Genomic DNA, 57,671 nt, shown 5'->3' with positions numbered 1-57,671 from the left:
AAACCCAAACATTTTCGGCCACCAGTAAGTCAAACCAGCAAGCATTGCAAAGACAACCCCTGGAATAATTACTAAGTGGAAGTGAGCAACTAAAAACATCGTATTATGATATTGATAGTCAGCGGAAGCCATACCAAGCATAACCCCAGTTACACCACCAATGGTAAAAATCGGAATAAATCCTAACGAGTATAACATTGGTACAGTGAACTGAATCTTCCCTTTCCACATCGTAAATAACCAGTTAAATATTTTTATTCCTGTTGGAACGGCTATCGCCATTGTTGTAATGGAGAAAATACTATTAACTAATGCACCCTGCCCCATTGTAAAGAAGTGATGTACCCAAACAAGAAAAGATAGTAATGAGATAACTACCATGGAAATAACCATCGTGTTATAACCATACAGATTTCTACGTGAGAAGGTTGGGATAATTTCACTATAAATACCGAAAGCAGGTAAAATTAAAATATATACTTCCGGATGGCCCCAAACCCAAAATAAGTTAGCCCAAAGCATATCCATACCACCATTTGTTGTGGTAAAGAAATTTGTAGCAAACAAGCGATCCATGGTTCCCATTGCTAATGCAACTGTCAATACAGGAAAGGCAAATACAATGATGACATTGGTAATTAAACCAGCCCATGAGAACATTGGCATTTTCATTAATGTCATGCCTGGAGCTCGCATTTTAAGGATCGTCACAATAAAATTAATCCCAGTAATTAGAGTGCCTAACCCTGAAATTTGCAGAGAAAGCATGTAGTAATTAGTACCTACAGATTGACTTAGCTCATTACCAGCAAGCGGGAAATAAGACGTCCACCCAGAGCTTGGTGATCCACCAATAACAAATGATATATTGAGCAGCATAGCTCCCATAAAATAAAGCCAGAAGCTCAGTGCATTCAATCGCGGAAATGCAACATCCCGAGCACCGATTTGTAACGGTATGACAAAGTTCATTAACGCAATGATAAACGCCATTGCCATGAATATAATCATGACTACACCGTGCGTTGTAAATATTTCATTATAATGCTGTGCATCAAGCAATGTATTTTCAGGCACAGCTGTTTGTGCCCGCATCATTAATACATCTGCTCCTCCGCGGAATAGCATTAATAATGCGGAAATCATATACATGATACCTATTTTCTTATGATCAACCGTCGTCAGCCACTCACGCCATAAATAGCCCCATTTTTTAAAATAGGTTAACCCTGCTACAATTGCAATAGAAGTTAAAGCTATAGCAACCATAGAGGCATATATAGCAGGACTGGGATGCGGTACGGCAAATCGTTCAAAAAATTCCATTCTCTCTTCTCCCTCCTGGAAAATCTTGTTGTAAAACCTCGTACAGATTACTCGTTATGCGCTTCGTGCTCTGCACCTTCCTCTTCATGTTCTGCATGTTCAGAGCTGGTGCTTTCATGGGATGAGTGACTATTCTTTTTGTCGTCTGCACCATGCCCTCCATGATGCCCCTCAGGAGGTGGCATAAAATCCAAGTGTGTCCCAGTAAACGTTAATTGTCCTAAATGACCGGGTTCCAATAATTCATCGAATTTTTGTTCTGTCAGTGGTTCAGCAGTTTGTTTTACTTCTTTCACCCACTCATCAAATTCCTCTTGTGGCATCGCCTTTACGTTAAACGTATTTTCAGCAAAGCCCTCTCCACTAAAGTTCGCATTACGTCCCATAAATTCACCAGGAGCATCAGCACCTAAGTGCAATGTCGTAATCATATCAGACATCGCATATTTTTGTCCGCCAAGCTGCGGGATCCAAAAGCTTGTAATCGGTCCATAGGAATACAACTTGAATTCCAGCGGTCTATCAGTTGGTATATAGAGATAGTTTACTGTTTCAATATCCTGTTCTGGGTAACTGAAATGCCATTTCCAATCGGAAGAAGAAGCGTAGACAACTAATGGTTCTTTATCTCCATAACCTTCAGGCTTTGCCTCTACTTCGTAAGTGCTTTTTACGGAAATAACTGATAGTACAGCCACAATAATGACCGGTATTCCAACAACGATAGCTTCCACTACTTTATTTCCTTCAATATGTGGAGGCTCGTAGGAATCCGGTTGTTTCGACCCACGATATTTAATAAGTAAATAGACTAACATAACAAATACGGTAATAACGATAAACGCCATGATAGCAATAGAAATCCAAATCACATCTGCTTGTGTTTGTGCCTGTGGTCCCTTTGGATCAAGTACAGTTAACGGTTCACAGCCAGTCAACAAAGCTATTACAGTGATTAGAGCCCCTATTATGGCCCATTTCAATTTCATAAGAGATACCCCTCCCCCTAATTCTTGTTGTGTAATTATATTTGGATAAAATTTATGCTTCCTTCAAATTTCCGTTTTTTAATCTTAAAGCTTAGAAAAATTGAATACAACCCCCATACCCCAACCGTCAAAAAATGTTCACTAAAAATGTAACAAAATGTCGAACTTTTTTTGTATTAATTGTGTCTTTTAATAATAATTATAAATAAACACTTGTAAAAGAGTGTATATAATGAAGAATTAAGCTCAACAATTCACAATTGATAAGATGTATTACACCAAAATTAATTTTAAACATAAAACGATCATTTAGTATCATACTCAGTTAATAACCATTAGAAAATACCACAGCAAAAGATGCTATGGTTAACTAGTTTTACTCGCTTGCAAATATTGTTTTTACCAAGCGGGTAATGCATTATTGTTTATTTAATTGAAGTAAAAATAATCTATGAAGCCCTTTCTTACTGCAACATGTGCAGATTCTATAATTACTCGATGTTCTTTCGTTTGATTAATCCAAGGAATATAGGCATTAATGCACCAATAACAAGGACAGGTAACGTCCAATTACCTAGACCATCCCACCAATCCAATGCAATAAAAACGCTTTCTAAAGCGAGAAAAGCAAAAATGATCATACAAATATTTTTTAACTGATTTATCATTTTTCTACTGTTCAAATAAAACTTTTTTGCATTCGCTTCATTAAAACGCTTTGGATAATTATGTGATTCGGGATGCTTCTCAGCAATCCCCATAAATATTGCTATAAAAACTCCAGGAATCAGCAAAATAAGCAACTCCCATTTCGATCCCCAGCGAGTAATATCACCAGCAGCATTATAATGAGCAGGAATTCGATCAGGTATATCACGCCATATGAAAATAATAAAAATCAGCGTCCCAAAAAAAATAGAATAACCGATAACATTCCACATTCTCTCCCCTCTCGTCTTTGGAAGTTTAAACTTTGGCTGCTTCTTGGAATAGCTCATCACTTCTCCTCCTCTCCTTTCCATACGCTGTAAGCATAAAAAAGTTTCACCAAAATATTGAATTACTGTACGTCCCTATGCTATAGTTATATTAAATTTTTCAAAGTTTAAACTAAAGGAGTGAGGGTGATCCATGTTATTATCTGCTGTGCTTCAAATTGCTTGTGCTTAAAGACGGGAGAAGTATGCCCATTTTTCAAAACAAGCCTTGCAATTACAAGCAGCGGATAATCACCTGAACTCATGAAATAACGGTAAGATGGACGATATATCTTCTATTCGGCATCTATATCTTTTTGAGCAGGGCGGTGCGCTCTGCTTTTTTATATGTCAATATGAAAAAAGCGAGAGTTGTATGTTCCAAATGTATATCTGCCTTTTGGTCCATTGAAAAGGTATGTTATCTCCTTGTACTTGCAGGCAAAGTGTTGTTTTTTATTACGAACATTTTACAAAAAGGAGAAAAACCCATGAGTATACTGGACGTGCAAAACCTAAGCCATAGCTTTGGCGACAAAATGGTGTTAAAAGATATATCATTTCGTTTACTTAAAGGAGAGCATATTGGACTTGTTGGTCCCAACGGAGCAGGAAAATCAACATTATTCCACATTCTTACTGGAGATGTTATTCCAGATGAAGGACAAGTAAATTGGCATCCAAAAGTTCAAGTTGGAAATTTAGAACAACATATCCAATTAACTACTGGACAATCCATACGGAAATTTTTACAAGGAGCGTTTCAGGATTTATTTCGAGCAGAAGAAGAGATGCTGGCCATTACAGAGAAAATGGCTCAAATGCAAACGAAAGAACTTCAGCAATTATTACAGCAATACAGCCAGTTGCAGACTAAATTAGATCAACATGATTTTTATCGTATCCCTGCAAAGGTGGAAGAAGTTGCTGCTGGTCTTGGTATTTCTCAGTTAGGTTTGGAAACGGATGTGAGTCAATTAAGTGGCGGACAACGTACAAAATTACTACTAGCCAAGCTGTTGTTGGAACAGCCTGATGTCTTACTATTAGATGAACCGACAAATTATTTAGACACTGCCCATATTGAGTGGCTCACAACTTATTTACAAATGTATCCAAATGCATTTATGCTCATAACACATGACACCAGCTTTTTAACTGATGTAGCGCAAATAATTTATCATTTAGAGCATAAATGATTAACGAGATATCCAGGAAACTATAAGCAATTTCTTCAAGCATATGAAATGCGCAGAAGACAAATACATCTCGAATATCAAAAACAGCAGGAAGAAATAATCAAGCTTGAAGGGTATATTCAAAAAAATAAAGCGCGTGCTTCAACCGCTAAGCAAGCTAAAAAGCCGGGAGAAAAAACTAAATAAGATGGAACGGATAGAAAAACCTAGCCATAATCCAAAACCTATTTTCTCCTTTACCGTTACAACACAACCGGAAAATATTGTACTTCAAGCGACTAACTTAACGATTGGCTATGATAAACCTCTATTTACCAATGTAAATGTAAAATTGCAGCGCGGGGAAAAAATAGCGCTCGCAGGACATAATGGGATCGGCAAAACAACTACTTTAAAAACATTGCTAGGAAGGTTACAAGCGATAAGCGGAAACATATCGTTAGGCGACCGATTGCTTCCAGCTTATTTTGAACAAGAAATGCCTGCGATCGGAAAGCACACCGCTTTAGAAGAAATTTGGTCAGCATATCCTGAATTGACACAAAAGGAAGTAAGGCAAACATTGGCACGTTGCGGGCTACGATCCGAACATATATTTCAAGAGCTATCTTCACTTAGCGGTGGGGAGCAAACGAAAGTCCGCTTATGCAAACTCATGTTAGCAGACAGCAATTTTCTCATCTTAGATGAGGCGACAAATCATTTAGATATCGCAACAAAAAACGCACTTAAAGAAGCATTAGAAAACTACACAGGAACTTTAATACTTGTTTCACATGAACGATATTTTTACCAAGACTGGATTACCCGAGTTTGGAATATGGAGGAATGGAAGTAAGTAGTATTTCTTTCTTAGGTGTTCAAAAAATTCAGTCAATATGGCGTGGCTACTCTGTTGTTTACCAACAACTATATGGAAATAAAGATAATGCCACGTCCTATTCTCCGAACAACTTTTCCTGGTGATTTTATACTTCTAAAGAAACCCAATGGGTCTTTTATGAAAAGTTTTCCCCTTATATACGTGATTTCTTTCCTTAAATTCACAACAAATATGAAAGCAAATTTATTGGACTAATACTTCCAGTCAATGTAAAGTAAGCCTTCAATCAGTAGAGTTTTCTTTCATCCCCCCCCACTGCTTGTTAGTAGCTCAAGGGGATGACCTTTACGAAATAGTGTATTTAGGTGCTGTTATCTCCCACATAAACTTGTTTCCGTACAGATTGCCCAACTCCTGAAGTGGGAGCAGCACCTTATCTGCGGTTCTACAAATACACCTTTTGCACTTCATATTGGAAACCACGGTAGCAATATCTTTGTTTAATATACATTTCCCGTGGTGTATCTTCTCCATCAGCGACTAAAATCACTAATTTATCAGGACAGTGATCCATTACAAATTGTTGCAGCATACTGCCTATGCCTTGTTTACGATATTCTTCAAGCACAAAAAGATTGTCGATCTCTGCTGTGCCTTTTCCAATAATCACGTCTACACAACCCGAAATATTTCCCCGGAAATATGACACGATTTGCCATTTATTTGGATTTTGAAAATCTTTTTTATATACATCTCGTTGTGCTTTTGCAAACTCGCTACCAAACAGCACATCTTGCTGATATTTTAAATTTGAGTAGTCCATATACTCATTTTCAGTAACAAATTGAATGCTTATATTTGAATCTTTTTCAACACGCGGAAATTCCGAAGGCTTTATGGTAAAAAGTTCCAGATATCTATAATTATAATTATTTTCTATGAAATGCTTAATCAGCTCTTCCGTTGGCTTTATATTCTGTGGAAACGTAAACTTCACATGATGCTGTCCATGCCTTGAGTGAAAATCATGTAAATAAGCAGCTGTTTGCTCAAATTCTTCCAACGATGGCATCCTTAAAAAATGCAAGAAATTACTATTATACTGTAACAGCATGTCCTGATTTTGATAATGTACATATAAATCCGATTGCGCAACAACTTCACCTGCATGATAAATATGGTCGAAACTAATTTTACACATTATAATTCTCCTATCATTGCGTAATTAAAAGATAATAGTAATTGTAATGCTGTTTTAATGTAGTAAATGGTTGTCATTTCCTTTTGCGAATAAGTTATACTACAATAGCCGTAACAAAAAACGACATCTTTTTTATTATACTATAATTATTCATTTTTGCAGAAGATCTATGAAATTTGGAGTCTGTCAAATATTCACGGAAACTCTTCTCAAGTGTATTTTAATTCGTACAAATTTAGTCTTTTTAATAGCTGTTACCAGAAAGTCCACAGTAGATATCCTCTGCTCTCCCTTCGCAAACAGGAATTAAAATCATATTCATTGTTCCTTCTTTCAAAACCATTCCGCTAAGATAAATTACCACTTTTCTAAACGGGAAAAAGACCCCCAAATTCCTGGAAGTCCTTTGCGTTTTCTATAACAAATGCCTAGTTCGTTTAAAATATATATCATGCTTTATTTATGAAGTCAGCCTTCAGTAACCTTTTCATTAATTGACGCTAAACCCGTTCAAAAAAACAGATAATTAAACATTACATACGAATTCGTATAAATATCCATGAATTACGTTCCTGTCGCTTCACTTGAGTTCGCCCCAACTTCTGGCTTTTTATACGTTAGTGTCCAACCAGTATACCCATATAGCACCGTCAACAATGGAGAAAGTACGCAGAAAAAAGCAAATGGCAAGTAAGCCAATGTGGATACACCCAAAACAGAAGTAATAAAAACACCACATACACTCCATGGCACAAGCGGGTTAATCACTGTTCCTGCATCTTCCGCTACTCTTGATAAATTTTTGTTTGAAAGACCTACTCTAGCATAGCGTGATTGGTACGTTTCACCGGTTAATAGAATTGATAAATACTGTTCACCAATTAAGACGTTAATTCCTATAGCGGTGGTTGCGGATGCTAAAATGACAGAAAACACCTTATTCAAAAGATGATCGATCGAAGCAAGTAATCGTGGAATAATCCCAAGTGTAAACAATAGGCCCCCCATACTTAAAGCAAGTAACACAAGGCTAATGGTAAACAACATGCCATTAATCCCACCACGTGTCAGCAAGGAGTCGATGCCCTCTACTCCTGTTTCTGAAACAAACCCATCCATAAGTATAGCAAATAGATTTCCTATTGATGGCGCACTATGAAAATAAGCCATCACAATTGCAGCTAATGATCCTCCCGTCAAGGTTAAAATTGCCGGCACCTTTTTAACGGATAGCACTAATAAAACGAGCAGTGGAATGACACCGTTTGCCCAATGAACTAAACCGGTATCCAATAAACCACTTTGGAACTCATTCATTTTTCCGAAATTTGCTTCTGTTAGGTTTGGGGATATAATCAGAAAGATAAGTAACGAAATCAAAAAGGCTGGGACTGTTGTTCCCATCATATTTTTAATATGTGCAAACAAATCGACCTGCAATGTGGATGACGCCATATTGGTCGTATCCGATAGAGGCGACATTTTATCACCGAAAAAAGCCCCTGACACAATCGCACCAGCAGTAATAGCTAAAGAAACATCAACAGCACCAGAAACACCGATAAAGGCTACCCCTACCGTAGCGATCGTAGTTAAGGAACTGCCTACGACAACACCAATAAGTGCCGTAACTACAAATACAATAGCAAAATAAAAGCTCGGTGCCACCAATCCAAAACCTGCATACATTAGAGTTGGTATCGTTCCACCCATCATCCACGCAGCAATTAATATTCCAATAAAGAAGAAAATAAAAATTGCCCCCATACCCGACTTTGCTCCTTCGACAATTCCCTGTTCCAATACCTTATAAGAATTCCCTTTCGCAAGCCCGTAAATACATAGCGTTAATAGAGAAAGAATGAGCGGAATATGTGGTGCTGCTTCCAAAAAAATAATACTCGCACTGATAATACATACAATAAATACAGTCATCATTATTGCTTCCCAAAGTGGTGTTGCTTGCACAGCTTTAATACGATACATACCATCTTCCCCTTCTTATTATTCACGTTAAAACAGTGACATATGGGTGTAATCGTTCGCTGTAACTATTGCTCCAACGTGTAACATGGAGTGTTAAATGAACTGCATACAATTTACTTATGATGGTTTCATATGAATAGCACGATTCGTCAAGCCTTCAGCTGCTTCTAAAAAGGTTTCATTAAAACTCGGGTGCGGATAGAACGGAAAAGCTAGATCTTCATCGCGCGCTACTAATTCTAATGCAGTAACTCCAGTACTAATAAGCTCAATCGCACCGAAGCCAATGACATGAAACCCTAACAACAAATCCGTTTTGGCATCTTTAACTATCTTTGCCACCCCATTTTTTTCCTTACCAATCAGGGCATAGCTGTTACCACTGTATCCAAACTGACTAGTTCTTACTTCGTAACCTTGTCGTATTGCTTCCTCTTCTGTCAATCCTACAACAGCAATTGGAGGGATACTGTGGACTACCGTCGGCATCATAGTTGTATCTATCTCGCTCGCTACTCCAGCAATAAATTCTGCAGCTACCTTACCCTGCTTCATTGCTATGACTGCTGATAACCTATCCCCAGTCACATTTCCAATCGCAAATATAGAAGGGATGTTTGTTCTCATTTCGTTATCCACTTTGATGAAACCTGCTTCCGAATATATCATTCCTATCCGATCGATCCCTAATGATTCTATATTCGGCTTATGCTCTGTTTCCATATAAAGATGTGTACCAGTTAAAGAAATTTCCTGATCATTGCTAGAAATCCTTACACAAACTTCACCATCGATAGCAGTTATATTTTTAATTTTATTTTCACGATACAGTTGAATCTTCTCTTTTTTTAACATCCGTTTTAACTCGCGATTGATCGCCTTATCAAATGGAAAATCCGCTTGCTCTGGTATGATAATGGTTACCTCCGCACCTAACTTCCGATAACTAAATGCAACTTCTAAAGCAATATAATCTCTACCACAAACGATTAAATCTTTGGGAATTTCATGTAAGGTGAAGATCGTTTCCTCCGTCCATACAAAGGGGTTATTATCTAAATTTTCAGGTAAAACAGGATAGCTGCCCGTCGCAATAATAGCATGCTGAAACGTAAATAGAGTAAATTGGTGTTCTGTTTCCACTCCAAGCTTATGTTCATTGATAAAATTTGCCTTCCCGCGGACGATTTCCACCCGATTTGCTTGGCAAAGTTTTTCAATACCTTTACGCAATTGTTCAATCGTGCTATTTTTATAAGCCATTAACTCCTGCATATCCAATGATAGATCGCCTGTTGAAATACCAAATGCAGACAATTGTTGTGTTTGATGCCATTTACTAGCGACATGCGTAAATATTTTAGATGGAATACACCCTTTATGCAAGCACGTACCACCCAACTGGTCCTGCTCAACTATCGTAACTTGGTTTCCTAATTGAGCAGCACGTATCGCTGCATGATAGCCTCCTGGACCTCCGCCAATAACGATTAACTCCCTCTGTTCTGCAAATTCCCCTACCACCATTTATATCAACTCCAATAATAGCTTTGTCGGGTGCTCAATTAGTTCCTTAAAACGATTTGTAAATGCGATCGACTGCGCTCCATCCATTACCCGATGATCAAATGTGACCGAAACATTCATCACACTTCGAATCTCTAGCGCATCGTCTTTTGTAACAACAGGCACTTTCTTTGTCTTATAAAAAGTCATGATCGCTGTCTCTGGGTGATTAATAATTGGTGTTGCTGCCATCCCACCAAGCGGACCAACATTATTTACTGTAAAGGTTGCCTGTTTCATATCTGCTAATTTTAAATCGCCTGCTTTCGCTTTTTTTATGAGCCTCTTCATCTCCTCATCCATAAAGCGGATCGATTTTTGATCGGCATCGTGTATGACAGGAACCATTAGACCAGCTTCTGTATGTGTCGCGATTCCGATAGAATATTGCTTTAATAAGCGAATAATCTCTTTTTCAACCTCTAATTGTGCATTAAATATCGGAAACTCTTTTAGACAAATGACAACAGCCTTTATAAAAAAAGCAGCCACAGAAATGGATTCCCCCATCTCTTTTAACACACTTCTTTCTTCAAGCAAATGCGTAAGATCTACTTCATCATAGTGAGTCACATGCGGAATAGTCTGTACGGAGTAACTCATTTTTTCTGCAATCCGTTTGCGTATTCCAGCAAATCGTATCTCCTCTTCCGCTTGTGGCAACTTTTGAGTAGCGCTTTCCTGTTCTTCGGTCCACTTATTTGTTTCTGTTTGCTCAGCAAACTGATACACGTCATCATCTAGTACACGCCCAGCTGGACCTGTCCCCTGTATTTGTTCTATATCAACACCTAGCTCCCTGGCGATTTTTCTTGTATAAGGTGCCGCTAAAATACGGTTATAAGGATTAGTAACCGTAGTAGCGTTTTTCTTTGTTGCTATAGTAGTACTTGCGGATTGCAATCGGGTATTTGACATTTCACTTAGAGGCGCTGCAGATTCAGCTTCGGTGGTAATTTCCATAATGACATTGCCTACAGTAACCACATCTCCTTCTTTATAGTGAATGGATGCGATCGTGCCCGCTGCTGGGGCAGGAATTTCTGCTACCATTTTATCCGTTTGCATTTCTACGAGCGGCTGATCCACAGACACCACATCTCCAACACCTACAAAATAATGAATAATTTCCCCTTCGTTCATCCCTTCGCCCATATCGCTAAACTTTACTTGAACCAATGCGTTCACCTCCTAAAATGAATAAACTTTTTGAATCGCTTGCGACACCCGTTCTGTTGTAGGTAGATACGTATGTTCCAAAGCAAATAATGGAACTGGTACATCAAAACCTGTCACTTTTTCAATTGGTGCACGCAAATAAAGAAAACTCGTTTCCATAATGACCGATACAATTTCACTGCCTACTCCCCCTGTTTCATGTCCTTCATGGATAATGACGACCCTGCCTGTTTTTTGTACGGAATCCGCAATGATTGCTTTATCTAATGGGTATAATGTACGTAAATCAATCACCTCACAAGAAATACCTTGCTCCTTCATAAGTTCAGCAGCTTCCATAGCTATAGGCATCATCGCTCCCCAGGCAAAAATCGTCACATCTTCACCTTGTAGTACGATCTCCCCTTTCCCAAGCTCAATGCGATAATCATGCGCCGGTACTTCTTGTCGCTTGCCACGGTATAAGCGCATCGGTTCTAAAAATAATACCGGATCAGGATCAGCTATGGAAGCTAACAACAATCCCTTTGCATCATATGGCGTGGATGGGCAAACTACTTTGATACCAGGTAAATGGACAAATAAAGCTTCTACGCTATCAGAATGAATTTCGGGCGACCGAACCCCCGCTCCGTATGGCGCACGAATAACCATAGGCATCGAATAATAGCCTAACGTTCGCGTGCGCATTCGTGTTACATGGGTGGCAATTTGCTCAAAAGCTGGATAAACAAAGCCTAAAAATTGAATTTCTACAACAGGCTTTAAGCCATTTAACGCCATCCCTACTGCGGTTCCAACAAAACCCGCTTCACTTAAAGGCGTATCGATTACTCTTTTTTCGCCGAATACGTCCTGTAATCCATCCGTTGCTCGAAATACTCCACCATTTTTGCCAATATCTTCACCTAAAAGCAGTATCTTTGGATCCTCTTCTAGCATCGTTTTTAAACCATCATTAATCGCCTGGATCATCGTAAGTTCCTTTACTCCAACCTGTACCTCCTGTTTGTTAGCCACTTTGGATAATGCCATTAGCTACTCCCTCCCGTTGACAAAATGCGCTGCTTTTGTTTTTCAATCGTCCACGTTGGCTCGGCAAATACATAATCAAACATGTCAGAAACTGCTGGCTGTTCATATGTTTCCATCCGTTTTATTGCGGCTTCCAATTCATCTTGAATCGCTGTTTCAATCGAATCCCGCCACGCCATCTCCCAAATACCTCTATGTTTCATATGTTTTTCCAGGCGTAGTAATGGATCAACCTGGTCCCGAATCCGATTCACCTCGGCTTGATCTCTATATTTAGACGGGTCATCAGCTGTCGTATGGGCACCAAACCGCATCGTCACTGCCTCAATTAGGGTTGGACCCTTTCCTGATCGAGACCTTTCTAAAGCTTCGCTAACAGCAAAGTAAACAGCGAACACATCCATGCCATCCACACGAACACCTGGGATGCCGTATGCTTCCGCTTTTTGTGCAATGGTTTCCGAATTCATCTGCTTTTCAACTGGAAGCGAAATGGCATAGCCATTATTTTGATTAAAAAAGACGACCGGCGCCTTAAAGACACTCGCTATATTTATTCCTTCATGAAAATCCCCTTCTGACGTTGCTCCGTCTCCAAAGTAGGCAATTGCCGCATTTCGAGTTCCTTTATACCCTTCAGCCATCGCTGCACCAGTGGCATGCGGTAAATGCGTAGCAATAGGTATGGATGCAGGCATAATCTTTTTTTCCCTTGAAGGTAAACACCCTTCTATCCGCCCATTCCAATGTAATAGCATTCGATCTAGGTCTGCTCCAAAGGTAAGCGATGCACCGTGATCTCGATACGTAGGGAACATCCAGTCTTCATTCCCAAGGGCCAATGCACTGCCCACTTGGGCTGCCTCCTGCCCTGCAAAAGGTACGTAGGTCCCAATTCTTCCTTGTCTCTGTAGGGCTACCCCTTTCTGATCATAGGTTCGAATTCGTAACATGTGATAGTAAAACTGTTTTACTTTTTCTTCCAATAATCCTTCCTCATTCGACTCATCTAACCATTTACCTTCTTGGTCAATTATCTGCAGTAATGGATATTTTTCTCGCATAATTATCCCACCTTTTCATTTATATCCCGCATGTAATTGGCAGTAATACAGATCCACTTCATTCTACTTGGCGAAAAGCAGGATGTATGGGCAACATCGAACTATAAATCAAATGACCGATTCTCTCAAAAGCCTTAAGTCATCTCTTTGTGTCTCTAACAATCAGCAGGATGAAGAAAAATCCCACTGATTGAAGTTTCATTTGATGCGGAAAAATTTCTTAGTAATGACCTATTACTTGATGTCCCATTTCGGTCTGTGATTTCGACTATAGAAGTTGTTTCGATTTTGTTGTTCTTCCAACTGTTTTACATATTTACGGTGTGCCGCTTCTACCGTAGTTATATGATCAGCTTGAGCTTCTACGTATAATTGAAGTACCATTTCATAGATTGTTTTCGTCTTTTGTAGTACGCGGTTCTTGTTGGCACCATACTGTTCATCCGCAACCTGGATAAGTCCACCAGCATTAACGATATAATCAGGTGCATATAAAATCCCCTTGTCATGTAAAAGCTCTGCATCCGTTTCATGAGCTAGCTGATTATTTGCTGAACCAACAACTGCCTTTACATTTAGCACTGGTATCGTTCTTTCGTTAATTACTCCGCCCATCGCACAAGGCATAAAAACATCTGCGTTTACTTGATAGATGTCTAGCGGGCTTACAACATGCACAGCGTTCTGGAATGATTTAGCTTCATTTAAAAACTCATTGATAACGCTTTCATTCACGTCCGTTACATAGACCTCTGCGCCGACTTCAAGCAGGTGTAGTGCTATTTTCCTGCCAACCTTCCCTAGTCCTTGTAACGCGTAAACTTTTCCTTCCAGAGCATTACTTTGAAATAAAAACTGATTCGTTGCTTGTAACGCATAAATAATGCCCTGTGCTGTTGGTATCGACGTGTCTCCGCTACCCCCAAATGCTTCAGGTAGACCATTGATGAAATTCGTTTCTTTTGCTGCATAAATAAAGTCGTCCATAGTCGTCCCCATATCTGTACCCGTGTAAAACCTGCCGTTTAATGAATCTACAAATTGACCAAATGCCCGAAACATCGCCGGTGATTTATCCTTTTTTGGATCACCAATAATGACTGCCTTTCCCCCACCGAAATCAACGTCGCTCATTGCACATTTTGCGGTCATTCCTTCAGATAAACGAAGCACATCATTTAATGCAGCGTTAACACTTGAATATGGATACATACGTGTTCCACCTAGTGCTGGCCCTAGAGTGGTGTTATGTATCGCGATAATTGCTTTTAATCCTGTCTTCGGGTCATTGCAAAATACAACTTGCTCATGACCGCCTATTTTTTGAAACACATCAACCTCTTGCAAATGTTCTAATTGCTTCAATTCCCGGACCCCCTTTAAGTAGTCGTTGTACGCACTTTTTCTTGAATTAATTTTTTTGGTAAAACAACTTGTTTTACTTTGCCTTTTCCAATTAATCCCCTCGCATTCTCCACATACACCTCCGTAGTAATTTCTTTCGTACTTACCCCCGAAACAGTAGCAGTCAAATTAATGGTTGAACCTAACCCCGAAGGAGCAACATGTTGAACACTTACTGCGGCCCCCATCCCTTCTTCATGGTCTTCCAAATAAGGAATGAGCAACTGTCGGGACACCCATTCCATGTGATACACCATGGAAGCTGTAGAATAAACAGGATGAACAACTTTACCGTCAAATTGAGCAAACATCTCGTTCGTTACTGTTATCGTCAGTATTTTTGTTTTTCCAATATGCAACCCTGCCTTCATCTAAGTCATCCCCTCTCGAAATTATATATAAAATCATATATAATTATTTATGGATCTTGTTTCTAAATTTTCGGTATATTTCGTATGTTAATATATATTCACGTTACAGTCAACAGAGAACTGTAAACTATAATTTTTCCGATTTAATTACGAACGCGAAAGCATTTCTACATGAAAATAAAAATCCAGATGTTATTTGCTCATCTGGACTGGACATTCCCAATATGCATTAATACACCTTCTAAACCTTTTTGAATATGCGTTTTCATCAAAGTAGTTGCTTTTGTTTCCTTACCATCAACTAAAAACTGGATCAACTTTTCATGTTCACTTACAAAAGAAGGATAAAATTCTCCTTGTACCATCGTTATTCGCATATAGTGAATTTTTGTTCTTATCACATCCAGCAATTCTATTAATTGCTTATTTCTAGAGGCTTGAATGATGATATCATGAAATTCTTGGTCTAATTTACTCAATTCTATTGATTTCTTTTGTTGATAAGCATGATACGTCAATTCCAAATTATTTGCTAATTGCTTTTTTTCATTATCCGTTATTTGTTCAATAGCAAGACTGACAGCTAATGCCTCAAGGCTTTCTCGGCATTGAAAAATGTCGACCACATCCTCAAGCGTAGGCTGGTAAACCCTTACATATCCATCATTATACGTTAATAACCCATCTTGAATAAGCATGCGAATAGCCTCTCTTACTGGTCCTCTGCTTATTCCTAGTTTATTAGCAATTTTAGCCTCCACTATTCGCTCTCCTGGTCTATATTCCCCTTCTAGTATTTCTCCTTTCAAAATAGCATAAGCTTGTAAATGAAGTGATTCTGGCTTTATAATTCGCATGTCTGGTAACCCCCTGTAGTTGGTATCATCTAGTTCGTTTCGTCTATAAATTCTGAATATAACCTATTATAACAAAATTATTATGTTTTGGTTACCTAAATTTATCACGTTCTATTAAAATCCATTTTAAGAAGCGTATGCAGTAAAGATGTATCAAAAGTAAATGATATGACAGCTTTGATAAAGTGAACCATCAATGAACAGGCTTTCTTTTATCCCCCACCGATTGTTAGTACTGCAAGGGTATAACCTAATGAACCTGGAACGAATCGGGAATTTAGATGTAGGCTTCTCGAAGTGAGGAGATTGCATCTACTTACATATTGGGTAAAGTGGAACTAAGCGATTCGATCTAACTCTTTTTTCATATATTCACTTGCGTATTCCTTCCCATATTTAGCCATTGAATAATGATACAAAATAACCCCTAAGATGATCCAAGCTCCAATGATAAGCCACTCATAAGGCCAGGCCAATGATGATGGCATGCCCGGCATATACAAAATCACTACACCGACAGCCATAAGTACAGCTAGCCAGCCAATTAATGTCCCACCAGGCAGCTTAAAAGGACGATTCATATGCGGTGCTGTTTTCCGCAGCAAAATGAACGAAATGGCAACCATTAACCAAGCAACAACAAGCCCTAAGCCACCTGCATTGACTAACCATACAAGCGCTGGTCTTCCAAGTAAAGGTGCCGCCGTTGAAAGCAGTACAATTAACACAATTGCCCGGTGAGGCGTTTTATATTTTGGATGTAATTTCCCTAAAAATTTTGGAAGCATTCCAGCATTCGCCAACGCATAAATAGCCCGACTCCCACCAACATAGAAGCCAATCCAGCTCGTTAGAATACCCCCAATTCCTCCAAGCACCAGCACATTCCCCATCAACTTACTATCTCCGAACGCTTTTGCCATTGCGTCAGCTGTCACTAGATTAGACTCGCTAAGTTCTGGTGGATTTAAAATACGAGATACTCCATAAATAATGGCAATATACCAGATAACTGCTAAAACGACTGAAAGAATAAGCAGCTGACCGATCTTACGTTGTGGCAAATTGATTTCCTCTGCAGCTTGTGGGATAACGTCAAAACCAACAAACATAAATGGTGTCATAATAATGACTGTAAATACACCAGTTGCACCTGCATTAACTAGCGGCTGCATATTATCCATATTTCCTCCAAAAGTACTCCCCGTGATCAGCATCAAGCCTGCTATAATGATAAATGTCGTTAAAATAACCGTAATAACAGATGTAAGCTTAATCCCACGATAATTAATCCAAGCAACCAGTAAGGAGCCAATCATTCCAACTCCTGCCCAGGTTATAGTAACATCCCAACCTGCTATCGTATATAAATAACCTTGACTATAGTTAGGCACGATATACTCAAACACGGTTGGTAACGCAACTGCTTCAAATGCTACTACAGACACATAGCCAAGAATAATCGCCCATGTAGCAATAAACGAAGCTACTCTTCCCATCGCTTTAAATGTATACACTTGCTCTCCACCAGCTAATGGAAGAGCAGAAGATAATTCCGCATAGGTTAACCCTACAAATACAACAAGTAAACCACCAATTGCAAATGCTAAAATCGCTCCTAAGGAACCCGCTTCTGTTATCCATAAGCCAGATGTAACGACCCATCCCCAGCCAATCATGGCACCAAAGGCAAGTGCCAGCACATCTTTGTTTCCAAGTACCTTTAATAGCTTATCTGAATCACTCATCGTTTCGACTCCTCACTCCTTCTTTATCTACATGATCTCTAAAGTAACATTTTCTTTTGTCCTTTAAATCATGCGACTTTATCATTTACCATTTATAAAAACTACGGAACTAGCTTATGTTTTCTGTATTAAACAAATCTTTTTTTGTAACTAAACTTACAATGATGATAAAATAGCAACGAATACAGGATGTATGGTAAATGGATGTCCTAACACTCGCCAAGTAACCACTACCAAAATTCCCTCACGTATAAACGTATAACCAGCAACCACTAGATAATATCTTACTGAATAATTCGAATATTCCAGATGCATGCGCCCCTGAAACAAGTATTACCCGTTCCAGTTCCCAAAGCTCGACTAATGGAGAAATATACAGTGCCAGTATAAGTGCAATCAGGGGGGCATAAATGACTGAAATGCGGCTATAAAGTGACTCTTCGATCAGTGGGGTTTTTATCATCCCCACTGATTGTTAGTACTGTAATGGTATAACCTAAAGGCCTCTTACGAAATAGGACATGTTAGATGCAGTTATCTCCCAGTTTGACTTGTTGCAGTACAGATTATCCAACTCCTCTAAGTGGGAGTCTTACAGCACCTTATATGCGGGATAAAATAACATAGAACCTAGCCATTGTTGCCTCATACCATACAAATAATCTATTTTCCATATATCCCATGCCTATTGCATTACTTAAAAGGGTGAGAACCAATATACGTACTAGCCATATTATAATCTGATACGTTTTATTTTTCGGTTAACATAAATGAGAACAGAAAAAGAAACAAAAAATGGACGATAACCGTAATTCCTAAATTCCATTGCTCTCACCCGCTACACTCTTTCCAGACATTTTGTAATCGGTTTCAATTATATGAAAAACTTATCCTCTCTCTATCGTTTTATCCCAAGTTGTTGCTGAACTTTTAAAATAGCTTCATATACTCCTTCGACCAGTTGGTCAACTTGTTCCTGATTTATAATTAGCGGAGGAGCGATACAGATGATATCCGTATTATCATAGGTAACTCCACGGCAAATAACCCCACGTTCATGTAGTGCTTCAATCGCTTTTAGTGTTACATGTTGGTCTTGCGCAAATCGTTTGTTGGAAACAGGTTCTTCCACAAGCTCTACTGCACCAAGTAAGCCTACACACCGTACATCTCCTACAATCTCAAGGCTCTCTTTGACCTTTTTCAAACCAAGTAACAGCCTATTCCCCATTAACCGTGAATTTTCCACTAGTTGTTCTTGTTCCATGATTTCAATATTTTTCAAGGCAACAGCTGCGCCCGTTGGATGTCCACTATAAGTGAATCCGTGAAATAGCGTTCCAAGAGACTTTTCTTTGAACACGTTATGAATGGTCTCTGAAACAACAACACCTCCTAAAGGGAAATAACCACTAGTTACACCTTTAGCAAATGTCATAACATCAGGAATAACGTCCCAATTTTCGATTCCAAACATCTTGCCCGTTCTCCCAAAGCCTGTAATGACTTCATCAGCTACAAATAATATGCCATAATCATCACAAAGAGCTCTAATTCTAGGAAAGTAGTCATCTGGTGGTATTAATACGCCACCTGCTCCTTGTATAGGCTCTGCAAAAAATGCTGCCACTGTTTCTGGACCTGATTCTTCAATTGCTTGTCGTAAGGAAGCGATCGCTTGGTCTGTTGTACTGTTATAATGTGTGTCTACATGAATAAAGTCAGTCATCATATGTCCTGCCATCCCCCAAAATTCTGAGATGCCCGTCACGCTTGTAGAAGCAGCCGCCACGCCATGGTAACCTCGCTTAAGCGAGATTATTTTTCGCCGCTCCGATCTGTTTTGGATCTTCCAATAATGCCGTACTAGTTTTACAGCTGAATCATTTGATTCTGAACCTCCCGATGTAAAAAACACAGCATTTAACCCTTCTGGTGTAAGCGAAGCAATTTTCTCCGCAAGTCGAATCGCTGGTTCATGACTAAATGTGGAAAAAGCTGAACTAAACGCCATTTTTTTCATTTGTTCCGCAGCAGCCTTCGCTAATTCTTCCCTGCCGTGACCGATATTCACATTCCATAACGACGATACAGCGTCCAAATACCATTTTCCTGTGATGTCCTTTAAGTAAATGCCGTCTCCTTCTTCCATAATGACCTTTGCCCCATTTTTTTGCTGTTGCTGAATTGATGAAGTTGGATGGATGAAATGCCGTTTATCCATTTCAATTAGATTATTACTCATTACCCATTCCCCCTATAAAAATATTACAAAACTCAGCTTTATGAGTTTCCTAAAGATTTCATTCTCCGTGCGTATTCTGGCTACATGACGACATGGTCTCACAACAAACTTGGTGCTAAGTTGACACAGCTACGCCAGGATAATAAGCATAGAAATAGCTTTACCACTGCAATTACTATGAAAAATAAAACAAAAAACCAGTCATAAAGACAGAAAATATTGAAAGCAATTCTGTCCATATAACTGGTTTCCATCTAATGAACCGCTTTACTTCAACAGTAAAGTCGATTAGATTTAGCAGTTTGTTTATGGGTGTTCAAAAACTGTCATTAGATTTTCAGTGGATTTGTTACTGTTTCTAAGCGAAGCTTCCATTTCGTTCTGCTCGAAACATAATCCAAAACCTCTCCATCCCAACCTCTTTGAACAAACACCATTCAAATTTTGTAGTAATTTAATTTTAACGAAAATTCAATCAAACCGCAACAGTTATTTTTTTGTTTTTCTGAGAACGCGCCCATTTCACTAAGAGATAAGCAAAAGGAGTGTCAAAAAGAGCAATGATTAGTTTAAAAACATATTGTGATATAATCATGCCTCCTAAGACATGAGCAGGTACGATTCCCCAGAATGCAACAACAATAAAAATAGTTGTATCAAACAATTGACTCGTCATCGTAGATAAATTATTACGAAGCTATAACTTCTTATTTCCATGCTTCTTGCGTAAATAATGAAAGATGGCTACATCCAGGTTTTGACTAGTCACATAGGATGCTAAACTAGCAATCATTACCCGAAAGCTTCCGCCTAAAATTTGTCCAAATTCCGCTTGAAAAGTAAAATTGGGGGCAGCTGGGTAAATGAATCGTAATAAAAATAAATCCCATCGCAACTAACTGTGTAATCGACCCTGCTTTGACCGTACTTTTAGCGCTTCTTTTCCATACACTTCCCCAATTACGTCCGTAAGTAAATACGTAATCACGTACACAATTACAGCCCCGGGAAAAATGAAGAGGCCAATTTGAAATAATTTTACTGCTAATATATTAGATAACAACAACAGACCTACAAACATTGCATTAAAGTAAATAAACATCCCATTCCTCTTCCTTTTTAAAAAAGCAAAACCCTAGCTTAACCCTCTAAAAACTTTAACGATTATCTATTTTCTCTGGATGCATATCATGGTTCCAAAGTCTTTGTTCAGCCATTTGCGCAAACTTTGTTCCATGTTTTCCATAATTACAATATGGATCTATGGAAATTCCTCCACGGGGGGTAAATTTCCCCCAAACTTCTATATAACGTGGAGCCATTAATGAATAAGGTCATTCATAATAATATTCACACTATCCTCGTGAAAATCTCCATGATTTCGAAAACTGAATAAATAAAGTTTCAATGATTTACTTTCAACCATTTTCTTATCTGGGATATAACTAATGTAAATCGTACCTAAATCAGGCTGCATCGTCTTTGGACAAAGTGTGGTAAACTCAGGGCAATTAAATTTAACAAATACTCCCGGTTTGGGTGCTTATTATCAAACACTTCCAAAATCTCTGGTGTATAGTCAAAAGCATAGGTAGTATCTTGGCCGCCTAATAGAGTCACTCCTGATAATTCAGCTTCTTTCCTTCCACTCATATTTACATCATCCTCTCTTTTGTTTGCTTAAACTGTTTCATAGTGTTTAAGAATTGTAGTATGTCTTTTCTCTTGAGATGCAAAAAACCACGGCACTAAGGCACCGTGGTTTATCGTTTTTTATAGAGGGTTAAGCTAAGAACCTCTTCTTATTTTAATCTATCATACTGGACTCATTATATAGATGCCTGAGGCAAAGTCAATGGAGTCTCGTGTGAACATACCTGTCTAAAAAACCGATCTTTTAGTTTTAGCCTCGGCTAGACCAGTATTATGACGATGACGTTTCTACCTGCTTGCTCATGGTCTTCTCCGCTTTTGTATCCTCACGATAATACAACTTTTTAGCAAGCAAGGTTTGTGAAACGAGAACCGTACCACTCACTGCCCAATATAACGGAAGTGCAGCTGGTGTACTAAACGAAATAAACCCAATCATAATCGGAGATATTAAGCCCATTATGGCCATCTGCTTTTTTTGTTTTTCCTCTATACCAATCAAAGATACACGAGATTGCAAGAAATAAACAGCTGCTGCAACAAATGGTAAAATCATGTCCACTTGCCCCAAATCGAACCATAAAAAGGAGTGCGAAGCTATCTCCTGTGAGCTTCGAATCGCATGATAAAACGCAATGACAACCGGGAATTGCAATAACATCGGAAGACAGCCCATGGAACTTAATGGATTGAATTGATGTTTTTTGTACAGCTGCATCATTTCTTGCTGCATTTCCGCTTTGGAGGCAGCATCTTGTTTGTTCTTATATTTCTGCTTCAGGGCATCCATGTCTGGCTTCATTTGATTCATCTTTGCTTTCATTTTTGCCCCATTTTTGATTTGCTTAAATGCTAGCGGCATTAACAGCAAACGAATGAGCACCGTTATAAGAACAATGGATAAGCCATAATCATCACCAAACAGTCCAGCAACATACTTAATCATTGGGGGAAAAGGATTTTGAAAACCCATCATTCCTCCATCTGCCTGACATCCAGTAAGCAGAACAAGTAAAGTTAAACTAACAACACCGTATTTCTTAAGAAAAGTGAATATAAAATGATCGTGCATATTTTTCCTCCTCGTTGTAATAAATCCATAAATTGTAACGAGAAGGGAGAGTGGTCTGTATCATCATCTGGGGAAGTTATTTGACTTGCCTTTTTAACGACCCATTGAAAGATTTCATCGCACATCCCGAATAGTTCTTGTATCGGTAATAAGCGATAACGTTCATTATGATACTCTCTTATTTGCAAGTGGTGCGTATCCATCATATGACCAAATTGAATAGCCGTAAACGAATATGCAGACGCCATCGTCAATAAGATGCTTAAATAAAAGTAAACTGGTGAAGCATCATTAATGAGCTCATTTATTAAATCCATCATTTTATATTCACCTCCTTTAACGACCTATTTATCCCATTATAACACAAGAAAGCGAATAGATTGGTTGGGAGAATATGACTTTTTGCCCTTTGAATGAATTTTTCAAGTATGGCTGCATCATTTAGATTTTAAAATCCAACCAGCACTATCGAAATTTGTCTAACTAACATGCTCTGACACGGAATTTCCATTATTTCTCTTTAAACTTTTAGCTACGACAATAAGCAAAGCTACGAGTCCCGTAATATCAGTCCATACTACTGGATATATCAACAATAGTAGCGGTAACAGCTACCTTATAAAGGAAAAATTGGGGAATTACTGTTACGAGAACTGGAACACCCCCAAGTAAAAGGGCTCACTTTTTGGTATAACGGATGAATGACCCCACTGTTTCTTCCTGTTTGATGGGTTACCATCCTACTTCTTTCTCTAATACGGCAATGGATGATTTGGGGTGCTTTTTTTCATCTGCCATGCAGTTGCTAAACCTACAATACCTCCACCGATGATTATGTAATCATACATACAATAATTCCCCCTTGCTTAGCTTCAGCTGCTCTCCATTCTATATATCATTCATATTATCCTAATTAACTAATTATTTATAATTAAACAAGTTTTTAAACTTAAAATATTTCCTTGATACAATATTTTAAAAACAGGCAATAGGATACTGTTTTTATACGGAATGGAATTGTGAACTGCGGTGATTTAGTTATGAACTTCGAGCAACCTATTTGTGCACTTCGGGCGAATTGGTTGTGAACTTTGGCGTTCTATACTATAATCGCTATGACGTATGATTAAAATTGCATAGCTAATTGCACTAGGGGAGCTATTTTAGATGGCTGAGAGGAATCATTCTGACCCTTATTACCCGATCTAGATAATACTAGCGTGGGGAAGTGCAGTCGTGACCAACTTACACTCAAGAAATTCTGTTAAATGATAATTGGCGAAGACTGCATTCCCAGCGAATGCAGTTTTTTTGTATGTATAAGAAAGTATAAACTTAGGTGCTTATGGATAATGAAATAACCGAATAGTCACGTCCAGCTCCACCGCCCAGCAACTAGGCGACTTCACGAAATCGCCTTACGATAAGTCATCATCGGTTCGTTACCTCACCGTGATTCCTTTATCTCAGTTGATTCGTTCCATTCGCTATGTTGCTAAACGGGCGCCCCGCGCCTTTGTTTATGTAAAAAATTGGGCGAAACACTGTTCTTGGTATGATTAGTCCAGGCGGCCATGTTCAGGAACAGTTGGTTAGCCTTGTAGTGCTATCAAAGGGCTACACCTTAATAAAAATTTTAGGGAGGAAGAACGAATGAAAGATCAAACCATTATTTGCAGCCAAAGTAAAATTGCAGGATGCGATTTTGCACTTTACCCGATGACAGATCAATTTGTACATGTCATTATGAAAGCATTAGAAGAAGTAGATACATCAAAGGTGTGGGTAAAAACAACAGACGTCGGAACATGTGTCAGAGGGAAAATCGTTCATGTATTCGATGTTACCAAGGCTTTGTTTCTCCATGCCGCTCAGACTGGGAATCATGTGGTATTTAGCGGGACGTATTCCATAGGCTGTCCTGGAGATTCCGCTGGTGACGTTTTCTTAGCAGAAGATGATATTAGATTAAACGAAGCACAAAGCAGCAAGATTCAACAAAATATAGCTGGGAAATTTTCTCTCTATCCATTAGGCGGCGGCGACTATATGGATATGATTTACAGTCAAATTGAAGCAATGAAGCAGGAAGGTATCCACGTATCATCAATTCACTATGCCACTCGTTTAGATGGAGAAGGAAAAGATGTATTTAATGGTTTGGAACAAGTATTCACCAATATGGAAAAGAGCGATTCTCCCCACACAGTTATGACTGTAACGATCTCAGCTAATAGTCCATCTAAAAAGGATGTGGACAACAATGAATAATTGGCGATTAAAAGAAATCATTGTCATGTCCGTGTTATCGGTCGTATTTGGAATTGTTTATTTAGCTTTTCTCCCTATAGGAAAGCTACTTGCATCCTTTATGGGACCTATAGGTTACGATTTTATTTTTGGTATCTGGTTTATCGTATCCATTATTGCAGCTTATATTTTACGGAAGCCTGGTGCAGCGTTTTTGTCCGAAACCATTGCAGCTACCGTTGAAATGCTATTAGGAAATGCGATGGGACCGATTATTATTGTGACAGGGATCATTCAAGGTCTTGGCGCTGAGACAGCTTTTGCTGCTACAAGGTATAAACGCTATTCCTTGTGGGTGTTGATGCTTGCCGGAGTAGGCGCAGCGATTTTAAGTTTTATTTGGGGCTATTTTCGTAGTGGCTATGCGGCTTTAAGCACACCTTATGTAATAAGCATGCTCGTAGCTAGAATGCTAAGCGGGGCGATTATTTCTGGTATGCTTGGAAAAGCAATTAGTGACTCCCTCGCAAAAACGGGCGTACTGTCCAGCTTTGCTCTGGGTAAACAAATGCATAAAGAGAGGTCTGTATCATGATACAAGTGAATGAGCTTTCCCTTTGGTTTGAAGGACATGAACAAGCCGTTATCAGCAAACTATCCTTTCATCTGAATGCTGGTGAAACAATGCTATTACTTGGACCGAGCGGAAGTGGAAAAAGCACGTTAACCTGTTGCTTAAATGGGATCTACCCTCGAGAACTCGATGGAAAAACGGAAGGAAAAGTCCGTATTTTCGATAAAAATGTACAAGCTACAAAACCTGGAGAAATCAGCAAGCATGTCGGTGTCGTATTTCAAGATCCTGAGAGTCAATTTTGTATGTTAACTGTAGAGGATGAAATCGCTTTTGGACTGGAAAATATAAATACGCCAAGGGAAAAAATCGCAGCCAAAATCGATGAAGCATTACAACTCGTTCATTTAACGGAACATAGAGAAGCTACCATCCATTCTCTTTCAGGAGGACAAAAACAGAAGCTAGCCCTATCCTGTGTTTTAGCACTCGAACCAGATTTCGTTATTTTAGATGAGCCTACCGCTAACTTAGACCCGTTAGCCAAGCAAGAATTTATCCAAACGATGAAAACCATCCAACAGGAAAAGAAAATTGGACTTATTGTTATTGAACATCAACTAGAAGGCTGGGTCACTTTTATACAACGAGCTTGTATATTATCAAGACAGGGACAATGTATTTTTGATGGTTCTTTAACAGAAGCAATTACGAAGCATGCTCCGCTTTTGCAATCACAAGGGATCGCTCTTCCACCAATTACGGAGCTCGTATTAAACGCTGCAGCAAACAAGCAAGCAACTTTTACGTCTATCCCACTAACGTATGACGATTTTTCAGCACATGTGTCTTATTTGGATCAGCAATATTTAGATAAACCGCCTGCCAGAAACCAAAATACAAAGGCTGCGCTTGAAGCACATCATTTGAACCTAACGAAAAACAAGCGGCAAATATTACAGCATATTACTTGTACGTTGGAGCGACCGTCGTTTATTGCTATTACCGGCGCGAACGGCAGTGGAAAAACCACGTTGACTCGGCTGTTAGCAGGAATTGAAACTCCTTCTACAGGAGAAATATATGTCAACCATCGTTTACTTAAACATTGGAAACAAAAAGAATTACGGCAACAAATTGGCTATGTATTTCAAAATCCAGAACACCAATTTATTACAGATAGTGTGTTTGAAGAAATTGCTTATACTTTACGTTTGAGAACATATCCCGAAACAACGATTAAAGAAAAAGTTTTCCATACATTAGAAAGTTGCCAATTGCAAGGGATGGAGCTTAGACATCCTTATACATTAAGTCAAGGGCAAAAACGCCGCCTTAGTGTGGCAACCATGATTGTCGATGAACAAAACATCTTGTTCCTGGATGAGCCGACCTTTGGGCAAGACGCTGCCTCCACCCGTGAACTGATGCGATTATTAGAGGAACGATATAAAAATGGAACAACGATTATCATGGTGACGCACGATATGGACATTGTCGATCAATATGCTGATCGGGTTATCGTATTGGAAAATGGCCAAATCGTCATAGATGAAACACCTGAACAGCTATGGGAACGACCGTGTTTAAACAAATGGCATTTGGATTATCCGACACGGATCAAATTAAAACGGCATTTGGAGGGGTACCATGTCTACATTGCTAAATAACATCAATCCGAGTATAAAAGCAATTACTGTCGTTATTTCTGTTTGCCTATTAACATTCGTGTTTGATCCATTTACTCCACTTGTTTATTGTATTTTAACCATACTGCTCACTTTCCTGTTTGGAAAAGTTGCTTGGAAAATGTATCTGCTTTATTTTCTTGTTATTTGTCTTTTATCGATTGGCATGCTTTGGACGTCAGTCGCCTTTGCAGATGAACCAAATAATCCTCAGTTGACGATGCAATTTCTCTTTTGGGAATTACCGAAAGAGAATGTTACCGTCGCCTTATCTTTAACCTTGCGTATGCTAGCATTTGCTGCTTTATCGTTTATGTTTATTTTCACGACCAACATGGTTCATTTTATTCTAAGCCTTATGCAGCAATGTAAACTGCCACCTAAACTCGCATATGGCATACTTGCAGGCTATCGCTTTTTACCTTTGATGCGTGATGAGCTACAACAAATTCGCGCGGCTCATCAGGTAAGGGGAGTCAACCGAGTCTCTGGTTTAAAAGAAACCATTCAGCAGTACAAACGCTATGCTATCCCTTTACTTTCCGGAGCCATTAGGAAAGCTGAACGAACAGCCATCGCTATGGAATCAAAAGGCTTCAGTGGGGAAAAGAACCGTGCCTTTTACCGACAGTTTCAGGTTACTTTTATCGATTGGCTTTTTTTAGGTGGCATGATTGTTCTACTGGCAGCCACCGTAGCTATCTCTATCAAATTGGGATATTTCAGCTGGTATAAAGGACAATTTTAAGAACAGGCAATAAGCTGACTATTAGACATTCATATAGTCAGCTTATTGCCTGTTGACAACAGAGGCTTGGTTAGATACGGTAACAAATCGTCTGTCCTATCATTTTCATATGATTTAAGCAAAAGAACAAAGGCGCAGGGCGCCCGTTTAGCAACGTAGCGAATGGAACGAATCAACTGAGATAAAGGAATCACGGTGAGGTAACGAACCGATGAGGACTTATCGTAGGGCGCATTTCTAAAGTCGCCTAGTTGCTGGCGCTGAAGCCGGACGTGGCTATTCAGTTATTCCCTTATCCCAAAGCAACAAATTTTATACTTTCTTATCTTTGAACAAAGGCGCGGGGCGCCCGTTTAGCAACGTAGCGAATGGAACCGAATCAACTAAAGATAAAGGAATCACGGTGAGGTAACGAACCGATGAGGACTTATCGTAGGGCGCATTTCTAAAGTCGCATCGTTGCTGGGCTCATGCGCCGGACGTGACTAGTCGATTTATTTCGTTATCCACAAGCACCTAGTTTTATAGGCTCCTTTAAAATAAAGATGATGATGCAGCCTGCACCCATCATTGAATACAGAACCGCAATCCGTACACTGATTTATATGTAAGTACTGGTCAATCGTAAATCCCGTTTTACAGACACCACATAAAATAGCTTTCTGGTTAAATTGATCTTTTGGCCAAACCTCTATGTGATGACTTTCGGCTTGTTGATGACATTGATAGCAAGGATAGTACTTTTGGCAACACTTAAACTTTATAGCAATAATATCTTTTGGTGAATGATAATGCACACATCGGGTCTCTTGATCTACCACTTGCCCATAAATATGAACCATTCTATCTCCCCCTTCCAAATTTAGTTATGGTTGACGGTTACACCAAATAATTCAATTGCCTCTCTCCCTCATTCTTTTTCCGAAAGATGCATGGGTTGAAAAGGTATACCTGCTAAGGTCGATATCGTTTAAAGAAGTATGATTAAAAACACTTGTAATTTCTATTGACTCTCACGTTACGATAGACCTTATACTCCTTTTTAGTTGCTTACTGAAAGGAGTATAGATTATGAAGCATGTAACTAAAATGATTAAACTTGAATTAGAAGCAGGTGAAGCGAACCCAGCAAAGGTTGGAAAGGATTTGGCTCCAACGGGAATTAATCTTTTACAATTTTGCAAAGCATATAATGAACAGACCAAAGGTAAATCGGGAGAAATCATTCCAGCTGAAATAATTATCTATGAAGATCGCACATTTTCTATCCAATTAAAAACACCACCGGCTGCTTTCCTATTGAAAAAGTACGCTACTATCACTAAAGGCGCTAATACAACTGGTCATCAACAAGTTGGCGTTATCACACAAGCTCAACTAAAGAAAATTGCTGAGATTAAATTACCTGATTTAAACACAACCCGTATAGAAAGTGCCATGAAGATGATAGCAGGAACAGCTAAGAGCATGGGAATTCGCATAGAAGAAAAATAACCTACTAAGTAATTAGTTCTGTTCCATTATTATATCATAACGATACTGCTACCTTTACTTGTTTGGAAGTCGTTAACTTTAGCTTGTCTGCACCCTGTTACCGAACTGCACCCCCCATTGTTAGAGATAAATCGACTAATTGGCGGTGCAGTTTTTATGTAGTAATTCGTATACTCTATAGAATTCGCCGATGTTCGCAGTTCAATTGCTCGAAGTTCACAACTAATTCGCCGGAGTTCAAAATTTGCTAGTACTAAACAGGATTCATTTACAAATTCAAAGCTGAACGACTAAAAAAATATCACGTTAGGTTTTTTCGCTAAGTTTTTTAATATCATAGATGCTAATCAATGAAACAAGGTTACAGCAAAATTCATAGGTCTTTATGAACACCTTCCACGCGCCATTCCACTTCCCGTTTTTATCCGATTCAGGACAAAAGCCACCATTCTGCAAAAAAAATTTAATAAATTTTTTCAAAACGTGAAACTTATACATTTTTTATTCGTACTAGTATAATGAATATATGCTAAGAAAAGCTGAGGTGAATACATGAGTATATTGGGGCGTTTATTTGGCAACAAAAAAGAAACAAGTAAGCCAATTGTGGAAAGAAATATGTTTAATTTGCAAATAAATGACATTGTTACATTTGACCTAGAAGACTACAAAGTCGTAGGGAAAATCGACTATGACGATCACGGCTTCAAATGGTATATATATCAACTAGAAGGTACGCATAAAACGTTATGGTTAAGCGTAGAAATGGATGATGAACTTAATCTTGGTATATATAAGAAAATTAAATTACCTATTCAAGAGCCCATTCCTAAAAAAATTTCCTATGAAGGAACAACGTTTTACTTGGATGAATCTGGTAAAGCTCGCGTAATTGGAGCTGGTCGCAGTGAAAACTTAACTGGATTAACCTGTGAATACTACGATTTTTATGACGATTCAGACGAAAAGGCACTCTCGTTAGAAAAATGGGGCAATGAAATCGAAGTGAGCATTGGATATGAAATTGAAGAATATGAATTAAAAATTATCGCTAGTAGTTAATAATAATAAATATAATGGAGGAATGACCATGTTTAAATTTTTCAAACGTATGAAAACCGTTGTAGAATCTGAATTGAACGCTGCTTTAGATAAAGCAGAAGACCCTGTAAAAATGCTCGATCAATTTATGCGTGATATGGAAGAAGATATTCGTGAAGCAGAAGCTGCTGTTGCCAAACAAATTGCAAATGAAAAAATGATGCACCGTAAATATGAAGATGCACAGAAAATGGTTAAAAAGCGTGAAGAACAAGCTATGAAAGCAGTAGAAGCAGGAAATGATGACCTTGCTAAACGTGCTTTGGAAGATAAAAAGTTACATCAGCAAACAGCTGATTCCTTAAAAGAATCTTATGAGCGTGCCAAACAAGACTCAACGGTATTACGCCAGAAGCTAGATGAAATGAAGGCAGAATATCAGGAAATGAAGTTGAAAAAGGATTCCTTGAAAGCACGGGCAGAATCTGCAAAAACAAGAACAAAAATGAACCGTACGTTATCTGGTATTGGTAGCGACGAATCCAAACAAGGCTTTGAACGCATGGAAGAAAAAGTGCTTAAATATGAAGCAGAAGCAGAAACAAGCGAGGACATGCAAAGCTCTAGCCGTAGCCTTGATGACGAATTCGAAGCTCTGGAGAAAAGTGATGTCGATGATGAACTTGCTGCCCTAAAGAAAAAACTAGGCAAAGAATAACATCCAGATAGAAATATAACAGATGAAGGGGATCTTTATTCAGCAGGAGTTTTCATCCATATCCTACTGAAATGTGAAATAGAACAAAGGCGCGGGGCGCCCGTTTAGCAACGTAGCGAATGGAACGAATCAACTAAAGATTTAGGAATCATGCCACTAAAAACAGGGGTATGCCGACGCCTGAGCGGTAAGCCCGTTTTTAGTCGGCCTTCCTTTTTTCCACGAACCGATGAGGCCTTATCGTAGGGCGCATTTCTAAAAAGTCGCATCGTTGCTGGGCTCATGAGCCGGACGTGGCTTCGGTTATTTCGTTATCTCCAAGCGCCTAAATTTATACTTTCTTATCTCTTTAGAAAAACTTGGCTTGTCGCCAAGTCTTATGCGGAAGCCTTTGTTTTTCTTATACTATAAACCCAAAAAATCTTATACTTTCCTATAGTGGAACAAAGACTTAACCCTTAAGTCCCCTTTTTTCTGTGCGTCGCTCCTCCCGCGATCGACATCTTACAGGCCCAATGGACCGGGCATTTAGGTGGCGTTGTCTCCTACCCAAACCATTTCAGATCCTTGAAGTGGGAGGCTTCATATACCTTATATGCGGGGTAAATTCATACACATTCTATGCAACGTTAACGAATAAGATAAGTTAGGCGCTCAGGATGGTGTCTTCCTGAGCGCCTTTACTTAGATTCTCAAAAAAAGAAGGTGAGAATATGAAGCGTTCACTTTCCTTTGTTCTGGTATCTTTATTGCTCTTTCTAACCGCCTGTGGAAGTCAGGCCAGTACCTCAGAAGGAACTCTGTTTGAACATGATATTGCTAAATTTATTGATCAAAATTATACATTTCAAGATGTTGTTTCTAGTCAAGAGAATTCCTCTGACATATCTGAAATATACATAGCTGAGGACAAAAGCATTGATGAGGTAGTAAACGAACTACAAGAGCATGAAGAACCCGAAAAGCTAAGTGAAAGAAGCGATAACAAGCAAGCCCTTATTTACGATAACTTGTTTGTAATCGTAACAGAAGATGAAGATAACCCGGAAAATTCAACAGTTGAAATTGCGGAACAGCAATTCGTACGGGATAATTATAATCCGAGCTTTTTTAATGGTTTATTTGCACTTTGGTTATTGGATGAAGTTTTAGACGTTGATGATTGGGGGAAGAAACGTCAAAGCAAATGTAAAAATTCCGGAGACTGTTATGGAGGCTATCAATCTTCGGGCGGTTTATACAAGAAGTCAAGTGATTCAAAATCTATCCGTTCTTCCTCTGTTCGAGGCGGCGGCCCAGGTGCTGGTAAATAATGCGAATAATTAAAGAAAAGAAAGGATGAACTCCATGGAACCATTTGTTTCAACTTTGATATACTTTTTCGTGGCTATTTTTATTGTACTTATAGGCTTAATTATTTTTGAACTGATGACACAGAAATACAAAGATTGGGATGAAGTTTTAAAAGGTAATCATGCTGTAGCTTTATCGATCGGCGGGAAAATCGTCGGAATCTGTATCGTTCTTGCCTTCTCTATCTATAATAGTGCTAATATCATTGATACACTCATCTGGGGCGGTGTAGGGATCGTCCTGCAAATGGTAGCGTATTTACTATTCCAATTGTTCACGCGTAATTTCTCTGTGGAAGAACAGTTACAAAAAGGTAATATAGCTGTTGGAATTATCAGCATGAGTGTATCCATTGGGCTTGGATTTGTAATTGGGGCATCTATCACTTAAGAACCCCCACGAAAGAACAAAGGCGCGGGGCGACCGTTTAGCAACGTAGCGAATGGAACGAATCAACTAAAGATAAAGTGAACCTTCAATCAACGGGGTTTTCCTCATCCCCACTGATTGTTAGTACCACCAGGGTATGACCTAAAGGCCCTTGAACGAATCGGGGATTTAGGTGCTGTTACCTCCCGCTTCGGCTTGTTCAGCTCACTTCTTCCATTCTTGAAGTGGGAGTCTACAACGCCTTTTTACGGGATAAAGGAAGCATACCACTAAAAACAGGGGTATGCCGACGCCTGAGCGGCAAGCCTGTTTTTAGTCGACCTTCCTCTTTGTGACGAACCGATGAGGCCGTATCGTAGGGCGCATTTCTAAAGTCGCATCGTTGCTGGGCTCATGCGCCGGACGTGGCTTCGGTTATTTCGTTATCTCCAAGCGCCTAAATTTATACTTTGTATGAAAAAACGCTATTTACCATTATATAACTTATTTATTTTAGGTAGTATTTCAAGAATCTAAACATTATAAAGCAACATTTTTCATAATAGATGGTGGCTCGCGCTCTAGGCTAGCCATGGTGGTTTCTTATCTTCTAAAAAAGGCTAATACGATACTAAGAAATACCTTAACTTATGAGAGTAAAACAAGTTGTAATGATTGCAATCGGCCTATTAGTCGATTGCCTTTTTTTAAACATTCTCATAAGATTAATCTAGCAACAATGACTATTGCACGAAATGAAGTTTTTTTAAAAGATAAAGTGAATCTTCCAACTGTGGAGGTTGTCGTTCACCCCCAAGGTTTGTTAGTAGCTCCAGGGTATGACCTAAAGGCCTCTGAACGAATATGTAGGTGCTATTATCTCCCACTTAGACTTGTCGCAATATGAGATATCCAACTCCTGAAGTGGGAATCTTCCAGCACCTTATATGCGGGATAAAATTAAACAAGGGAAAAGGAGAATCAGATATGCTTAATATTGGTAGTCTCGTGCTTGGATTAATTGCTTGGATACTTCCTATTGTTAGTCTCATGAAATATAAAAAACAAACCCATCAAAATTGGGCCATTCTTTCCATTATAAGCATTAGTGCTTGTGCAATTTCGCTAGGCTTGCAAATCTTCGATAGCTATCATCTAGTAAAACTGGAAGATTGGTCTGCTCTTATGGATACAATGGGGGCTGTAGCAATCATTGCCGCAGTTCTTCTATTCGTTACCATCCTATTAAATATACTTAATTTAATTATATACCATCGTAAAAGCACAGATTAGAACGTTCCATTAACAGTTTGCAAGTTTGAACTCATTCAATCATTATGCCAATGATACATTTATAGCATTCTGCTATGTATCGGATCCATATCGAGGAGAAAGTATCTTTACAAACTTGTTCAAATTTTTGATTCATGTAAAAATAGTAAGGTACATATGCTATTTCTACCAAATGAAACAAGAATAGTGTTAGACGTATTTTGGTCTATCGAATAGACATACAATTAAAGCTCTAACACCTATTCTTCTCTCTTAGAAATGTATGTATTAAGTGAACCTTCCACCAGTGGGGGCATCCCCCAGTGATTGTTAGTACCGTAATGGTATGACCTAAAGGTCTCTAAAACGAACCGGGCATTTAGGTGCTGTTATCTCCCACTTAGACTTGTTGGGTACAGATTATCCTGAAATTGGGAGTATTACAGCACCTTATATAGCGGGACAAGTTATGTTTCTAAGAACCTTTAAGCCTCTCATGAACGGTTAAGATGATTTTTTTTACAAGGAGACTTACGTGTGAATCATTTAAGCATTAAACAAAGCAAAGCCATTTATTGGGCTTCTGGAATCGTATCTATATGTGGAATCATTTTTGAAGTTTTATTTGGAGCAGCTGGCTCTTACTTACTGGGAGATGGTGTAAAACAATACACTCTCACCATTTCACTCTTTTTAACCGGTATGGGAATTGGTGCGACGCTTAGTGAAAAAGTAACCAAGAATTTAATTTTATCGTTTGTTTGGATTGAATTCGCAATCGGTTTAATAGGTGGTTTTTCTACATTTGTATTATTTGGAGTTACTGCCTTTTTAAGTTCAGGAATGGATGCTTTCTTTCTTTACTTTATCACCTTAGTAGTTGGCGCCCTTACAGGGGTTGAACTCCCGATTTTAATCCGTAAAGCAAATGAAATTGGCGTCACCTTACAAAAAAGTACCGCAAGAGTTCTATTCTCAGATTACGCAGGTGGACTCATTGGTGGCTTGCTTTTCGTTTATTTGTTCCGACCACAATTCGGATTAGTTAAGTCTGCCTTTATTGTAGCGCTTATTAACGTAATTGTTGCCTTATGGATTCTAGTCTATTTTAAGAAAGAGATCCAAACATTTAAGCGACATTTTATCGCTGGCATTATTATTTTCGTTGTATTAGTCCTTGGCGTTATCTTCGGGGAGAAGACTGCCTTTCTCTTTGAACAAAAACTATATAATGACCCGATCATTTATAACGAACAAACCGCTTATCAACAAGTTATCTTAACAAAAGAGCAAGGGGACCTGCGCCTTTTCTTAGATGGACAACTGCAATTTAGTTCAACAGATGAATACCGCTATCATGAAGTACTCGTCCACCCGGCTATGGCTACTGCTTCTTCAATTGAAAATGTTCTTGTGTTAGGAGGTGGGGATGGGCTGGCACTACGAGAATTACAAAAATACGATGACATAAAATCCATGACGCTTGTTGATTTAGACCCCAAAGTAACCCACCTTGGTAAAAGCCACCATGAGATTACTGAGCTAAATCAACAGGCTTTTGAAGATGAGCGGGTAAAGGTTGTGAATGCAGACGCTTTTAAATACTTACAAGGTCATCAGGAGTTATACGATATTATACTTGTTGATATGCCTGACCCTAACAATGAATCCTTAAATAAGCTCTATACCCTTGAATTTTATCAGCTGGTCCGTAATCACTTGCGTCCCGGAGGCGCTATGATGGTACAGGCAACAAGTCCAACTTTTGCTACAGAAGTGTATTGGTCGATTAATAAAACCATTCAAGCAGCTGAACTATATACAGACAATCTCCATGTAGACGTTCCTAGCTTTGGTGATTGGGGGTTTGTACTGGCAAAACGCGAGGAATTTGATTTAGAGGATATGGATATTTCTGTTGATACGAAGTTTCTAACCAACGATGTATTAGACGGACTAGCAACGTTTGGTAAGGACATTGATCAACATATTGTGGATAAAAAAGGCAACGAAATAGCTCTAGATGTCAATACATTAATCCGCCCTACCTTGATTGAAAAATACGAAAAGGCATGGCAAAGTTATTAAAGCAAGTAGCTTACCCTTAGGTACTACTTGCTTGTTTTTTAATATACTTTTACAGAGAACTCAACGCTTTTTTTACCTGGTTCGCTTATGGGATCCTTTTTTCGGGTTAGTTGGCTTAGGCCATAGCGGACGTGCAACATGCTGAATCATCGTATAAAATACAACCTGCCACTGCTCTTCTGGAAGCTTTCCAATCATTGTGGAAGATTTCACACCCAAATTTCTTTTCAAATGTTTCATTTGCGGAGCAGTGAATACACCTTTAAGAACCATTTCCATACTTGCTTTTGGCTGCTTAAGTGCGTATTGAGCAAGGTCTAGAAAAGCCATATAATGCTTATTTTCAATGAGCGGCTGGTTTTTTCTTGTTATTTTGATCATCGCAGAATCTACTTTTGGTGGTGGGGAGAAGCAATCCCTTGAAACATCTTTCATATAGGTAAGATCAAACCACATCCGCCAAACCAGTACATAAGCATTTCTTATAAACGTTGCAGTAAATCGTTTGCCAGCTCCCTTTTCCATAATAATTACTCCTCGGTCAAACGCTCCTGAAGGGTGATTGAGCAGCATCTTCATAATTGGTGTCGTAATAGCGTATGGGATACTAGCTACCACAACATATTTCTTTTTAGGCAAATTTATTTTTAAAATATCTTCATGAATGATTTGCGTGTTTTTATTTTTGGCCGTTTTCAATTTTAATATTTGAACAAACGTATGATCATATTCTACTGCCAACACTTTAGCTGCTTTTTGTGCCAAGATAGTCGTTAATGCCCCCTTGCCTGCACCTAGCTCCAATACTGTATCCTGCTTGCTGACAGAAGCTTTCTTGATCATTTCATATAATACTTGTTTTTTATGGAGTAAATGTTGTCCTAAGTAATTGGGGGGTTCCCCTCTACTTAGTTTTTTCCCGCTATACTTATGCATTTTCTTCGTCATTATACTTCTTCCTTTCCTAATCGTACTTAACTTGTTACATAAAAAAACACCAGCTATTGCCAGTGATCTTTAAAGTAAAAGGAAGAAGGTCATTATGATACGTAATGTATACGTTAACCAGGCTATTTAGTCTCCATTAACATTTGCATTTTTAGTTCCATCAGAGATGTCATGCAATTCGAAGCCTTTATTTAAATATATCCACCACTATTTAGTGGCAACAAATTCCTTGGCTAACGATAGGCATTATTTGTACAAGCTATTCAAGCACAAAAAAGAAAGGTATAACGAGACACCTTTCCCATCATCCGTTCTATGAAAATGAGGTTTTTAAAAAAGGACAGACTAATCCCGCTTACTCCGCAATCACTGGCAGAGCTTTTGAACATATGAAATTACCTGTTCAAAGTTACGAAACGTAGTCTACCTGAATTCATACTTTTATTAAGCCTCCTTTTCTATTCTCCTTATATTATAAATCCTGTAGTTTAAACTGTCAAAACATTTCTGTAGTAACTACAATACTCTTTCCCTTATTTGCTGGTTCAATTTTTTCAAAAAATCAGCTAATGTTTTCTTCTCTGATCGTTTTATTCCATACATCCTTACATTAATTGTAGCAGTCTCTTCCTCTTGGTCACCAACCACCAATGTATAGGGTATTTTTTGCATTTGCGCTTCTCTTATCTTATAGCCCAACTTTTCTTCTCTTTCATCTAATTCAACCCTGATTCCATGATGCTTTAAAGTAGATTCCACTGCTTTACAGTATTCCAAATGTACATTGGAAACTGGGATGAGTTGAACTTGAACAGGTGCAAGCCAAACAGGAAAAGCACCAGCAAAATGTTCAATTAGAATACCGAAAAAACGATCGATCGAACCATATATGGCGCGATGAATTACGACAGGACGAACCTTTTCATTATTTTCATTAATATACGATAGATCAAATTTCTCCGGCATTTGAAAATCTAATTGAATCGTAGCACATTGATGGCTACGCCCAAGAGCGTCCCTAATATGAAAGTCAATTTTTGGTCCATAGAATGCACCATCTCCTTCATTTAATTGGTAAGGGACGGCTAACTGATGTAAAACATTTTGAAGTGCTTGTTCAGATGCTTCCCATAAATGATCTTCCCCCAAGGACTTTTCTGGACGTGTAGATAACTCCACTGTGTAAGAAAAACCAAATGTTTGATAAACCTGATCAATTAACTGAAATACCTGCGCGATTTCCGCTTCGATTTGATCCTTTCTAACAAAAATATGGGCATCATCCTGACAGAAAGTTCGTACACGTAACATACCATTTAGCGCCCCGCTATACTCATGCCGATGTACCTGACCAAATTCTGCTATTCGAATCGGTAAGTCGCGATAAGAATAGAGCTTATTTTTATAAATCAACATATGACCAGGACAATTCATCGGCTTCATTGCAAACTTCGTATCGTCTACTTCTGTAAAATACATATTCTCATGGTAATGATCCCAATGACCTGACTGCTCCCATAACCGCTGATTCATCATCAACGGGGTACGAACCTCATCGTAGGCTGCTTGGTTTTGTATCTCTCGCGAAAGATTTTCTAACTCATTGCGAATAATTTGTCCCTTTGGCAAATAAAATGGCATTCCGGGTGCTTCTTCAGAAAACATAAATAGCTGTAATTGTTTTCCTAATTTGCGATGATCCCGTTTCCTTGCTTCAGCTATAAATTCCAGATGAGCTTCCAATTCTCTCTGTTTTTTAAACGCAAAACCATATATACGCTGCAGCATATCTCTGTCACTATCTCCACGCCAATATGCACCAGAAACATGTGATAACTGAAAGGCCTTAATATACCCTGTACTTGGAAGATGGGGACCTCGACAAAGATCAACAAACTCTCCTTGGCGATAAATAGTAATCGTTTCGTGCTTATCAAGGCTTTCTAAAAGTTCTAGCTTTAATGCTTCATTTCGTTCCGTAAATAGCTGTACTGCAGCATCATACGATATTAATTCTCGTTTGATCGCTAAATCCTCTTTTATAATCGTCTTCATTTCTGCCTCAATTTGTTGCAAATCATCCTCGTTAAATGATTCCTTTAACTTAAAATCATAATAAAAACCATGCTCAATCACTGGGCCAATGCCCAATTGCACATCACGGTGCAATCTTTTCACTGCTTGTGCCAGCACGTGGGCTGTGGTATGTCTTAATACGCTTAATCCTTCTTCTGATTCTAAAGTAAAAATTTCAACTACAGCATTTTCCATTAGCTTGTAGTTTACATCTACCATCTTTCCATTTACTTTTGCTGCCACCGCATTTTTACCTAAGCTTGAACTAATAGACGCAGCCACCTCTACTACAGTAATGCTTTGTTGATATTCTTTCACTTTTCCATCTGCTAGTTGCACTTGAATTACGGAATTTGACATCACCTATAACCTCCTTGAAATTTCAATATTTAAGTAAAACCTTATAGAACGTTGCTTGCAACGTATTTCCCATATTAGAAAGGAAGTTCTTGCTTGAAGTTATTGGATAAATTGTGAACTCCGGCGACTTTCCAGTAAACTCCATTGGTCACTCTATGTATCGCGAAGATTCTGCGCATCTCGTGTTTCCTATAGTGGAACAAAGGCGCGGGGCGCCCGTTTAGCAACGTAGCGAATGGAACGAATCAACTAAAGACAAAGGAATCATGCCACTAAAAACAGGGGTATGCCGACGTCAGGCGGCAAGCCCGTTTTTAGTCGGCCTTCCTCTTTGCCACGAACCGATGATGACTTATCGTAGGGCGCATTTCTAAAGTGCCTAGTTGCTGGCGCAGGCGCAGGACGTGGCTATTCAGTTATTTCGTTATCCCCCAAGCACCTCATTTTATAATTTCTTATAGTACAAAAAACACATCCATCCCTAGAAAGGGACGAATGTGTTATCCGTGGTTCCACCCAATTTCCCAAATGGCAATACTACCTATTTGGCTTATTGTGCTGTAACGTAGCTTTACGGTACTGGTTACTCTTGTTTCCCCAATACAGCTTTTGAGGTGGTACATTATTTTCCATCACTAGGGAGCTCTCACCTTTTCTCCCCTCTCTGCCAGCTGTAAAAATAATGCTTGCCCTCTTCATTGCGTTTGCTTATTTTCCTTTTAATAAAAATAAAGTAACCCCTATTGCAATTGCTATATCACCTTGCACCTACATTTTTAAACAAAAATCAATCAGTGCAGTTATGATGCAGTCACCTTCATGCTTTGCCAGTAAAAAAACACATCCATCCCTAGAAAGGGACGAATGTGTTATCCGTGGTTCCACCCAATTTTCCAAACGGCAATACTACCTATTTGGCTTAATGTGCTGTAACGTAGCTTTACGGTATTGGTTACTTTGTTTCCCCAATACAGCTTATGAGGTGGTACATTATTTTCCATCACTAGGGAGCTCTCACCCTTTCTCCCCTCTCTGCCAGCTGTAAAAACAATGCTTGCCCTCTTCATTGCTTTTTATAGATAGTTGATTTTTACTTATACTACATCAAGATGCGAAAAAATGCAATAGCAAATGAGCGGAGTCAAAGAAAGGTAAATAGAAATAAGAAAAATTTTCCGATAAACGATTCTCTTGATGGAGCGAACGGATTTATAGAGTGGGCGAACGAATTTCCGCACAGGGTGAGCGACATTACTCGTGGAATGAGAGCTACTTTGATCGCAATGTGAGCGACCTCAGTCGTGATGCGAGTGGCTTTTTCGATGCAACTAGGGGAAAGGTTTTCACAGCATTAGTTTACAAAACAACAAGCGACACCCTTCTTCTCTAGTTGACATCGTACCTATCATCCGCTAAAATAAAGTAAACGTTTACTCTATAAGGAAGATAGTATGAAAAAATCAACGATTAAAGATGTTGCTAGAGAAGCTAATGTCTCCATTGCGACTGTTTCTCGGATATTAAATAATACGGGAAAAGGCTACTCCGATAAAACAAGGCAGCATGTAATGCAAACGATTGAACGAATGGGCTACTTTCCAAATGCTATTGCCCGTGGTCTGATTAACAATGAAAGCGGAACAATTGGTGTATTGTTTCCAGTAGTATCAGGGATGGTAAGTGCAGAGCTTCTTCACGGGATTGAAGCAGCTGCGCAGGCGTTTGACAAAAGTGTTATCGTGTGTAACACGTTATCTGATCCAGATAAAACGGAGCACTATTTACAATTGCTTTACGAAAAACAGGTCGAAGGTGTTATCTTTGCCAATGCAAGGCTAACGTCTGATTTTCAAAAAATGGTAAAGCAAATGGCTGTACCATTTGTTACATTAGCTGGAACATCAGAAATAGAAGGTATACCAGAAGTAAAAGTTAATGATCAGCAAGCTTCCTATGACGCTACGCAATATTTAATCAAGCACGGACATTCACAGCTTGCTATGGTTAGTGGGCCGTCTCATGATTTAATCGCAGGTACTCCACGAATAGAAGGATTTAAGCAAGCATTAGCAGATGCAAACTTACCATGTAAAGCGACACAAATCAGTTGGAGTCATGCCTTTAATTTTGAAGATGGTAAACATGCGTTTCGTTCGATTATGGCGCATCATCCAGAAACAACTGCTATCTTTGCAGCTAGTGATGAAATGGCTGCAGGTGTCATATCTGAAGCACATGCACAAGGGATTCGTGTACCTGATGATCTATCCATTATTGGTTATGATAATACAAAGTTAGCTATGATGACCGTACCGGCCTTAACAACCGTATCGCAAGAGTTTGACACAATGGGGAACCGTGCTGCAGAGTTATTATGTCATTCTATTATGGGCGAAGATATTGAATCGCTCAGCCTGAAACATAAAATAGTCGAAAGAGAATCGGTGAACAAACAGTAAAGGCAGGTTCTCACCTTTTCTTTTTACGTAGAGAGTAAACGTTTAACCTAGAAGGAAGAGGATGATTTCATGACAGAGAAAAATTGGTGGAAAGAAAGCGTTGTTTATCAAATATATCCACGCAGCTTTCATGATAGTAATGGTGATGGTATTGGTGATTTACAAGGAATTATTCAAAAATTAGACTACCTGAAAAAGCTTGGAATTGATGTCATTTGGCTATCTCCTGTTTATGATTCTCCAAATGATGATAACGGATACGATATTCGCGATTACCAAAAAATTATGGATGAATTTGGAACGATGGAAGATTTTGATGCGTTACTCGAAGAAGCACATAAACGTGGATTAAAGATCGTGATGGATCTAGTCGTTAACCATACATCGGATGAACATGCATGGTTTGTCGAATCTAGATCAAGCAAGGATAATCCAAAAAGAGATTATTATATTTGGAAAAAAGGCAAAGAAAATGGTCAGCCCCCAACAAATTGGGAATCTGCATTTAGTGGATCTGCCTGGAAATATGATGAAGCAACTGGAGAGTACTTTCTCCATATGTTCAGTGAGAAGCAACCTGACTTAAATTGGGAAAATCCAGCAGTACGTAACGATGTATATCAAATGATGCGCTGGTGGTTAGATAAAGGAATTGATGGCTTCCGTATGGATGTAATCAACTTAATTTCCAAAGATCAAACGATGCCAGAACGTGAACCTGATCCAGGGAAAGAACTTGTGTCTGCATTTGAATTTCATATGAATGGACCTCGTATTCATGAATTTTTGCATGAAATGAATCAAAAAGTATTAGCCGATTATGACATTATGACTGTTGGGGAAATGCCGGGTGCAACGGTTGAAGATGCTAAGCTTTACACTGGGGAAGAACGTGAAGAATTAAATATGGTATTTCATTTTGAACATATGGGTCTTTGGAATGGTCCTGATGGAAAATGGTCCAACATGCCTTGGAAGCTTACTGACTTAAAAGAAATTTTAAGCAAATGGCAATATGGACTAGAAAAGGAAGGCTGGAATAGCTTGTACTGGAATAATCATGATCAGCCCAGAGTTGTTTCCCGCTTCGGTAATGAAAAGGAATACCGTGAGAAATCTGCGAAAATGCTAGCAACTCTACTCCACGGTATGAAAGGAACACCATATATTTATCAAGGTGAAGAAATTGGCATGACAAATGTCCGATTCCCTTCTATTGATGATTATGAAGATATCGAACTGATTAATTGGTATAACGAACGTCTGGCACAAGGACATAATAAAGAAAAACTGATGGAAGCAATCTATGCAATTGGTCGTGATAATGCCCGAACCCCAATGCAATGGAATGGCAATCCGCATGCAGGATTTACGACTGGAGAACCTTGGTTGAAAGTGAATCCTAATTATATCAACATTAATGTAGAAGCAGCGCTTGCCGATCCAGAATCTATTTTCTATTACTATCAGCAGCTAATTGCATTGCGTAAGCAAGAACCAACTATTGTGCATGGAAAATTTGAATTATTACTAGAGGATAGTGAAGAAATATTTGCTTACACTCGAAATTATCAAGATGACACATTGCTTGTGGTATGTAACTTTACAGCTCAAAACCAAACATGTGAATTACTTAATTTATCAGCAGGGAAAGAAATACTCATTACAAACGAGGCAACGGATACCATGCATACGCTTAGCCAATTTACCTTAAATCCATATGAAGCCTTTGTGTATAGGCTCACTTAGAAAGAAGGAGATTTTTAATGCGATTGATTTCTTCTCTAGTCGTCTCACTCACTACAGCTGCCCTGCTTGTCGGCTGTAGTGACATTTCTTCCCCGAAAGAAAATATGGTGGAACTAGAGCTATTTTCCAATAAAGCTGAAAATATAGCTACATACGAATCGATGATTGAACGTTTTGAAGAGCAGCATCCTAACATTCGAATTAATTTATATGCTCCACCTGACGCAGAGACTTTATTACGAACTAGGCTAGTAAAAAATGATATGCCAGATATGCTAGCCATTGCCGGTAATGCTTTATATAGGGAATTAGTAAGTGTTGATATGTTAGTAAACTACGAAGGTGAGCCTATGCTGGACCCTATTCAACCAGCATATTTACAAACCATTTCTGATCTAGAAGGCTCCGAAAAGAAAGGAATACATGGTGTGCCCTTTGCGGCTAACGCCAATACGATGATTTACAACAAGACCAAGTTAAAAGAACTGGGAGAAGATGTTCCAAAAACATGGGATGAATTCATTCAATTGCTGCAAAAAGCAAAAGCAGTTGGAGAAATACCGATCTACTTTACTTTCCAGGATTCATGGACAACAATGCCAGCTTGGAATTCGTTGGCAGGGAATCTGCAACCGAAACAATTTGCCGAGAAAAAAACAAATAAAGAAGTGACGTTTCAAGGTACCCATCAAGATGTAGCAGAAAAATTATTACAATTAAAAGATTACGGGCATGATCGCATGTTTGGGATCGGCTACAATGATGGAAACCGTGAATTCTCACAAGGAAAGGGCGTTTTCTATTCCCAAGGAAACTGGGCGATTCCAGAGCTACTCAAGTTAAATCCTGAACTTGACCTCGGTGTATTTGCAATGCCAGTTACGAATGATCCCACTAAAAACAAGTTAGTTTCGGGTATTGATGTTCTTTTTGCCACTTTAAAAGAATCCAAGCATCCTGAAGAAGCAAAGCAATTTATTTCTTTTATGATGGAAGAACAGCAACAGCAGCAATATATGGAAGAACAATCTGCCTTTTCTGTTCGTAAAGACGTCATTTCTGATGATCCAATTATGGAAGGCATTCAAGATAACTTTACAGAAGGAAAAATAAGCAGTTTTCCAGACCATTTTTATCCGGCTGGAATGGGGGCTCAAAATATGATACAAGAATTTCTTTATCAAGGTAACATTTCCAAATTGTTAAAAGACTTAGATCGAGAGTGGGACCAAATCCAATTAAGGTATTAAGGAAGTGAATGAATTGAAAAGTCGACAACGTGCATTTTTGCTAATGACCATCCCTGCCGTTATTTTGTTTTTTATCTTTCATACATTTCCTCTCCTTCAAGGAATATTTTATAGCTTCACGAATTGGAGAGGGTACGGGGATTGGGATTTTATCGGGCTTTCTAATTATGTAAATGTGTTTAAAGATATGCGTGCCTTAAACGCATATGGCTTTACATTTCAGTTTGCTATTGTATCAACAGTCTTAGTAAATATCTTTAGTTTATTAATCGCTCTTGGCTTAAATGCAAATATTAAATTCCAAAAGACATTACGAGCAGTCTATTTCTTACCAAATATATTAAGTATTCTTATTGTTGGATTCATTTTCCAATTCATTTTCACGATCTTTTTACCGCAATTTTCCGATGCTCTAGGTATTCAGGCGCTAGCGACCAATATTTTAGGCAGTCCTGACTATGCTTGGGTTGGCGTTGTCATCATGGCTGTATGGCAAGCGACAGCTTTTAATACGATTCTTTACCTAGCAGGCTTACAAACCGTTCCTGAAGATGTTTATGAGGCTGCAGCAATTGATGGAGCTTCACCATGGAAAAGGTTTTGGAAAATTACATTTCCACTAATTGCGCCATTTTTCACGATTAATATGGTACTTGCATTGAAAACATTTTTAATGGTATTTGACCATATCATTGCTTTAACTGGCGGTGGCCCAGGATATGCAACGGAATCCATTTCCGTATTAATTTATCGAGGTGGATTTGAAGGCGGGCAATTTGGCTATCAATCTGCTAACGCAGTTATATACTTTATTGTCATCGTTGCCCTTTCCATTATTCAACTGCGATTCTTACAAAAACGGGAGGTACAACAATGAGAAAAAAGAAAAATTGGCTTGTTACTAGCCTGTTAATTATCGGAACATTATTGATCTTTTTCCCGTTATATTTAACGATTAATATTGCTTTGAAAACACCGGGGGAAATGGTAAAACCATTACTTTCTCTACCAGATGAATGGCGTTTTCAAAATTTTCTTGATGCGATTGAAATGACCAATTTCTTTCAAGCATTATCAAATAGCTTTATCGTTACGTTTTCTGTCGTTGTATTAACGGTATTAACGAATTCTCTTGTTTCCTATGCAATTGCCAGAAATATGCATAAAAAATTTTTTAAAGGCTTATTTTATTACTTTGTAAGCGCTATGTTCGTACCGTTCCCGATTATTATGCTGCCATTAGTGAGACAAACAGCCATCGCTGGTATGGATAATCTCATCGGACTCATTTTTCTTTATATCGTGTTCCAGTTGTCCTTTAATGTCTTTATCTATGTGGGATATATTAAGTCAATTCCAGTTGCACTGGAAGAGGCAGCTGTCATGGACGGCGCAAGTTCATGGAAGATCTTTTGGAAAGTTATCTTCCCCCTTCTATCACCAATGAATGCAACAGTAGCTATACTTACAGCTTTATATGCATGGAATGACTTCATGCTTCCATTGGTCATACTGACAGATCCGGAACATGCCACTTTACCGTTAGTTCAATATATTTTCCAATTGGAATTTAGCACGAACTATAATTTAGCGTTCGCTTCCTATTTACTAGCGCTATTGCCGATGGTAATTGTTTATCTGATTGCTCAAAAATGGATCATTAGTAACGTTACACGTGGTGCGGTTAAATAAGTAATAAGTACAAACACAGTAATTATCTAGTTTAAAGATAGTTACTGTGATTTGTTTTTTAGAGTAGGACTACTAACCCTGAATATCCATTTTAGATAAAGAAAATTAACAATAGGATAGATAAGGATCTTAAACTTGTCAACCTTTCTTATCTCTGAACAAAGGCGCAGGGAGCCCGTTTAGCAACGTAGCGAATGGAACGAATCAACTAAAGATTTAGGAATCATGCCCCTGCAACCAGGGGTATGCCGACGCCTGAGCGGCAAGCCCGTTTTTAGTCGGTCTTCCTCTTTGCCGCGAACCGATGATGACTTATCGTAGGGCGCATTTCTAAAGTCGCATCTTTGCTGGGCGCTGAAGCCGGACGTGGCTATTCAGTTATTCCCTTATCCCAAAGCAACAAATTTTATGCTTTCTATACTATAAACCAAAAAAATCTTATACTTTCCTATAGTGTAAAAAAAAGCCCTCCATTCAGTTTCAAAAAACTACTAGAAGATCTCTAATAAATGTTACCCCAAGCGTCCTAAGGAAATTATAACATTCAAATGAATTGTATAATTGTATATAGATGGCTTATTACATTTATGACATCCATTACTAAATTCAAAACAATCCTAATTGCTTTGGCGCAAGCCCTTTATACTCGATACCTAAAAGCTTCTGTAATTGCTTTGCATTCCCAGCAGCATCGCCGCCTGAATTATTATTAAATAACACGATAATATCCTTCGTTTCTTTCTCCAGTTCCTGTAATATCGTTTTCCATTTTAACAGTTCTTCTTCATTATATTTATATAAATAACGCACATCACGCCAGTTCGTTTCCGCACTATTTGGCTTATTCCACCCAATTACATTTCTGCCATGAAAACGGAGGAGCGTCTTTTCTTCATCCGTCACTACCGGAACCGTCGGAATCGACCCTTCTCCCGCTTGTGGCTCATCTACAATAGAATGAATCCAGCCTTCTTCCTTCATAAACGATAATGTTTCTTCTCGAAAGCGCTCGCTAAACCAGGATTGATTTCTAAATTCCAATGCAACTGGAATACCCCCCATCATTTGTTTACAATAGCGCAAATACATAACATTTTGCTTCGTGCAATCAAACCAAGGTGGAAATTGAAATAAAACCATTGCTAGCTTATTTACATCTTGATATGGCTGTAACGAAGCTATAAATGCCTCAAACATTTCCTTTTTTGAAGCAAAAGGGCGCTCTTCTTCCGTTCGTTGATGGCCCGTCATTCCTTGGTAAGCTTTTACAACAAATTGAAAATTTGCCGGCGTCTCTTTTACCCACTTTTCTACATTTCGAATCGGCTGTATCGCATAAAACGATGCATCCACTTCAACAACGAGAAAATGGCTACTATATTCTGCTAATTTATCTTTTGCTTTCATTTGCTCCGGATATAAGGAGTAATGGTCCCCCCATCCCGTTAATCCAATATAAATCAAGAAAAACCCTCCTATTCCAAGATCATCATAGCATAGGAAGGTTTTTACATAAAATAGCTTGCTTGTTATAAGCGGATAGAATGGTAGGAGACTACCATTAATTCAGGTCGAATCGATTATTGACCGGAAGTTAGCTCTGATTTCACTTGCTGCACGTCTTGCTGTGTTGCTGGCATAGCAGGTTTATAGAACCCTTTTTGAGATGCGTAACTATAAAGTGCTCGTTGACGTGCCTCATCACCATTTCGCAAATTAATCAATGTTTGTCTAAGTTGCGCATTATTAGCTTGAGCAATATAATCGGCATAACTTTTCAAGCTGGAATTCAGTCCATTTAAGTAATCATTTACAATATCCTTATCCTGTAACATGTGAGCCCTCCTATTGTAAAAATGGTAGCAGTTGCTGCTGCGCCTGCCTAGCAGATTGTGCATCCTGCATTAAAATTGATTTCAGTTCTTGATCCGTTGCTGATTGCGCGTACGTTTCCAGCTTATTGGCGATCATCCCATGACCTCCAATAATTTTACGCAAGTTTTCTAATTCGGTTTGCGTTAACTGATTCATGGCACAAACTCCTTTCCAAAATGTCACGCTTAGTTTGTGCTGTTTTATAAGACTTATACATGCATAAAGCATAGATTCTTATAAAACAAAAACCGGGCCTTTGCTTGTCAAATGACTTTAGCGTGAGCCCGGTTAGGGTAGTTGTTTTTTAGCCGATATTTTTCTTCAGCTAAGGCTAATGTATGCGATAATCATTCATATCAATGATGCGTTGATTTCTACTTCCACGAAACGATAAGGTTAAATCCCGTTGAGATAAAATAAATGGGCCGTCAACAAGTACATCCACATATTGAAGTAGCTCTAATTGATGGGCGTCGTTATTTTCCATTAGCTGTTCAATCGTCCATCCAGTATACGCCCAAATATTTTTACCATGTTCTTTAAGTCGTTTAGCAACCTTTGCTACAGCTTCTGCTTGGTAAAACGGATCTCCACCACTTAACGTAATATCTGTCAATGGATTCAGAGCCTCATCAATAATTTGCTGCACATGCATCTCTTTTCCATTTCTTATATTCCAGGACTTCGGATTATGGCATCCTTTACAGTGATGGGGGCAGCCAGCGAAAAAAATCACGGTACGTAATCCCTCTCCGTCTACTACGGAATCATGATAGATGGATAAAACCCTTGCTGTATCCATTATACGTGTCTCACTCGATCATGCTCTTCAGAAGCCTTTGCTGTATTCCACTTATCCATCGTTCCTACGAGGTAGCCGGTAATGCGTCGAATTCGATCAATTTGCTTTTCATCGGTTATTTGACAACTAGGGCATTCATTATCAATCATCCCTGTATAGCCGCAATTTTTACAACGATCAACCGGATGATTAACACTGCCATAACCAATTCCACTTTCAGCCATTGTTTTAACGAGTGTATCCATAGCCTTTAAATTCTTGCTTATATCACCATCTACTTCGATATACGTAATATGACCTGCATTCGTATACGGATGATACACAGCTTCTCGTTTTATTTTCTCCATAGCACAGATCGGATAATACACAGGAATATGGAAAGAATTCGTATAGTAATCTCTGTCTGTAACACCTTTAATCTTACCAAATTCTTTTTGGTCCCGTTTGGTAAAACGTCCACTTAGCCCTTCTGCAGGTGTCGCAATCAACGAGTAATTTAAATCGTATTGCTCACATGCCTGATCACATTTTTGCCGTAAAAAAGCAACAATTTCTTCACCTAAATTCTGCGCTTCATCGGATTCTCCATGATGCTTACCAGTTAATGCTACTAAACATTCCGCCAAACCGATGAAACCAACGCTTAAACTTCCCTGCTTTAACACTTTTTCTAATCTATCCTCTGGTCCGAGCTCAGAGCTTCCTGTCCAAACTCCTTCACCATGTAAAAAGGTGAAATCTTTCACAAGTTTATGTGTTTGGAATATATATCGTTCATATAATTGCCGAATCACTACATCAGTATATTCATCTAATTTTTGGATAAATGCTTCAAAAGTTTGTGACGTAAGCGCTATTTTCACTAAATTAATACTTGTAAACGATAAATTTCCACGCCCAACACTATTTTCTTTCCCATGACGGTTAGCCATAATACGTGTGCGACAACCCATGTACGCTACTTCAGATTCAGGATTTCCTTCTTCATAATACTCCAAATTAAATGGTGCATCTATAAAGCTAAAGTTCGGAAATAACCGCTTTGCCGTAGTCTTAAGAGCAAGCTGGTACAAGTCATAATTCGGATCTTCTTTATAAAAATTAATTCCCTTTTTCATTTTAAAAATTTGAATTGGGAAAATCGGTGTTTCTCCCTTTCCAAGTCCTGCTTGGGTAGCTAGTAACAAATTCTTAATAATCATTCTGCCTTCTTTACTTGTATCTGTACCATAATTGATGGAAGTAAATGGGACCTGTCCACCACTCCGGGAATGAAGACTGTTCAAATTATGAATAAACGCTTCACAAGCTTGATAGCATTCATGATCTGTCTCTGCCCAAGCTAATTCCTCCAATTCATTTTTGGAAAGCGGAAGCTTGTATTGTTGCAATTTATGCAATTGTTTTTTATACGACCTTGTTACAAATGGAGCTAAATCATAATCGAAAGCTTGAAAGCTTTGTCCCCCATGCTGTTGATTTTGATTGCTTTGAAAAATAATCGCCGCTAATGCCATCGCACTTAAAATCGTTTGTGGTGATCGCATATGTCCATGTCCAGTATTAAATCCTCTTTCCAGTAATTTACCTAAAGGAATTTGACAGCAAGTCGCCGTTCCTGTAGGCATATAGTCTAAATCATGGATATGGATGTAGTTTTCATCTACAGCTTGTTTCGCTTCTTCACTTAACATCTGTTGTTTCGCATAAAATTTAGCACTTTCATTAGCAAATTTGTTCATTTGCCCACACGGAGATCGCCCATCGACATTGGCATTTTCTTGAATTAAATCTTGGTTAGAGCTTGATACAATATCTTGAAAAGCCAGCATTAGTTCTTGGTCTTCACTTATAGGAGCAGATTTTGTTTCGATCATTTTATTTCTCCTCGTCCTTTCCAAATGAATCATAAATTTTTATGTAATAAAGGTATGTTAAATGCAAGGCAACAAAAGCAGATAAAGTGAATCTTTTACAATGGGGTTTTCTTTCAGCACCACTGATTGTTAGTACCGCAAGGGTATGACCTAAAGGCCTCTTACGAAAAAGGGCATTTAGGTGCTGTTATCTCCACTTAGACTTGTGTTGTAGTATGGATTTCTCCAATTCTCAAAGCCGGGAGTCTTACAGCACTTATATGCGGGATAACTGCGAACCTAGCCTTTTATTTAAGCGTATAAACAGACAACCTCTTTACACATTCCATCTATATATAGTATCAATAATTAATTTTAATACTATATATAGTTATATCCTAAATGAAATGATGAGGAATTTCAAATGTATATTTTATGACTTTTTGATGTAAAAATTGTAACGTTCGGATTTAGCGGTTGATTTTTAACGTTAACGCCTTGACATGAATCATAATTAATGTTCACATCTTCACAATAAAGTGTGCGAGGTGATCTTTACACCTCCATGTGTTGCCCTCTCTTTAGCGTATTTATTCTAAAGACTTATTTTAACTGCCTTTGTGGCAATAAAGCACTTTAAATATTGATCCAACGGTCGGCTTCCACCAAAATCGTCTTCATAGAAACCAGTGATGGAAAAACCGGCTTCTATTTGACCTTGTATTTGGTCTTCCAATGTATGTCCAAATTCAATTGTATGCTTAGCTTCTATATAAGCTTCTGCTTCCGCTTGAGTAAGATGTTGTAAAGAATGAAAAGGGATCTCATGTTTAACAACCAAATTTCCCTTCTGGTCCTCCGCATCATCAAAAATAAATAAAACAGGATTCGTAAAACCTGAAATAAGCGTACCTTTATCTTTTAATACCCGGTAAGCCTCCTGCCAAACAAGTGAAATATCTTCCACAAATAAATTCGATACTGGGTGTATGATTATATCAAATGCACCATTTTTAAAACAGGATAGATTTGTCATATCACCCTGTACTGTTTTCAGCTGTAATCCTTCACACCTAGCAACAAGTTTATCTTTCTCTAGCTGCCGCTCAGAAATATCGAACACAGTAACGTCGCCTCCAGCTGCAGCTAAGATAGGTCCTTGCTGCCCTCCACCTGAAGCTAAACATAAAATTTTCTTTCCTTTAAGTGACGGAGGAAACCAGCTTTTTGGAACAGGTTTTTTTGTCTTGACCGTAATCCCCCAGTCTCCTGCCTTACTTTTTTTGATTAACTCGGTTGTCACTTCCTGTGTATAAACTGCCCCATCTTCCACTTTCTGATCCCATGCTATGCGATTTTGATTTACAATATCCAACTAAAGCCCTCCCCATCCCTTATGTATACTCTATCAAGTCAACTAAGAGGCTCCATCTCCCACTAGTTGAAACGAAACAATGACCATTCATTTATAAGCAACAAAGCATACGTATGCCATAAAGTGAATATTCAATCCGTGAGGGATTTTCATTCATCCCCAACGGATTGTTAGTACCGTAATGGTATGACCTAAAAGCCTCTTATGAACAAGAACATTTAGGCGCTGTTATCTCCCACTTAAACTTGTTGCAGTATAGATGATCCGACTCCTGAAGTAGGAGTCTTACAGTACCTTCTATGCAGGATAAAAAATAATAAGGTTAATTCCTTGAAAGTACAATTTTTTATTTACACTGGCACCATCAACTAACGCTTGAAGTCTAAGTCTTATGACCCTTTAGCTGTAAATCCACCGTATGATATAATGCAATTAGTGCATAAGGCTTTTGGGTGGTGGCTCATCCCTTTCAGAAAGGGGGTGAGGCCTATATGACAGTTTTCGAAGGGTTGGTCTTAATGATCTCTTTCGGGACGCTCATTGTAGCTATTCTGTCAGAAAAAAAGTAACCACCCTAGCCTGACAAGCATTTAATGGTTACTTTTCTCAAAATGTGAGTCGCCCCCTTTAAGGGCTATGCACGAAACCGTTTGGTGTTCCAGCACCAGGCGGTTTTTATTCATTTGGCTATCTATGTACAGTATACCCGATTTTGGTCCAAATGAAAACCGGGCAATTTGCTATTACTCCCGACATGCATGTTAACGGAGCTGAAGTAAACGGTCATTACAATCTTTATTAAAATTGTATGCAAAAACCATTGAATTCATGTACCCCAGTTCCAAACTTTACAAGATCGTGCTTTTGTAAATAAGTTACTGCTTGCTTCACTTCTTGTAATATGGATACATCCAATCCTAATGTATTATGAGAGCCAAACACCTTCTTCACCCCATCTATGTTAGAAATTTTTTCTAAAGAGGAAACTAAATCAACTGGATTTGCTGATGGATAAAAAGCATAGATAGGTGTTTGATCATACAATAAATCTCCCGTAAATAAATACCCCTGCTTTTCATCAAATACGGCGATATGCCCCGGCGAATGTCCTGGCGTATGATAGATTGTTAGCTGTCTGTTCCCTAACTCTATAATGTCTCCATCCTTCAATATATTGGTGGGAATTCCTTGAAATGGCATATATGTTTTAGGGTTAAACGTTGCCGGGGTTGGAAGTGTAATATCTCTTGCTATATCTTTTCTTATCTGTTGTAGTGTCAAACCCTCAATTCCATGAATGAGCCAGTCTTGATCTCTTTCATGAACATGAATCGTGTCATATTCTCCATGACTGCCAATATGATCTACATGAACATGCGTTGTGATTACTTCAATCGGTTTCGTTGTCAATTGATCTGTTATTCTTTTCATGCTATCAATTCCTAAACCAGTATCAATCAGTGCCGCTTTATCTTCACCTATTAATAAAAAGGAATGTACTTTTTCCCAATGACCGTACTCGCTAATAGCAAATGTATCGTCATTTATTTGTTGTACCGTAAACCAAGCATCCTGTAACAATGTTTATGGTCCCCTCTCTCTACTTAGTTAAACATTTTTCTATCTTAAGCTTATACTTCTTTTTCAACACGTCCAGTAAACTTTTATGAAAAACAGCCGGTGCTTCCTCATTTTAGTAACCCCAGTTGTTTTTCTTTATATTATAGGAATTTGGCTGAATAGAACACCCTATTTCAGCGCCTTTATAAACAGAAACCTCTAAGCCCGTCTAAATAATTTTTTCGCTACTTCCATACAAATCACCGCTGCGACCGCTAAACCTGTTGCAATAGTCCAATCTATAAAGCTAAATGCAGCAGGTATATTAAATACGCCTCTTGCAAATGGAAGTACCGTAATACCGTATAAAACAAATCCAAGCAATACAGCACCTATGACATATTTATTGGAGAAGAAACCAATTTTTATGGACGTCTCCGTATTCGAACGTGCAGCAAAAGTTTGTAATGTACGCGAAATAATTAATGTGGTAAACGCCATCGCTACTCCCATTTCATTAGAATGAGATAACCCGATATAGAAGGAAATGACAACCGCAATAGCAATTAGGATCCCCCGAGTTAGTACGGTTTGTAGGGTTCCGCCAGCAAAAATCCCTTCACCAGTCGGACGTGGCTTGCGTTTCATCACATTTGGTTCTGATTTTTCCATTCCTAGCGCTATTGCAGGCAACGAGTCATTCACTAAGTTAATAAACAACAATTGTAACGCTGTAAATGGATTTGGTAAATTGAAGATAACAGCATACAGAATAGCAATAATTGCACCTAGGTTACCAGCAAACAAATAGCCAATCGCTTTCTTAATATTATCGTATACCGTTCTGCCGACTTGGACAGCATTCACAATCGATACGAAATTATCATCTGTTAAAATCATCGCGGAAGAATCCTTCGAAACATCGGTACCACTTCCCATAGCTATCCCAATATCAGCTTGTTTTAAAGCAGGGGCATCATTGACTCCATCCCCTGTCATGGCAGTAACTGCTCCTCTTCGTTGCCAAGCACGCACAATCCTGATTTTGTTTTCTGGGGACACACGAGCATAAACAGAAATTTGCTCTATCTTCTCCTCTAACTCTTCATCTGACATCTTATCAAGTTCTTTCCCTGTAATGGCAATATCATTGTCTCCCATTAAACCGATATCTCGACCAATTGCTCGTGCTGTCGTTTTATGATCGCCAGTAATCATAATCGTCCGAATGCCTGCTGCCTTGGATTCTTCGATGGAGCCGTAAACAGCCTCTCTAGGCGGGTCCATCATTGCCGTTAGTCCGACTAATACGAAATCATACTCATCATCATGAGTTATTTCTGTTTTATTATCTGGTAAACGTTTATAGCCGTATGCCAGCACACGTAGTGCTTGATTGGAAAATTCCTCATTTGCTCCTTCAAAACGATCCAGTAAATCATCCGTCATTGGTTGCTCTTCTCCGTCTACGAACACATAACTGGAGCGATGGAACATCACATCTGGTCCGCCCTTAGCCAAGAGCATTTTTGTGCCATCTATAGTATGGACGGTCGACATCAGTTTTCGATCTGAATCGAATGGTAACTCAGCTTCTCGAGGATATTTTTTTCGTAACTCTTCATAGTTCTGTGCATGCTTGTTTGCAAAGTTGATTAAAGCAGTTTCTGTTGGATCGCCAACTTCCTGTTTATCCCGATTAATATACGAGTCATTACAAAGCGCTGCGATGTATACAAGCAACCGCTCTGCTTGCTGCCAATCATTTGGATCTTCAGGTAAGCGTTCGTGCTTATTAAACGGTAAAAAATGATCGGTAACGGTCATTTTGTTTTGTGTCAGTGTTCCTGTTTTGTCTGTACAAATAATGCTTGTTGACCCCAATGTTTCTACAGCAGGCAGTTTACGAATAATCGCATGCTGCTTCGCCATTTTATTCGTTCCAACGGATAATACGATTGTAACGATCGATTGCAGCGCTTCTGGGATCGCTGCTACTGCAATAGCTACAGAAAACATCAATGCATTTAATAATGCCGTTGTCGTATCAGCTTCACTATCACCTAACCAAATACGGGCTGCCTGAACAGCAAAAATAACAATACATAAGATGAGAATACCGATCCCTAACTTCTTACTAAAGTTATCTAATTTTTGCTGTAATGGCGTTGCTTTTTGCTCCGCAGTAGACAGCATATCCGCAATTTTACCAACCTCTGTTTTCGTACCTGTACCAGTCACAACAAAGGTACCCCTACCATAAACAACTAATGAGCTACTATACACCATATTGCGACGATCACCTAAAGCAGCCTCTTCCTCAATCACTTCGGTCGATTTTTCCACAGCTTCTGACTCACCAGTAAGCATCCCTTCATTCACCTTTAAAGAGCCGCTTTCCAATACACGACCATCAGCAGGGACGTAATCTCCTGCTTCTAAGTAAACAATATCTCCCTGAACGAGTTCTTTAGCAGCAATTGTCTGTTTTATACCATCTCGCATAACTTTTGCTTCTGGTGCCGACATATCTCTAAGTGCTTCCAATGAACTTTCTGCTTTTCTTGTTTGCACGACACTAATAACCGCATTAATTAATAGCACAAGGAAAATAATGAGTGACTCTACCCATTCTCCAAGCAATATCTGCACTCCTGCAGCTGCTAGTAGTACAATAACCATTGCATCTTTGAAAGTTTCTAAAAAAAGTTTCCACGTTGGGACCTTTTCTTTATCTTCTATTTCATTGTACCCATCCCGTTCAAGTCGTGATTTCACTTCTTGCTGCGATAAGCCCTGTTGTGTAGAATCTACTTCTTTTAGAACGTCTTCTGTTTGCCTTTGGTAATATTCCATTTCCAAATCTCCTTGCTTGTTCAGTTTTGTAGACATGGGATGCATTGTGTTATTCATTGTCTCTCTGTTCTATTTCTTCCGTTTCTTGAACACGAGTAATCAACAGCTTGTCAACAAGCACACGGTCCATATCCACTACTTCTAGTTTTAAATCAGCTAAATAAATAGTATTCCCTTCTTTTGGGGTATTACCTATTTCATTCGTGATAAACCCGCCTAACGTCTGGAATGAAGTATCCTTTACAATATCTTCATCTATTTCATCTTCTAAGTCGAAATAGCGCAAAAACGTATCAAATGGTACTTGCCCATCTGCCAACCAGGATTGACTATCTCGTTGCATGATCGTAGCCCTTTCCCTGCTACCTTCTGTTTGGATTTCACCAACAATGACCTGCATAATATCATTTAATGTAACAAATCCTTCGACTCCTCCATATTCATCTACTACGACCGCCTGATGGTAGCCCGATTCTTTCAATGTTTCTAGAGCCTTAAATACTTTCACATGCTCTGGTAAAAT

The 57,671-nt window shown here is 38.8% G+C and carries 47 protein-coding genes, 4 pseudogenes, 1 riboswitch and 2 other annotated features (2 of these 54 only partly in view); of the genes and pseudogenes, 18 read left to right on the top strand and 33 right to left on the bottom strand.

Translation table 11 applies throughout. The features are described 5' to 3' along the window. The 4 genes from qoxB to BKP57_RS22160 all read right to left on the bottom strand — a co-directional run. On the bottom strand, nt 1–1,326 hold the 5' portion of the coding sequence (gene qoxB, locus BKP57_RS13365) for a cytochrome aa3 quinol oxidase subunit I (RefSeq protein WP_050349909.1). It extends 621 nt beyond the left edge of the window; the window shows 1,326 of its 1,947 coding nt (coding positions 1–1,326); it begins with the start codon at nt 1,324–1,326; its stop codon lies beyond the left edge, outside the window. A gap of 47 nt (nt 1,327–1,373) precedes the next feature. Next, complete coding sequence (gene qoxA / locus BKP57_RS13360; RefSeq protein ID WP_050349908.1) at nt 1,374–2,315, bottom strand: cytochrome aa3 quinol oxidase subunit II; 942 nt, start codon at nt 2,313–2,315, stop codon at nt 1,374–1,376. A gap of 491 nt (nt 2,316–2,806) precedes the next feature. After that, complete coding sequence (locus BKP57_RS13355; protein WP_050349907.1) at nt 2,807–3,313, bottom strand: SdpI family protein; 507 nt, start codon at nt 3,311–3,313, stop codon at nt 2,807–2,809. 107 nt (nt 3,314–3,420) lie between these two features. Further along, entirely contained in the window at nt 3,421–3,558 is a 138-nt protein-coding gene (locus BKP57_RS22160; protein ID WP_156875332.1) for a hypothetical protein, read from the bottom strand. Between the two features lie 225 nt (nt 3,559–3,783). Between BKP57_RS22160 and BKP57_RS13350 the strand changes: the two are divergent. Continuing rightward, a pseudogene (locus tag BKP57_RS13350) lies at nt 3,784–5,329 on the top strand (ABC-F family ATP-binding cassette domain-containing protein). A gap of 430 nt (nt 5,330–5,759) precedes the next feature. Here the strand turns inward: BKP57_RS13350 and BKP57_RS13340 are convergent. From BKP57_RS13340 to BKP57_RS23455, 17 genes and pseudogenes are all read right to left on the bottom strand, one after another. Then, complete coding sequence (locus BKP57_RS13340; RefSeq protein WP_072741682.1) at nt 5,760–6,515, bottom strand: GNAT family N-acetyltransferase; 756 nt, start codon at nt 6,513–6,515, stop codon at nt 5,760–5,762. A 564-nt stretch (nt 6,516–7,079) separates the two neighbouring features. Next, the gene (gene nhaC, locus BKP57_RS13335; RefSeq protein ID WP_050349904.1) at nt 7,080–8,501 is read right to left on the bottom strand and encodes a Na+/H+ antiporter NhaC; all 1,422 of its coding nucleotides are present in this window, start codon (nt 8,499–8,501) and stop codon (nt 7,080–7,082) included. A 117-nt stretch (nt 8,502–8,618) separates the two neighbouring features. After that, complete coding sequence (gene lpdA, locus BKP57_RS13330; RefSeq protein ID WP_072741681.1) at nt 8,619–10,028, bottom strand: dihydrolipoyl dehydrogenase; 1,410 nt, start codon at nt 10,026–10,028, stop codon at nt 8,619–8,621. Continuing rightward, the gene (locus BKP57_RS13325) at nt 10,029–11,255 is read right to left on the bottom strand and encodes a dihydrolipoamide acetyltransferase family protein (protein ID WP_309245754.1); all 1,227 of its coding nucleotides are present in this window, start codon (nt 11,253–11,255) and stop codon (nt 10,029–10,031) included. It abuts the gene before it with no gap. Between the two features lie 3 nt (nt 11,256–11,258). Then, on the bottom strand, nt 11,259–12,281 hold the full coding sequence (locus tag BKP57_RS13320; protein ID WP_072741679.1) for an alpha-ketoacid dehydrogenase subunit beta: 1,023 nt from the start codon (nt 12,279–12,281) through the stop codon (nt 11,259–11,261). After that, nucleotides 12,281–13,345, bottom strand: coding sequence for a pyruvate dehydrogenase (acetyl-transferring) E1 component subunit alpha (pdhA, locus tag BKP57_RS13315; protein WP_072741678.1), 1,065 nt, complete (start codon nt 13,343–13,345; stop codon nt 12,281–12,283). The genes BKP57_RS13320 and pdhA overlap by 1 nt, the downstream gene beginning before the upstream one ends. A 234-nt stretch (nt 13,346–13,579) precedes the next feature. After that, nucleotides 13,580–14,710 (bottom strand): Leu/Phe/Val dehydrogenase, encoded by a 1,131-nt coding sequence (locus BKP57_RS13310; RefSeq protein ID WP_050349899.1) that lies wholly within the window; start codon nt 14,708–14,710, stop codon nt 13,580–13,582. Nucleotides 14,711–14,724: 14 nt separating this feature from the next. Continuing rightward, nucleotides 14,725–15,120, bottom strand: a complete 396-nt coding sequence (locus BKP57_RS13305; protein WP_050349898.1) for a thioesterase family protein — start codon at nt 15,118–15,120, stop codon at nt 14,725–14,727. Nucleotides 15,121–15,320: 200 nt separating this feature from the next. After that, on the bottom strand, nt 15,321–15,977 hold the full coding sequence (locus tag BKP57_RS13300) for a GntR family transcriptional regulator (protein ID WP_050349897.1): 657 nt from the start codon (nt 15,975–15,977) through the stop codon (nt 15,321–15,323). Between the two features lie 338 nt (nt 15,978–16,315). Continuing rightward, entirely contained in the window at nt 16,316–17,725 is a 1,410-nt protein-coding gene (locus BKP57_RS13295) for an APC family permease (RefSeq protein WP_072741677.1), read from the bottom strand. A gap of 156 nt (nt 17,726–17,881) precedes the next feature. Further along, nucleotides 17,882–18,040, bottom strand: coding sequence for a hypothetical protein (locus tag BKP57_RS22155; RefSeq protein ID WP_156875331.1), 159 nt, complete (start codon nt 18,038–18,040; stop codon nt 17,882–17,884). Nucleotides 18,041–18,623: 583 nt separating this feature from the next. Next, nucleotides 18,624–19,970, bottom strand: coding sequence for an aminotransferase family protein (locus BKP57_RS13290; protein ID WP_072741676.1), 1,347 nt, complete (start codon nt 19,968–19,970; stop codon nt 18,624–18,626). Nucleotides 19,971–20,445: 475 nt separating this feature from the next. Continuing rightward, a pseudogene (locus BKP57_RS13285) lies at nt 20,446–21,072 on the bottom strand (queuosine precursor transporter). A gap of 55 nt (nt 21,073–21,127) precedes the next feature. Further along, nucleotides 21,128–21,623: pseudogene (queF, locus tag BKP57_RS13280) on the bottom strand (preQ(1) synthase). A 271-nt stretch (nt 21,624–21,894) separates the two neighbouring features. After that, nucleotides 21,895–22,695, bottom strand: a complete 801-nt coding sequence (yidC, locus tag BKP57_RS13275; protein ID WP_050349894.1) for a membrane protein insertase YidC — start codon at nt 22,693–22,695, stop codon at nt 21,895–21,897. Next, nucleotides 22,641–23,015: a hypothetical protein gene (locus BKP57_RS22150; RefSeq protein ID WP_076361990.1), complete on the bottom strand. Its 375-nt coding sequence runs from the start codon at nt 23,013–23,015 to the stop codon at nt 22,641–22,643. The genes yidC and BKP57_RS22150 overlap by 55 nt, the downstream gene beginning before the upstream one ends. A 377-nt stretch (nt 23,016–23,392) precedes the next feature. After that, a pseudogene (locus tag BKP57_RS23455) lies at nt 23,393–23,543 on the bottom strand (FAD-dependent oxidoreductase); the annotation flags it as partial. 293 nt (nt 23,544–23,836) lie between these two features. Beyond that, nucleotides 23,837–23,939, top strand: a riboswitch (TPP riboswitch). Between the two features lie 409 nt (nt 23,940–24,348). On the opposite strand from BKP57_RS23455, the gene BKP57_RS13270 reads away from it, so the two are divergent. From BKP57_RS13270 to BKP57_RS13255, 4 genes are read left to right on the top strand one after another with little or no spacing between them, the layout of a single operon-like run. Further along, the gene (locus BKP57_RS13270) at nt 24,349–24,966 is read left to right on the top strand and encodes a YkoF family thiamine/hydroxymethylpyrimidine-binding protein (protein ID WP_072741675.1); all 618 of its coding nucleotides are present in this window, start codon (nt 24,349–24,351) and stop codon (nt 24,964–24,966) included. After that, on the top strand, nt 24,959–25,540 hold the full coding sequence (locus BKP57_RS13265) for an ECF transporter S component (RefSeq protein WP_050349892.1): 582 nt from the start codon (nt 24,959–24,961) through the stop codon (nt 25,538–25,540). The genes BKP57_RS13270 and BKP57_RS13265 overlap by 8 nt, the downstream gene beginning before the upstream one ends. Beyond that, nucleotides 25,537–27,189, top strand: a complete 1,653-nt coding sequence (locus BKP57_RS13260) for an ABC transporter ATP-binding protein (RefSeq protein WP_072741674.1) — start codon at nt 25,537–25,539, stop codon at nt 27,187–27,189. The genes BKP57_RS13265 and BKP57_RS13260 overlap by 4 nt, the downstream gene beginning before the upstream one ends. Beyond that, the gene (locus BKP57_RS13255) at nt 27,170–27,955 is read left to right on the top strand and encodes an energy-coupling factor transporter transmembrane component T family protein (protein ID WP_050349890.1); all 786 of its coding nucleotides are present in this window, start codon (nt 27,170–27,172) and stop codon (nt 27,953–27,955) included. Before BKP57_RS13260 ends, BKP57_RS13255 begins: the two co-directional genes overlap by 20 nt. Before the next feature lie 494 nt (nt 27,956–28,449). Here BKP57_RS13255 and BKP57_RS13250 read toward each other — a convergent pair whose 3' ends face one another. Next, entirely contained in the window at nt 28,450–28,797 is a 348-nt protein-coding gene (locus tag BKP57_RS13250; RefSeq protein ID WP_050349889.1) for a CHY zinc finger protein, read from the bottom strand. Between the two features lie 229 nt (nt 28,798–29,026). Here BKP57_RS13250 and rplK point away from each other — a divergent pair, with 229 nt between their 5' ends. The 7 genes from rplK to BKP57_RS13210 all read left to right on the top strand — a co-directional run bounded on the left by rplK (nt 29,027) and on the right by BKP57_RS13210 (nt 36,290). After that, nucleotides 29,027–29,449, top strand: a complete 423-nt coding sequence (gene rplK, locus BKP57_RS13245; RefSeq protein ID WP_050349888.1) for a 50S ribosomal protein L11 — start codon at nt 29,027–29,029, stop codon at nt 29,447–29,449. Nucleotides 29,450–30,001: 552 nt separating this feature from the next. Further along, on the top strand, nt 30,002–30,511 hold the full coding sequence (locus tag BKP57_RS13240; RefSeq protein ID WP_050349887.1) for a DUF4178 domain-containing protein: 510 nt from the start codon (nt 30,002–30,004) through the stop codon (nt 30,509–30,511). 28 nt (nt 30,512–30,539) lie between these two features. Beyond that, nucleotides 30,540–31,208 (top strand): PspA/IM30 family protein, encoded by a 669-nt coding sequence (locus BKP57_RS13235; RefSeq protein ID WP_050349886.1) that lies wholly within the window; start codon nt 30,540–30,542, stop codon nt 31,206–31,208. A 713-nt stretch (nt 31,209–31,921) separates the two neighbouring features. After that, entirely contained in the window at nt 31,922–32,521 is a 600-nt protein-coding gene (locus BKP57_RS13230; RefSeq protein WP_072741673.1) for a DUF4247 domain-containing protein, read from the top strand. 34 nt (nt 32,522–32,555) lie between these two features. Further along, nucleotides 32,556–32,951 (top strand): DUF350 domain-containing protein, encoded by a 396-nt coding sequence (locus BKP57_RS13225; protein ID WP_050349884.1) that lies wholly within the window; start codon nt 32,556–32,558, stop codon nt 32,949–32,951. A 966-nt stretch (nt 32,952–33,917) separates the two neighbouring features. Continuing rightward, nucleotides 33,918–34,223 (top strand): hypothetical protein, encoded by a 306-nt coding sequence (locus BKP57_RS13215; protein WP_072741672.1) that lies wholly within the window; start codon nt 33,918–33,920, stop codon nt 34,221–34,223. 516 nt (nt 34,224–34,739) lie between these two features. Beyond that, nucleotides 34,740–36,290 (top strand): polyamine aminopropyltransferase, encoded by a 1,551-nt coding sequence (locus BKP57_RS13210; RefSeq protein ID WP_072741671.1) that lies wholly within the window; start codon nt 34,740–34,742, stop codon nt 36,288–36,290. 72 nt (nt 36,291–36,362) lie between these two features. Here BKP57_RS13210 and erm read toward each other — a convergent pair whose 3' ends face one another. Both erm and thrS read right to left on the bottom strand, forming a co-directional pair. Continuing rightward, complete coding sequence (erm, locus tag BKP57_RS13205; RefSeq protein WP_072741670.1) at nt 36,363–37,238, bottom strand: 23S ribosomal RNA methyltransferase Erm; 876 nt, start codon at nt 37,236–37,238, stop codon at nt 36,363–36,365. A 516-nt stretch (nt 37,239–37,754) separates the two neighbouring features. Continuing rightward, complete coding sequence (gene thrS / locus BKP57_RS13200) at nt 37,755–39,674, bottom strand: threonine--tRNA ligase (protein WP_050349879.1); 1,920 nt, start codon at nt 39,672–39,674, stop codon at nt 37,755–37,757. Between the two features lie 484 nt (nt 39,675–40,158). After that, nucleotides 40,159–40,382 (bottom strand) — a binding site (T-box leader). A gap of 145 nt (nt 40,383–40,527) precedes the next feature. Then, nucleotides 40,528–40,750: a binding site (T-box leader), on the bottom strand. A gap of 375 nt (nt 40,751–41,125) precedes the next feature. Between thrS and BKP57_RS13195 the strand changes: the two genes are divergently transcribed. The 5 genes from BKP57_RS13195 (at nt 41,126) to BKP57_RS13175 (ending at nt 46,824) form a co-directional block, all read left to right on the top strand. Beyond that, nucleotides 41,126–42,133, top strand: a complete 1,008-nt coding sequence (locus tag BKP57_RS13195) for a LacI family DNA-binding transcriptional regulator (RefSeq protein WP_072741669.1) — start codon at nt 41,126–41,128, stop codon at nt 42,131–42,133. A 69-nt stretch (nt 42,134–42,202) separates the two neighbouring features. Further along, a complete protein-coding gene (locus tag BKP57_RS13190) occupies nt 42,203–43,882 on the top strand; it encodes a glycoside hydrolase family 13 protein (RefSeq protein WP_050349877.1) in 1,680 nt (559 codons plus the stop codon). Between the two features lie 17 nt (nt 43,883–43,899). Then, nucleotides 43,900–45,132 (top strand): ABC transporter substrate-binding protein, encoded by a 1,233-nt coding sequence (locus BKP57_RS13185; protein ID WP_072741668.1) that lies wholly within the window; start codon nt 43,900–43,902, stop codon nt 45,130–45,132. Nucleotides 45,133–45,175: 43 nt separating this feature from the next. Next, nucleotides 45,176–46,009: a carbohydrate ABC transporter permease gene (locus BKP57_RS13180; RefSeq protein ID WP_198035053.1), complete on the top strand. Its 834-nt coding sequence runs from the start codon at nt 45,176–45,178 to the stop codon at nt 46,007–46,009. Next, nucleotides 46,006–46,824 carry a carbohydrate ABC transporter permease gene (locus BKP57_RS13175; protein WP_072741667.1) on the top strand — a complete coding sequence of 273 codons (819 nt, stop codon included), beginning with the start codon at nt 46,006–46,008 and terminating at the stop codon, nt 46,822–46,824. Before BKP57_RS13180 ends, BKP57_RS13175 begins: the two co-directional genes overlap by 4 nt. Before the next feature lie 606 nt (nt 46,825–47,430). Here BKP57_RS13175 and BKP57_RS13170 read toward each other — a convergent pair. The 6 genes from BKP57_RS13170 to BKP57_RS13145 form a co-directional block, all read right to left on the bottom strand. Then, nucleotides 47,431–48,288 (bottom strand): DUF72 domain-containing protein, encoded by an 858-nt coding sequence (locus tag BKP57_RS13170; RefSeq protein WP_050349873.1) that lies wholly within the window; start codon nt 48,286–48,288, stop codon nt 47,431–47,433. Nucleotides 48,289–48,404: 116 nt separating this feature from the next. Then, complete coding sequence (locus BKP57_RS13165; RefSeq protein WP_050349872.1) at nt 48,405–48,659, bottom strand: spore coat protein; 255 nt, start codon at nt 48,657–48,659, stop codon at nt 48,405–48,407. 10 nt (nt 48,660–48,669) lie between these two features. Beyond that, nucleotides 48,670–48,855 (bottom strand): hypothetical protein, encoded by a 186-nt coding sequence (locus BKP57_RS13160; RefSeq protein ID WP_050349871.1) that lies wholly within the window; start codon nt 48,853–48,855, stop codon nt 48,670–48,672. A gap of 175 nt (nt 48,856–49,030) precedes the next feature. Beyond that, nucleotides 49,031–49,501, bottom strand: a complete 471-nt coding sequence (gene nrdG, locus BKP57_RS13155) for an anaerobic ribonucleoside-triphosphate reductase activating protein (protein WP_072741666.1) — start codon at nt 49,499–49,501, stop codon at nt 49,031–49,033. Continuing rightward, on the bottom strand, nt 49,501–51,378 hold the full coding sequence (locus BKP57_RS13150) for an anaerobic ribonucleoside triphosphate reductase (protein ID WP_072741665.1): 1,878 nt from the start codon (nt 51,376–51,378) through the stop codon (nt 49,501–49,503). Before BKP57_RS13150 ends, nrdG begins: the two co-directional genes overlap by 1 nt. A gap of 574 nt (nt 51,379–51,952) precedes the next feature. Then, nucleotides 51,953–52,732 carry a class I SAM-dependent methyltransferase gene (locus BKP57_RS13145; RefSeq protein ID WP_072741664.1) on the bottom strand — a complete coding sequence of 260 codons (780 nt, stop codon included), beginning with the start codon at nt 52,730–52,732 and terminating at the stop codon, nt 51,953–51,955. A 491-nt stretch (nt 52,733–53,223) separates the two neighbouring features. On the opposite strand from BKP57_RS13145, the gene BKP57_RS23450 reads away from it, so the two are divergent. Beyond that, on the top strand, nt 53,224–53,301 hold the full coding sequence (locus BKP57_RS23450; protein WP_353616247.1) for a putative holin-like toxin: 78 nt from the start codon (nt 53,224–53,226) through the stop codon (nt 53,299–53,301). Nucleotides 53,302–53,530: 229 nt separating this feature from the next. Here BKP57_RS23450 and BKP57_RS13140 read toward each other — a convergent pair whose 3' ends face one another. The 3 genes from BKP57_RS13140 to BKP57_RS13130 all read right to left on the bottom strand — a co-directional run. Then, nucleotides 53,531–54,313, bottom strand: coding sequence for an MBL fold metallo-hydrolase (locus tag BKP57_RS13140; protein ID WP_050349867.1), 783 nt, complete (start codon nt 54,311–54,313; stop codon nt 53,531–53,533). Nucleotides 54,314–54,511: 198 nt separating this feature from the next. Continuing rightward, nucleotides 54,512–57,148, bottom strand: coding sequence for a cation-translocating P-type ATPase (locus BKP57_RS13135; protein WP_072741663.1), 2,637 nt, complete (start codon nt 57,146–57,148; stop codon nt 54,512–54,514). 49 nt (nt 57,149–57,197) lie between these two features. Then, nucleotides 57,198–57,671, bottom strand: the final stretch of a protein-coding gene (locus tag BKP57_RS13130; protein ID WP_072741662.1) for a hemolysin family protein. It continues 867 nt past the right edge of the window; 474 of the gene's 1,341 nt are visible here — the last part of the coding sequence; its start codon lies beyond the right edge, outside the window — the gene reads right to left on this strand; the stop codon is at nt 57,198–57,200.

The sequence above is a fragment of the Virgibacillus sp. 6R genome, assembly GCF_001895305.1.
Lineage (GTDB): Bacteria > Bacillota > Bacilli > Bacillales > Amphibacillaceae > Virgibacillus > Virgibacillus pantothenticus.
The sequence above is the reverse complement of the archived record's forward strand: the minus strand, read 5'-3'. Positions and strand labels throughout refer to the sequence as shown.

Excerpts from the sequence above, each read along its gene's own strand:
- qoxA (WP_050349908.1), bottom strand. The coding sequence starts at position 2,315 with ATGAAATTGAAATGGGCCATAATAGGGGCTCTAATCACTGTAATAGCT.
- BKP57_RS13355 (WP_050349907.1), bottom strand. The coding sequence starts at position 3,313 with ATGAGCTATTCCAAGAAGCAGCCAAAGTTTAAACTTCCAAAGACGAGA.
- BKP57_RS22160 (WP_156875332.1), bottom strand. The coding sequence starts at position 3,558 with ATGAGTTCAGGTGATTATCCGCTGCTTGTAATTGCAAGGCTTGTTTTG.
- BKP57_RS13340 (WP_072741682.1), bottom strand. The coding sequence starts at position 6,515 with ATGTGTAAAATTAGTTTCGACCATATTTATCATGCAGGTGAAGTTGTT.
- nhaC (WP_050349904.1), bottom strand. The coding sequence starts at position 8,501 with ATGTATCGTATTAAAGCTGTGCAAGCAACACCACTTTGGGAAGCAATA.
- lpdA (WP_072741681.1), bottom strand. The coding sequence starts at position 10,028 with ATGGTGGTAGGGGAATTTGCAGAACAGAGGGAGTTAATCGTTATTGGC.
- BKP57_RS13320 (WP_072741679.1), bottom strand. The coding sequence starts at position 12,281 with ATGGCATTATCCAAAGTGGCTAACAAACAGGAGGTACAGGTTGGAGTA.
- pdhA (WP_072741678.1), bottom strand. The coding sequence starts at position 13,345 with ATGCGAGAAAAATATCCATTACTGCAGATAATTGACCAAGAAGGTAAA.
- BKP57_RS13305 (WP_050349898.1), bottom strand. The coding sequence starts at position 15,120 with ATGAAGGCAGGGTTGCATATTGGAAAAACAAAAATACTGACGATAACA.
- BKP57_RS13300 (WP_050349897.1), bottom strand. The coding sequence starts at position 15,977 with ATGCGAATTATAAAGCCAGAATCACTTCATTTACAAGCTTATGCTATT.
- BKP57_RS13295 (WP_072741677.1), bottom strand. The coding sequence starts at position 17,725 with ATGAGTGATTCAGATAAGCTATTAAAGGTACTTGGAAACAAAGATGTG.
- BKP57_RS22155 (WP_156875331.1), bottom strand. The coding sequence starts at position 18,040 with ATGCATCTGGAATATTCGAATTATTCAGTAAGATATTATCTAGTGGTT.
- BKP57_RS13290 (WP_072741676.1), bottom strand. The coding sequence starts at position 19,970 with ATGAGTAATAATCTAATTGAAATGGATAAACGGCATTTCATCCATCCA.
- yidC (WP_050349894.1), bottom strand. The coding sequence starts at position 22,695 with ATGCACGATCATTTTATATTCACTTTTCTTAAGAAATACGGTGTTGTT.
- BKP57_RS22150 (WP_076361990.1), bottom strand. The coding sequence starts at position 23,015 with ATGATGGATTTAATAAATGAGCTCATTAATGATGCTTCACCAGTTTAC.
- BKP57_RS13270 (WP_072741675.1), top strand. The coding sequence starts at position 24,349 with ATGAAAGATCAAACCATTATTTGCAGCCAAAGTAAAATTGCAGGATGC.
- BKP57_RS13265 (WP_050349892.1), top strand. The coding sequence starts at position 24,959 with ATGAATAATTGGCGATTAAAAGAAATCATTGTCATGTCCGTGTTATCG.
- BKP57_RS13260 (WP_072741674.1), top strand. The coding sequence starts at position 25,537 with ATGATACAAGTGAATGAGCTTTCCCTTTGGTTTGAAGGACATGAACAA.
- BKP57_RS13255 (WP_050349890.1), top strand. The coding sequence starts at position 27,170 with ATGTCTACATTGCTAAATAACATCAATCCGAGTATAAAAGCAATTACT.
- BKP57_RS13250 (WP_050349889.1), bottom strand. The coding sequence starts at position 28,797 with ATGGTTCATATTTATGGGCAAGTGGTAGATCAAGAGACCCGATGTGTG.
- rplK (WP_050349888.1), top strand. The coding sequence starts at position 29,027 with ATGAAGCATGTAACTAAAATGATTAAACTTGAATTAGAAGCAGGTGAA.
- BKP57_RS13240 (WP_050349887.1), top strand. The coding sequence starts at position 30,002 with ATGAGTATATTGGGGCGTTTATTTGGCAACAAAAAAGAAACAAGTAAG.
- BKP57_RS13235 (WP_050349886.1), top strand. The coding sequence starts at position 30,540 with ATGTTTAAATTTTTCAAACGTATGAAAACCGTTGTAGAATCTGAATTG.
- BKP57_RS13230 (WP_072741673.1), top strand. The coding sequence starts at position 31,922 with ATGAAGCGTTCACTTTCCTTTGTTCTGGTATCTTTATTGCTCTTTCTA.
- BKP57_RS13225 (WP_050349884.1), top strand. The coding sequence starts at position 32,556 with ATGGAACCATTTGTTTCAACTTTGATATACTTTTTCGTGGCTATTTTT.
- BKP57_RS13215 (WP_072741672.1), top strand. The coding sequence starts at position 33,918 with ATGCTTAATATTGGTAGTCTCGTGCTTGGATTAATTGCTTGGATACTT.
- erm (WP_072741670.1), bottom strand. The coding sequence starts at position 37,238 with ATGACGAAGAAAATGCATAAGTATAGCGGGAAAAAACTAAGTAGAGGG.
- thrS (WP_050349879.1), bottom strand. The coding sequence starts at position 39,674 with ATGTCAAATTCCGTAATTCAAGTGCAACTAGCAGATGGAAAAGTGAAA.
- BKP57_RS13195 (WP_072741669.1), top strand. The coding sequence starts at position 41,126 with ATGAAAAAATCAACGATTAAAGATGTTGCTAGAGAAGCTAATGTCTCC.
- BKP57_RS13190 (WP_050349877.1), top strand. The coding sequence starts at position 42,203 with ATGACAGAGAAAAATTGGTGGAAAGAAAGCGTTGTTTATCAAATATAT.
- BKP57_RS13185 (WP_072741668.1), top strand. The coding sequence starts at position 43,900 with ATGCGATTGATTTCTTCTCTAGTCGTCTCACTCACTACAGCTGCCCTG.
- BKP57_RS13180 (WP_198035053.1), top strand. The coding sequence starts at position 45,176 with ATGACCATCCCTGCCGTTATTTTGTTTTTTATCTTTCATACATTTCCT.
- BKP57_RS13175 (WP_072741667.1), top strand. The coding sequence starts at position 46,006 with ATGAGAAAAAAGAAAAATTGGCTTGTTACTAGCCTGTTAATTATCGGA.
- BKP57_RS13165 (WP_050349872.1), bottom strand. The coding sequence starts at position 48,659 with ATGTTACAGGATAAGGATATTGTAAATGATTACTTAAATGGACTGAAT.
- BKP57_RS13160 (WP_050349871.1), bottom strand. The coding sequence starts at position 48,855 with ATGAATCAGTTAACGCAAACCGAATTAGAAAACTTGCGTAAAATTATT.
- nrdG (WP_072741666.1), bottom strand. The coding sequence starts at position 49,501 with ATGGATACAGCAAGGGTTTTATCCATCTATCATGATTCCGTAGTAGAC.
- BKP57_RS13150 (WP_072741665.1), bottom strand. The coding sequence starts at position 51,378 with ATGATCGAAACAAAATCTGCTCCTATAAGTGAAGACCAAGAACTAATG.
- BKP57_RS23450 (WP_353616247.1), top strand. The coding sequence starts at position 53,224 with ATGACAGTTTTCGAAGGGTTGGTCTTAATGATCTCTTTCGGGACGCTC.
- BKP57_RS13135 (WP_072741663.1), bottom strand. The coding sequence starts at position 57,148 with ATGGAATATTACCAAAGGCAAACAGAAGACGTTCTAAAAGAAGTAGAT.